The 57,671-nt window shown below is 45.4% G+C and carries 34 protein-coding genes (2 of these 34 cut by a window edge); 27 read left to right on the top strand and 7 right to left on the bottom strand.

Annotation, left to right across the window (positions count from 1 at the left end; translation table 11 throughout):
* The 4 genes in view from AC1DCV_RS24620 to AC1DCV_RS24605 are tightly spaced (at most 55 nt apart) and all read right to left on the bottom strand, a layout consistent with a single transcriptional unit that may run on beyond the window.
* On the bottom strand, positions 1–4,726 hold the 5' portion of the coding sequence (locus AC1DCV_RS24620) for an amino acid adenylation domain-containing protein (RefSeq protein WP_477025652.1). 56 nt of this gene lie to the left of the window's left edge; 4,726 of the gene's 4,782 nt are visible here — the first part of the coding sequence; its start codon is at positions 4,724–4,726; the stop codon falls past the left edge of the window.
* A gap of 14 nt (positions 4,727–4,740) precedes the next feature.
* Positions 4,741–14,241 carry an amino acid adenylation domain-containing protein gene (locus AC1DCV_RS24615; protein ID WP_477025651.1) on the bottom strand — a complete coding sequence of 3,167 codons (9,501 nt, stop codon included), beginning with the start codon at positions 14,239–14,241 and terminating at the stop codon, positions 4,741–4,743.
* 55 nt (positions 14,242–14,296) lie between these two features.
* Complete coding sequence (locus tag AC1DCV_RS24610) at positions 14,297–19,249, bottom strand: aminotransferase class III-fold pyridoxal phosphate-dependent enzyme (protein ID WP_477025650.1); 4,953 nt, start codon at positions 19,247–19,249, stop codon at positions 14,297–14,299.
* The gene (locus AC1DCV_RS24605; RefSeq protein ID WP_477025649.1) at positions 19,246–21,375 is read right to left on the bottom strand and encodes an AMP-binding protein; all 2,130 of its coding nucleotides are present in this window, start codon (positions 21,373–21,375) and stop codon (positions 19,246–19,248) included. The genes AC1DCV_RS24610 and AC1DCV_RS24605 overlap by 4 nt, the downstream gene beginning before the upstream one ends.
* Before the next feature lie 1,262 nt (positions 21,376–22,637).
* Between AC1DCV_RS24605 and AC1DCV_RS24600 the strand changes: the two genes are divergently transcribed.
* The 20 genes from AC1DCV_RS24600 to AC1DCV_RS24505 all read left to right on the top strand — a co-directional run bounded on the left by AC1DCV_RS24600 (position 22,638) and on the right by AC1DCV_RS24505 (position 46,311).
* Positions 22,638–23,501 (top strand): hypothetical protein, encoded by an 864-nt coding sequence (locus AC1DCV_RS24600; RefSeq protein ID WP_477025648.1) that lies wholly within the window; start codon positions 22,638–22,640, stop codon positions 23,499–23,501.
* Between the two features lie 206 nt (positions 23,502–23,707).
* Complete coding sequence (locus tag AC1DCV_RS24595) at positions 23,708–25,219, top strand: alpha-L-fucosidase (RefSeq protein ID WP_477025647.1); 1,512 nt, start codon at positions 23,708–23,710, stop codon at positions 25,217–25,219.
* Positions 25,220–25,369: 150 nt separating this feature from the next.
* Positions 25,370–26,233 carry an AraC family transcriptional regulator gene (locus tag AC1DCV_RS24590; RefSeq protein WP_477025646.1) on the top strand — a complete coding sequence of 288 codons (864 nt, stop codon included), beginning with the start codon at positions 25,370–25,372 and terminating at the stop codon, positions 26,231–26,233.
* Between the two features lie 157 nt (positions 26,234–26,390).
* A complete protein-coding gene (locus AC1DCV_RS24585) occupies positions 26,391–26,768 on the top strand; it encodes a hypothetical protein (RefSeq protein WP_477025645.1) in 378 nt (125 codons plus the stop codon).
* A gap of 487 nt (positions 26,769–27,255) precedes the next feature.
* Positions 27,256–29,055, top strand: coding sequence for an AMP-dependent synthetase/ligase (locus AC1DCV_RS24580; protein ID WP_477025644.1), 1,800 nt, complete (start codon positions 27,256–27,258; stop codon positions 29,053–29,055).
* 39 nt (positions 29,056–29,094) lie between these two features.
* Positions 29,095–29,847 carry an AAA family ATPase gene (locus AC1DCV_RS24575; RefSeq protein WP_477025643.1) on the top strand — a complete coding sequence of 251 codons (753 nt, stop codon included), beginning with the start codon at positions 29,095–29,097 and terminating at the stop codon, positions 29,845–29,847.
* 95 nt (positions 29,848–29,942) lie between these two features.
* Positions 29,943–30,866 (top strand): alpha/beta fold hydrolase, encoded by a 924-nt coding sequence (locus tag AC1DCV_RS24570; RefSeq protein WP_477025642.1) that lies wholly within the window; start codon positions 29,943–29,945, stop codon positions 30,864–30,866.
* A gap of 632 nt (positions 30,867–31,498) precedes the next feature.
* Positions 31,499–32,719, top strand: coding sequence for an acyltransferase family protein (locus AC1DCV_RS24565; RefSeq protein ID WP_477025641.1), 1,221 nt, complete (start codon positions 31,499–31,501; stop codon positions 32,717–32,719).
* Positions 32,720–32,841: 122 nt separating this feature from the next.
* Complete coding sequence (locus AC1DCV_RS24560; RefSeq protein WP_477025640.1) at positions 32,842–33,603, top strand: polysaccharide biosynthesis/export family protein; 762 nt, start codon at positions 32,842–32,844, stop codon at positions 33,601–33,603.
* Positions 33,604–33,613: 10 nt separating this feature from the next.
* A complete protein-coding gene (locus AC1DCV_RS24555; protein WP_477025639.1) occupies positions 33,614–35,977 on the top strand; it encodes a GumC family protein in 2,364 nt (787 codons plus the stop codon).
* Entirely contained in the window at positions 35,970–37,310 is a 1,341-nt protein-coding gene (locus AC1DCV_RS24550; RefSeq protein WP_477025638.1) for a flippase, read from the top strand. The genes AC1DCV_RS24555 and AC1DCV_RS24550 overlap by 8 nt, the downstream gene beginning before the upstream one ends.
* Positions 37,307–37,999 carry an FkbM family methyltransferase gene (locus AC1DCV_RS24545; RefSeq protein ID WP_477025637.1) on the top strand — a complete coding sequence of 231 codons (693 nt, stop codon included), beginning with the start codon at positions 37,307–37,309 and terminating at the stop codon, positions 37,997–37,999. The genes AC1DCV_RS24550 and AC1DCV_RS24545 overlap by 4 nt, the downstream gene beginning before the upstream one ends.
* Position 38,000: 1 nt before the next feature.
* Positions 38,001–38,648 (top strand): class I SAM-dependent methyltransferase, encoded by a 648-nt coding sequence (locus AC1DCV_RS24540; RefSeq protein WP_477025636.1) that lies wholly within the window; start codon positions 38,001–38,003, stop codon positions 38,646–38,648.
* Entirely contained in the window at positions 38,648–39,553 is a 906-nt protein-coding gene (locus AC1DCV_RS24535; protein ID WP_477025635.1) for a hypothetical protein, read from the top strand. The genes AC1DCV_RS24540 and AC1DCV_RS24535 overlap by 1 nt, the downstream gene beginning before the upstream one ends.
* Positions 39,554–39,567: 14 nt before the next feature.
* Entirely contained in the window at positions 39,568–41,013 is a 1,446-nt protein-coding gene (locus AC1DCV_RS24530) for a hypothetical protein (RefSeq protein ID WP_477025634.1), read from the top strand.
* Complete coding sequence (locus AC1DCV_RS24525; protein ID WP_477025633.1) at positions 40,979–41,848, top strand: FkbM family methyltransferase; 870 nt, start codon at positions 40,979–40,981, stop codon at positions 41,846–41,848. Before AC1DCV_RS24530 ends, AC1DCV_RS24525 begins: the two co-directional genes overlap by 35 nt.
* 7 nt (positions 41,849–41,855) lie before the next feature.
* Positions 41,856–42,962, top strand: coding sequence for a glycosyltransferase family 4 protein (locus tag AC1DCV_RS24520; RefSeq protein WP_477025632.1), 1,107 nt, complete (start codon positions 41,856–41,858; stop codon positions 42,960–42,962).
* Positions 42,959–43,699, top strand: coding sequence for an FkbM family methyltransferase (locus AC1DCV_RS24515; RefSeq protein WP_477025631.1), 741 nt, complete (start codon positions 42,959–42,961; stop codon positions 43,697–43,699). Before AC1DCV_RS24520 ends, AC1DCV_RS24515 begins: the two co-directional genes overlap by 4 nt.
* Positions 43,696–44,892 carry a glycosyltransferase family 4 protein gene (locus AC1DCV_RS24510; RefSeq protein ID WP_477025630.1) on the top strand — a complete coding sequence of 399 codons (1,197 nt, stop codon included), beginning with the start codon at positions 43,696–43,698 and terminating at the stop codon, positions 44,890–44,892. The genes AC1DCV_RS24515 and AC1DCV_RS24510 overlap by 4 nt, the downstream gene beginning before the upstream one ends.
* A gap of 15 nt (positions 44,893–44,907) precedes the next feature.
* Positions 44,908–46,311: an undecaprenyl-phosphate glucose phosphotransferase gene (locus tag AC1DCV_RS24505; protein WP_477025629.1), complete on the top strand. Its 1,404-nt coding sequence runs from the start codon at positions 44,908–44,910 to the stop codon at positions 46,309–46,311.
* Here the strand turns inward: AC1DCV_RS24505 and AC1DCV_RS24500 are convergent.
* Complete coding sequence (locus tag AC1DCV_RS24500; protein WP_477025628.1) at positions 46,305–47,021, bottom strand: FkbM family methyltransferase; 717 nt, start codon at positions 47,019–47,021, stop codon at positions 46,305–46,307. The genes AC1DCV_RS24505 and AC1DCV_RS24500 overlap by 7 nt on opposite strands.
* Before the next feature lie 302 nt (positions 47,022–47,323).
* On the opposite strand from AC1DCV_RS24500, the gene AC1DCV_RS24495 reads away from it, so the two are divergent.
* Positions 47,324–47,941 carry a class I SAM-dependent methyltransferase gene (locus AC1DCV_RS24495; protein WP_477025627.1) on the top strand — a complete coding sequence of 206 codons (618 nt, stop codon included), beginning with the start codon at positions 47,324–47,326 and terminating at the stop codon, positions 47,939–47,941.
* 26 nt (positions 47,942–47,967) lie between these two features.
* On the opposite strand, the gene AC1DCV_RS24490 is transcribed toward AC1DCV_RS24495, so the two are convergent.
* On the bottom strand, positions 47,968–48,825 hold the full coding sequence (locus tag AC1DCV_RS24490; RefSeq protein WP_477025626.1) for a fumarylacetoacetate hydrolase family protein: 858 nt from the start codon (positions 48,823–48,825) through the stop codon (positions 47,968–47,970).
* Complete coding sequence (gene mqo, locus AC1DCV_RS24485; RefSeq protein ID WP_477025625.1) at positions 48,826–50,337, bottom strand: malate dehydrogenase (quinone); 1,512 nt, start codon at positions 50,335–50,337, stop codon at positions 48,826–48,828.
* 729 nt (positions 50,338–51,066) lie between these two features.
* Here mqo and AC1DCV_RS24480 point away from each other — a divergent pair.
* The 6 genes in view from AC1DCV_RS24480 to AC1DCV_RS24455 are tightly spaced (at most 53 nt apart) and all read left to right on the top strand, a layout consistent with a single transcriptional unit that may run on beyond the window.
* Positions 51,067–53,388 carry a TonB-dependent receptor gene (locus AC1DCV_RS24480; RefSeq protein ID WP_477025624.1) on the top strand — a complete coding sequence of 774 codons (2,322 nt, stop codon included), beginning with the start codon at positions 51,067–51,069 and terminating at the stop codon, positions 53,386–53,388.
* A 27-nt stretch (positions 53,389–53,415) separates the two neighbouring features.
* Positions 53,416–54,285 (top strand): heme/hemin ABC transporter substrate-binding protein, encoded by an 870-nt coding sequence (locus AC1DCV_RS24475; RefSeq protein WP_477025623.1) that lies wholly within the window; start codon positions 53,416–53,418, stop codon positions 54,283–54,285.
* Positions 54,272–55,303: a FecCD family ABC transporter permease gene (locus AC1DCV_RS24470; protein WP_477025622.1), complete on the top strand. Its 1,032-nt coding sequence runs from the start codon at positions 54,272–54,274 to the stop codon at positions 55,301–55,303. The genes AC1DCV_RS24475 and AC1DCV_RS24470 overlap by 14 nt, the downstream gene beginning before the upstream one ends.
* Positions 55,303–56,076 carry a heme ABC transporter ATP-binding protein gene (locus tag AC1DCV_RS24465; RefSeq protein ID WP_477025621.1) on the top strand — a complete coding sequence of 258 codons (774 nt, stop codon included), beginning with the start codon at positions 55,303–55,305 and terminating at the stop codon, positions 56,074–56,076. Before AC1DCV_RS24470 ends, AC1DCV_RS24465 begins: the two co-directional genes overlap by 1 nt.
* A 46-nt stretch (positions 56,077–56,122) precedes the next feature.
* Positions 56,123–56,629 (top strand): hypothetical protein, encoded by a 507-nt coding sequence (locus AC1DCV_RS24460; protein WP_477025620.1) that lies wholly within the window; start codon positions 56,123–56,125, stop codon positions 56,627–56,629.
* Positions 56,630–56,682: 53 nt separating this feature from the next.
* Positions 56,683–57,671, top strand: partial view of a discoidin domain-containing protein gene (locus tag AC1DCV_RS24455; protein WP_477025619.1) — the beginning only. Its footprint extends 3,286 nt past the window's final position; the window shows 989 of its 4,275 coding nt (coding positions 1–989); the start codon lies at positions 56,683–56,685; the stop codon falls past the right edge of the window.

Genomic DNA, 57,671 nt, shown 5'->3' with positions numbered 1-57,671 from the left:
CATAATCACTGGGTGTGAGCTCTTGCGTGGTAGTACCCGAACAAAGCGCCACTACTTCTTCCAGGGCATCCCTGTAAGCCTGCATCCAGTCGCTGATAGTTTCTTCCCTGAATTGTGCAGGATGATAATACACCGTCAATACCAGCTGTTGCTGACGGAGGAAACCAATCAGTTCCAGGGAGTAGTCACTATTATTGAGTGGTGATTCTACCGCACCAGGCGCATCTTCCAGCAGGATAAAATCGCCATCCGGCAGATCATCACCGGTAGCACCGAGATAGTTAAATACCAGTTGTGGCTTTTCTGTATGTGGCAGCGGATCACCGGCAGCCAGGTATTTTGCAAGGCCATATCCGATACCGCCATGTGGTACCTTATGCAGCAATTCTTTGGTTTGCTTAATATGCTTCGGCAGGTCATGTACCTCCTCCAGGTTCAGGCAAACGGGATACTCGCTGGTAAACCAGCCGATGGTACGCGCTACCGTGATATCATTAAAAATATCGGGGCGGCCATGACTTTCCAATATCAACCGCAGATGCTGCAGACCAAACACACGGGCAGTAGCAAGCCCCAGTGCTGCCAATAGTAAATCGTTGATATCCGTATTATATGCTTTTTGTGCCTGTGTAGTCAGTAAGCGGGTGGTATGCTCATCCAGCCGCACACTGTAGGTGGTGATATCTTTCACCGCAGCAGCGCGGATGTCGTGCCCATCGCAGGGGAAGCTACCGGCTTCCTGGAGCTGCAACAACTGCCAGTAAGCGATTTCTTTCCTGAAATCAGCGGAGTTGGCATATTGCGTTAAACGTGTTGCCCACGTTTTAAAAGCATCTGTTTTAGCAGGCAGACTAACGGTAAGCGATTGCAGCGCTGCTTCGTACAAAGCGGAAAAATCTTCCAGTAATATTCTCCACGACACAGCATCTATTAACAGGTGATGCACCGTGATAAAGAGGTGATCTCCTTCCGGCATCCGGAAAATGGCTACCTGTAATAAAGGGCCTTCCGCCAGATCGAGGGAGCCTTGCAGCTGATCCGCTGTTTGTTCCATCAACAAGGAAGCATCCCCGGAATGTCGCCAGTCATAGCTTTCCACGGCTACGCCTATACCTGTTGGCCGCGTGTACTGCTGTACTTTTCCTGCTACTGTTTTAAAAACGCTTCTTAATACATCGTGAAAATCAACCAGCTCATTGATGGCCTTTTGTACTGCGCTGTTGTTCAACGGTTGTTTTGATTGCAGTAACACCGTTTGATTATAATGATGCGGTGCTATTTTTTTCGCTGCAAAAAAATCGGCCTGAATAGGTATGAGCGGCACCTCTCCTGTTACGGCTCCCTGTTCCGCCGTTACTTTCAGCGGTTTTACCACGAGGGCCAGTTCCCTGATAGTGGGCAACTTCATAATATCCTTGATCTCCACCTTATAGCCCTGCTTATAAATCTGCGAAGCCACCTGTATGGCACTGATGGAGTCACCACCTGATTCGTAAAAATTATCGGTGATACCTATTCTTTCTTTCTTCAATACCAGTTGCCATGCAGTCGCGAGCACTTTCTCCACTTCCAGCACCGGTGCAGTATAATCAGCACCCGTTGTTACGGTGGCCGTATTCATACGCGACAACAGTTTGCGGTCTACTTTTCCATTGGCATTCACCGGTAATATTTCCAGTTCCTGGAAAATACGGGGTACCATATACGGCGGTAGTTCTTTGGATAATAATTCTTTCAGACGTACTGTTTCCTGTGCCTGGCCTTCATGAAACACCACAAAAGCGCAGAGATATTTACGACCGTTCGTATCATCAGCGGCAATGACTGCTGCATCTTTTACAGCCGGAAGATGCGCCAGCTTCGCTTCAATTTCTCCCAGTTCTATCCGTTGCCCGTTTACCTTTACCTGGTAGTCTTTACGACCATGAAACTCCAGTAAGCCATCCGGGCGATAACGTGCCAGATCACCGGTTTTATAAAGTCGTTGCGGCGTTGCGGCAAAAGGATCCATCATAAAAACGGCAGCCGTTTTTTCCGGATCACCGATATATCCGCGCCCTACGCCCACACCAGCCACACACACTTCTCCCACTACACCTACCGGGCATAAATTCATATAGTCGTCAACGATATAAGTATGCATGTTGTAGATAGAAGTACCTATCGGTATCTGCTGCATATCATCCGGGATACTGTCAAATACATACCAGCAGGTACCATCTGATGCTTCTGCAGGTCCGTAGTCATTCACTACCGTGGTGCCGGGATACAGGGCAAACCAACGCTTTACTGTTTCCGGCTTCAGGATCTCACCACCGCAAACCAGCCGCTGCACGGGCAGCAGATATTGCTGTGGCTCTTTTTCGAGTATATCCAGTAAGAGATTCAGATACGTGGGTACTACCTGTAATACGGTCACCTGATGGGCCACTACCCTGCGGAGAAATTCCTCTGCATTGTGAACGATATCATCGTTCAATACCAATGTGGTACCTCCTTTGATAAACGCGGTGAAGAACTGCCATACAGAGATATCAAAACTATGAGAAGCATTTTGTACCAGTACACTTTCTTCGTTCATGCCCAGGTACTCCACGGTGGCCCATGCATGATTCATCATGCCGGCATGTTCGCTCATCGCCCCTTTTGGACGGCCGGTAGAACCGGAGGTAAATACGGAAAAAGATAAACTTCCGGGATTCAAAAGCAGCTCAGGATTTCTGTCTGCCACCATACGTGGTTCCAGCAAATCTTCCACATAAATAAGCGGACAATACTGTTGTATCCGCTCCGCCATTCCCGGGCTAACAAGTGCCCGTTCCGCCACTACGGCTTTTATCCCTGCATCTTCCAGGATGGAGATAATGCGGTTGTCCGGTAATTTCTTTTCAATGGGAATATAGGCCCCGGAAAGTTTCCAGATAGCCAGGATGGCCGCGGCCATATTTTCTGAACGGTCCATGAATACCGCCAGGAAGTCATCCTCGCGGATAGTGATCTGTTCCTGTAAAGCGGCAGCCATGTTGTTTACCCGGCTGTTTAACTGCTGATAGGTCAACTGCCGGTCATCGCAGATGATGGCTGTTTTATCAGGTGTTTCCCTTGCATACTTTTCTACATAGTGATAGAAACTATTGCTCAGATCAAATGGCTTTGCGGTATCATTGAAATCCAGCAACAGCTGTTTCCGTTCTTCCGGTGTGATCAGCACAATATCAGATAAATGTTGAGCAGCACCATCTGCTATCTGCAACAATACATGTTCAAAATGAACGACCAGTTGCTTCACATAAAATGCTTCCAGCAAAAGGGTGTTATAGTTAAAGGAAACAACTGTTTCTGCAGCTAATTCCACCATAATATCCAGCGGGTAATTCGTTTGCTCATGAAAACTGATATTGTCCAGTTGCAGGGAAGATGCTCCGGACGCGGCCACCTTTGACACCGGGTAATTTTCAAACACCAATATGGTATCGAAGAGATCACCCTGTATGCCTGTCAGGCGTTGTATATCATTCAGCGCAGTATATTGATGCTCTCTGCACTGTAACTGTTCCTGCTGTATTTGTTGCAGCCATGCGGCTACTTCCTGCTCTGGCTGCCATTGTGTAAATACCGGCAGTGTATTGATGTACATACCAATACGGCGTTCAATGCCTGGTAGCTCCTCTGGTCTGCCGGAAACCGTTACGCCAAAAGTAACCGCTGCACGGCCCGTATAATGTTGTAACAGGCACGCCCACACGCCCTGCATCAGGGTATTTACAGTGATATGATTGCGTTGTGCATATGCTGCTATACGTGCTGTTACGGCGGTTCCCAGCTTCAGTTGTTCCACCGCATACACACCCAGTCCTTTTGTTCGTTCTGCCGTAGTCGTTACGAATGGCAGCAGGCAACCTTCATCCACATCCCGGAGATAATTGCGCCAGAATTGTTCATCTGCTTCCTTATCGCGGGCTGCTATATAACGGATATAATCTTCGTATCTGTCTTCCTCTTCTTCCAGCAATTCCCTGCCGGCTGTCAGCCGCTCATAAGTATCAATAAACTCTTCCATCAGGGTGGGCACAGACCAGCCATCCAACAGGATGTGGTGATGTGTCCATACCATCCGGTAACGCTGCTCATCCAGGCGGATGAGGGCCAGGCGCATCACGGGAGCCTGTCTGAAGTCAAATCCTTTTCGTTTGTCAGCTTCTTCATATGCTTTCAGTGCGTCCTGTTGTGCTTCAGCATCGAGGTGACTGAAATCGAGTTTGGTAACCGGTAAGGTGACAGACTGGGACACACATTGCACCGGAATGCTGAAGGCATCATAATAAAAACTGCTACGCAGGATACTATGCCTGGTGAACAGGTGTTGCCAGCTCCTGATGAAAATGGCTTCATCTGGTAGTAACAGGTCACACGACAACTGGTTGATATAAGCACCGGTGCCGTCATCATACAAACCGTAAAATAGCATCCCTTCCTGCAGCCCGCTCAAGCGATATAAAGCGTTGACTGTTTCTGTATGCTTTTTATTTTTGGCTGCAGCCACATAATCCATCAGGGCTGCTTTATTTGTTTTAATGTAGGTGATGATTTCGCTGTTTTGCCTGATGGCATTGATTTCTTCCTTACTCAGCTTCTTCCTGTTGGCTTTCAGGCTCAATGTATCGCCTTCTATTGCCAGTGAGAAATGCATGCTTTCAATATATTCCACAAATTCCTGGATAGTCATTTTTATACTTGATTTTAGAAGTTCAGAATACTGTCCATGTCGGCTTCTTCGTCATCTGTTTCCTGTTTCATAAAGAAGAGATCCAGCTCTTCATTACTTACTTCAGCAGATAACCCATAGTCAGAGGGCGTGTATACGGTGCCGGACTGTTCTATACAGTGTTGTATCAATGCTGTCAGTATTTCCAGGTAACGGTTGGCCAGCTCTTGAATGTTGGCTGCTTCAAAATGCAGGCTACTGTAATTCCATACCAGCACCAGCGCCCCACCTTCTACCATGGCCGTAACGGCTATCTTTTCACCGACACTGTTCAGCGGACTTACGTTGGCGTTGGAGGTATCTGCTTCATCCATGCCGTTGAACCATTGACTCCTGCTCACCAGGTTGTCCAGCTGTCCGAGGTAGTTAAATACAACATCCCAGGGATCATTGCCATGTAGTTGCGCTGTTTTACGGATATACTTCAGTACGCCATACCCCATGCCCTTGTCCGGAATGCTCCGGAGTTGCTCTTTCACGTTCCGGATCAGGTCTTTTTCGTTTTCGGAGCGTGTTACATCCAGCAATACGGGATAAAGATTCGTAAACCATCCTACGGTGCGGCTGATATCTGTGTCTGTACCTACATCTTCCCTGCCATGTCCTTCCAGTCCGATCACTACGTTGTGATGGCCACTCCAATCTGCCAGTAATCTCGCCAGCGCCGCCAGTAGCATGTCATTGATATCGGTACGGTATACTTTTGAAACATCCTGTAATAGCTGATGGGTCAACGTAGTATCCAGCGAGGTGATTATCCGGCGTACATCCTTTACCGTTATAGCGTCAGGGTAAGAAGTATCTACCGGCAACGCCCTATATGCCTGTGTGATTTTTTCCCAGTAAGGTTGCTGTAATGATAATCTTGAAGAGGCGGCATACTGTTCCAGTGACTGGTACCATTGACGGTAAGAACCTGTCTTTTTACCCAGGTCTGCTACGTTGCCGTTAATGGCTGCCGTGATGAGCAGTTCTGTGTCTTCCAGTAATATCCGCCAGGATACACCATCTACTGCAAGGTGATGGATGATGGTGAGCAACCTGTTGTCACGTACTTCCGCCGGGGTTTCCAGTAATACCACACGCATTACCTGTCCGGATGTAATATCCAGGCTTTGCTGGTGTTCTTCTTCCAACGCGGTGATCAGCGCCGGCAACTCCTGAGGGGAAACGTGTTTCAGATCTTCCACCAGCACCTGGATGTTCGTTGCTGATGTATACTCCTGTATCCAGTTATCACTATAATGGTTATATGAAAAACGCAGACTGTCGTGGTGTGCTACCAGTTGTACTACTACCTCCTGCATCACCTCCGCTGTTACGGCTTTACTGATATTCAGCTGAATGCTCTGGTTAAAATGTGATATTACTGCCGGCTGGGTTTCAAAATACCATTGTTGTATCGGCAACTGTCCGCTGGGTCCTGTCAGGTATCCCTGTTCTGCAACAAATGCAGGGGTAACGGCTTGCCGTTCTATCAGCAATGCCGACAGCCTGGCGATCGTTTGATTATTAAACACATCTTTTGTGTGCAGCGAATATCCCAGGCGTTTTAACCGGCTGACCAGTTGTATGGAGATAATAGAATCACCTCCTAATTCAAAGAAATTATCGTGTATTCCCACTGATGCTATTCCCAGCAGGTCCTGCCAGGTATTAGCGAGTTGTTGTTCCAGTTCATTTCTCGGTGACGTATACACGCTGCCGGAAAGTGCGGTAGTATCCGGTACCGGTAATGCTTTCCTGTCTATTTTTCCATTGGGCGTCAGCGGCATGCTATCCAGCGGTACCAGCAATGCCGGCACCATATAAGCAGGTAATTTTGCTTTGAGATAATCTGTTAAGCTATCCTTATTCAATGACTCAGGCGATACGATATAGGCCACCAGTTGTTTATGGCCGGCATGATCTTCTCTTGCCAGCACAACGGTCTGACTTACCTGTCCGCTTTGTTGTATAACATTTTCTATTTCGCCCAATTCTACGCGGTAGCCTCTTATCTTCACCTGGTTGTCTTTCCTTCCAACAAACTCTATGGTGCCATCCGGCAGCCAGCGGCCAAGATCACCGGTACGATACAGGCGGCTATGTTGTTCAAAAGGATTGACAATAAAACGCGTCGCCGTTAGTTCGTCCTGGTTAAGGTATCCTATGGCCAGGCTGTCGCCACCAATAAATATTTCACCGGAGGCGCCTGCCGGCATGAGTTGCAGGGCGTCATTCAGGATGTAAATCTGCGTATTGCTGATAGGGCGGCCTATAGTAAGCACCCCTTTTTCAGCGGTCGGGTTCAGTGGTATGGAAGTAGCCACCACGGTAGATTCCGTGGGACCATAATTATTAATGATCCGTAAATACGGGCTTGCTTTCTTTAGCTGATCACCACCGGTAAGTATGAGCGGCAGTGTTTCATCCGCTGCTGTTATATGATCCGCCAGCTGTTCGCAGATAGCGGTAGGTAAAAACGTATGGGTGATACCGTGATGATGAAAGACATGCAGCAAGCTATCCATATCCAGTTTCAGTTCTTCTGCTACAGGGTACAAACTGCCACCATTCAACAGGTAGGGCCATATTTCCCAAACTGCTGCATCAAAGCCAATGCCTGCATACATGGTACCGCGGGAACCAGCCGTTACGTTAAAGGCATCGGTATGCCAGTAACAGAGATTCAGCAAAGACCGGTGTGCTACCATTACTCCTTTGGGTTCGCCCGTAGATCCGGAGGTATAGATCACATAGGCCAGGTCTTCCGGCACAATGGATACATCACTGATGGCAGCAGGTAGTAACGCTACCCGTTGTTGCCAGTGATCACTGACATGCAATATCCTGACAGGTAGTTGCTCATCCGGCGTGATGTTCAGGGCATCATCTGTGATGAGCAGCGCCGCTCTTGTATCTGACAGGATAAAGGCAATGCGCTGGTGCGGATACGCCGGATCTATGGGTACATACGCCGCACCGGCTTTCAGAATAGCCGTAATGCTGATGATCAGTTCCGGAGATCTGGCCATACAAACCGCTACCAGTGAACCTTTTCCAATTCCCTCCTGAAGGAGATAATTAGCCAGCTGTCCGGAACGCTCATCCAGTTCGCTGTAGGAAATCTGCCGGTCATCGCTTACAATGGCAATAGCTGCAGGGTTGCTGCGTACCTGTATATCCAGTAAACCGGTAACGGTTTGCTCCAGGAGATAAGGTACTTTGGTATCATTAAACTCTGCCAGCTGTTGTTGTATTTCTGCAGCAGACAGCATAGGCAATTCAAGTACATGCAGGTGTGCCTGCTCAGGTATGGCCTGTAACAGGTTCATATAATGATGCACCAGGCGCGTGATGGTATCATCTGTAAAAAGGTCTGTGCAATATTCCACGCTCAGCTGCAATCCGTTGCCGGTAACAAACCATTCAAAACTGATATCAAATTTTGCGTGTTCTTTTTCCAGCAGCACTTCTTCCACCTCGAGCTGATCCAGCATCAATGTGGACGCGGCAGCCGGCACATTATTTAATCCGAAGGCTACCTGGAATACCGGATTGCGGCTCATATCCCGCTGAATAGTCAACTGATCCACCACCATTTCAAAGGGCACATCCTGGTGCATGAAAGCCGCGATAGTAGTTTCTTTTACCTGCTGCAGCATAGTGGTAAAAAGCGGGTTGCCGGTAAAATCACTGCGCAGTGCCATTGTGTTTACGAAGAAGCCAATCAATGATTCCAGTTCTGGCCGCAGGCGGCCGGCAACAGGAATGCCCACACAGATATCGTGCTGATTGCTGTGTCGGTGCAGCAGTACTTTAAACACCGTCAGCATAGTGGTGAACAACGTTACACCCTGTTTATCTGAAAATGATTCCAGCGCTTCACAGATATTTTTTGCAAGATGATAATGCTTTACAGCCCCACGGGTGCTCTGCATAGCAGGACGTATAAAATCTGTTGGCAGCTGCAAAGGTTCTACCCCGTACAATTGTCCCTTCCAGTAATTCAGCTGTGTCGTCAGCAGTTCTTCTTTGATATTTTTGCGCTGCCAGATCGCATAGTCTGCGTACTGTAACGACAGCTCTGGTAAAACGGGAGTATGTTGCTGCACCCTGGCGCTGTATAACACCGCCAGTTCATTGGCCATCAGCGGTATGGACCATCCGTCCGATCCAATATGATGCATCACTATCAGCAGCAGGTGTTCTTTCCTGTTGCGGCGAATGAGTGTTGCACGCATCATATGATCCGCTTCCAGGTTAAAAGGAGTTTGTATTTCTTCCCGGATAAATGCCTGTAATTCCGTTTCATCAGTAAAATAAGCGGCATCTAAAAATTCCAGCTGCCAGCCATTTTCAGGCAATACCTGTTGATATCCCCTGCCATTTTCTTCCCGTATCACCGAACGTAACACTTCGTGCCGGTTCACGATTTGCTGTAGTGCATATTGTAATGCCGGTGCATTTATAACACCTGTCAGCTTCAGCAAAAATGGGAGATGATAAGGAAGCGAGCCGGAGAAACGGTCTACAAACCAAAGCCGTTCCTGCGAAAAAGATAAAGGGGTAAATGCATCTCTTTCCTGTACACCCAGTGATGCAGATGTTGTTGGTGCATCCTCACGGTCATGAATAAACGCAGACAATGAAGCGATGCTCGTATAAGTAAAAAAGTCCCTGATGCTGATTTCCAGGTCCAGTTCACTGCGGATAGCGGACAATACCCGCACCGCCAGTAACGAATGGCCACCCAGTTCAAAAAAATCAGCGGTCACGCTCACCGTTTCCACCTGCAACAATCGTTGCCAGATAGCTGCCATACCAGCTTCCACCCGGTTGCGTGGCAGCACCATATCTTTTGCAACGATGGCCGCTGCGTCCGGCATGGGTAATATTTTGCGATCTACTTTACCATTAGCTGTCAGCGGAAATACCTCCAGCACCATGATATGTGCGGGCACCATATAAGCAGGCAGCTGTGCGGACAACAATGTTTTGAGTTGTTGTTCATCCATCCTGCACCCGGCATCCAGTGTAACATAAGCATACAATGCCGGCTGATGATCTGCACCTTCCCTGTCCATTACCACCGTTTCTTTTACACCAGGCAAATTATTCAGCCGCTGCTCTATTTCTCCCAGTTCAATCCTGTAACCACGGATCTTTACCTGGTAATCTTTTCTGCCGGTAAACTCAATGGAACCATCAGGCAGGTAACGGGCCAGATCACCGGTTTTATATAAACGTCCTCCGTCCTGTGTGAAAGGGTCGGTTATAAATGAGGCAGCAGTTTTAACCGGATCATTCAAATATCCTCTGCCTACGCCAACACCCGCTACCCATATTTCACCCACCACTCCCAGCGGACATAGTTCTCCATTTTTATCTACGATATAAATACGCAGGTTCTGTAATACTTTACCAACAGGAATACTGCTGCCGGCAGGCACCTGCTCCATGATATGCTGCGTAATAGTATCGGATGCCTCCGTAGGTCCGTAACCGTTCACCAGCTTTATACCGGGAAAGGCAGCAAACCAGCGCTCTGCCAGGCTCTTCTTCATCGTTTCTCCCCCTACCAGCATATACTTCAGGGCAGTAAACACCGACTGCTTTTGTACCGGCAGTTCATCCAGCACCAGCGATAAATATCCTGGCACTATTTCCATCATCGTAATGCCATCTGCGGTAACCTGCTTCAGGAATTCGTCCGGTCTCAGTACTGTATCCTGGCTATAAATAACGGTAGTTCCGCCACACAACAACGCGGCAAACGACTGGAAAATAGAAATATCAAAACTCTGCGAAGCATTCTGCGCTATGCGGCACTGATCATCCGCTTCCAACTCCCTGAGACGTGCATACTGGTGATTGATCATTCCCTTATGCTCTACCATCGCTCCTTTGGGTTTCCCCGTAGAACCGGAAGTGTAGATTACATAGGCGAGTTGGCTGTTATCCTTTCCGGTATTATTTTTCAGAAAGATGCCTTCCTGATATGCTTCCCGACTGTCGGCATATACAACATGCTCCAGCAAGGGGCAGGCTGCCTGCAAAGCAGTAGCTACCGTGCTATATTTTTTTTCTGTGATCAGTACTTTTACGCCTGCATCTTCCAGTATCATTTTCAACCGCTCCTCTGGTAGCTCCGGATGCAGGGGCAGGTATGCGCCGCCGGCTTTCCATATACCGTAAATAGCTTGTGGCAGTAAAGGACTTCTGTCTGATAATACGCCCACAATATCCTCATGCTGCAACTTTGAGGCGGACACCAGGTAGTTGGCCAATTGCTCCGCCCCCTGTTTAAGTTGCGTATAGTCGACCACGTTATTGTTGTGCTTTATGGCAATCCGGTGAGGATAGCGGGCAGCAATTTCATCTATCAGTTCATCCATTGTTTTATCCTGCGGGAACGGATAAGCCTTATCATTGAAATCCTTCAACAACGTAGCTTCCGATGCTGTCATAAACGGAATGTCAGCAATCTTGCGATAAGGATTTTCCAGTATCGACAACAACACCTGTTGATAGTGTTGCGCCATGCGAAGGATTGTTTCCCGCGTAAAAAGATCACTGCAATAGCCCAGGTTTACCTGCAGCGCGCCTTTTGTTTCCACTACCGCCACATCGAGGTCAAATTGTATGGCCCGCTCTTCCAGGTCTATTTCACTGAGGGCAAGGTCGCGGATGCGGAACAATTCTGCCCCGCCACCACTGTGCAGTGTAAACGACACCTGAAACACCGGACTGCGGCTGAGGTCCCGCTGTGTGCCTACTACTTTTTCGAACGGTACTTCCTGGTGCGCATAAGCCTGCAGAAGGGATTCTTTTACAGATAACAACAGGTCATGTACCCTGCCGCTGCCCGACGCCCCTACCTGCGTACGCAAGGCCAGCAGGTTAAGAAAGAAGCCGATCAGCGGTTCCAGTTCGGCATGTGTTCTGTTGGCCACAGGTACACCTACACAGATGTCCTGCTGTCCGCTGTAGCGGGCCAACACTATTTTAAATGCCGACAGCAACAACACGTAAAGGGTTACCCCTTCCTGTCGCGCCAGCATATTTAATTGTTTGTGTAACGATTTATCGAGATGAAAACACACCATTCCTCCGGCGGTACTTTGAATAGCCGGCCGCGCAAAATCGGTGGGTAGTTCCAGTGGTGATAGTCCTTCCAGTTGTTGCTTCCAAAAGCTCACTTCTTTGTCCAGCACTGCATCCGTCAGCAGTTTGCGCTGCCATATGGCATAATCGGCATACTGCAGGGGCAGCGGTGCCAGTTCAGGCTCCCGGTGTTCTGTATGGGCTACATAAAATGCCACCAGCTCATTCATGATCACCGGAAAAGATCCTCCGTCTGTAGCAATATGGTGCATGACCAACAGCAAGAGATGCTCGTTATCAGACCGGCGGATGAGTGTAGCCCTCAGCATCATATCTTTTCGCAGATCAAAAGGCAGCATCACCTGTTGATGGAGGAGCTCCTGTAAGGCGCTTTCTCCGTTCAGCGCCGTAGCATCTGTGTATTGCATTTGCCAGGTATCGGCAGGTATTACCTCCTGGAATGCTTCGCCGTTCTCTTCCCGGATCAGTGTACGTATCACTTCATGCCGCTGCACAATGCCCGACAAAGCATATTCCAATGCCGCAATATCCAGCTTACCCGACAACTTCAGCAGTGCAGGTAAATGAAAGGGCACACTACCCTGCAGGCGATGAATGAACCATACTCTTTCCTGTGAAAAAGAAAGCGGGATGTGGTTACCACGCTCACCCGGAACAGGGCGTTCTCCAGTATCCGTTCCCGTTAGGTTGGCAATAAAAGCCGCCAGCAATGCCGGCGTACTGTGTATAAAAATATCTTTGAGAGATAAAGTAAGACCAAACGCATCGTTCATTACGGCTGTGGTACGTGCTGCCAGCAAAGAATGTCCGCCCAGCGAAAAGAAATCATCTGCCGGTCCTATATTATCCTGTTTCAACGTTTCTTTCCAGATGCTGATGATCCGGGCCTCTGTTTCGTTAGCGGTAGCCTGGCTGTCGTAATGATCTTCCGGCAACCGCAGGGCAGCGATATCCAGCTGACCATCCGCCAGTTCCGGGAAAGATGGCAATACCACAAAGTAACGCGGCATCCGGGATGCGGGCACGTATACACTCAGCCACTGACGCAAACCGGCAGGAGTGATCTCCTCATTTTCTTTTGGCGCTACAAATACCGTTACACCAGGATGGGTATGTCCGAATGACAACATTACTGCTGCCTGGTATACTAACGGATGTGCGTAAACGATTTCCTCTATTTCATCCGGCGTGATCACCTGGTTGCCGCTGCGTACTTCCCGGTGTTGCTGGTTGATCAGTTGTATTTTTCCACCGGGTATAAAACGGGCATTGTATCCCGTGGGAAATAATTTTTGAGAAACAGGAGCATCCTGATTAAACAGCACCGGGTTAGTCAAACAATTGTTTTCTACCTGCAGACTCCCTTTTACATTCACCGGTGCCGGTTTGCCTTTTTCATCCAGTATAGCGATCCTCGTTTTGCCAAATGGCCGGTGTAAGGATAAGCTGTCTGTGATATCAGCATCCGTTACTTCCACGGCATCCATATGCCCGCTGGCAATGGATACCGGCAAGCCGGACAACTGATAGGTATGCGATACCACCGGGATATGAGGAAACTGCTTTTTCCATGCTTTCACGAGGTGGCGGTTAACACGGTGGTGACAACTGATGATCAGCCTGGCGGTATCACCATTGATGATATGCCGGTATGATCCGGGGCGGTGCAACCACTCTCTCACGCCTTTTACATTCAGTTTCAACGCTACTTCGCCATGACTGCCGCCCGGCGTATTTTTGTCCATGAACTGCAGGGTTGCTTTTCCGGAGATAGCCGGCAGCCACCACTCCAGCAGATCGTGATACTGATGGATGGTATCCGTCAGCAGCCGCTGAGAAGCAGTGATCCCAAATTCACGGATAATATGTTGTAAGTGCTCTGTGAGCACCGGATAATCAACTATAAAAGCGGCGGCCTTCCCCGGAAGGGTATTACGCAAAACGATACCGCCTGTTGTTGCGTATGGTGGTTCATCTTCCGCCAGCACCAGGCTGGAAGGAAGAATGTACCCCTCCGCGTCGTATATAATCATTCGTTCGGATGCAAACTGTCCGCTGTAACATTTCTCAGATAATATCACCGCTTCTTTCCAGTTGCTGATTTCCTGTTTTAAGACATCATCTGCATCCGGGTGCAGGAAGGAACAATAGCCACCTGCCTCTATTACACTTAACGCCAGCGTTAACCGTGTAATGGGATCATCCGCCACGATAAATACAGGGCGGCCAGCGGTCACTTTCAGCATCACCACATTATTCCATACCGCTTCTGCCAGTCCGCCGTAACTGAGCGTTGTATTCCCATGTATAACTGCTATTTTATCTGCTTCTACCGCAGGTAAAATTTTTCCTGATCTGATGTTCATGTTATATTACCGGGTTGCGGCAACAGACAGTGAATACTGCCTGTTGCCCCGTAAACTATAAGTTGTTCCATGCAGAAGAAATGCGTTCGCTTTCTTCGCTATTCATCACCAGTTCTCCTACTGCTTTTAATGGATCTGCCACCATATCGCTCAACAGGCTTACATAGCCATCCGCCCAGCTTTCCACTGTTTCCCTGTTAAACAGGGCAGTATTAAAATAGAAACCTGCATGTAACTGTTCTTCCATTTCAATGATGCTGATACTGAGATCATATTTTACCTGCTCTACAGGTGGAAACGTAACGGCTACTTCCAGGCCTCTGAAACGGAAATGGTTTTTCACGCTGTTCATATCTATTTCTGTAGCAATACGCGGTGGGGCAAGCGTAGTATCTGCCGCCAGCAGCGATGAAAAAGAGCAGTCCTGGTAACGGATAATATCCGACAGCCTGGTACGTATATCCAGCAGATAGTCTTTAAGCGGTGTTTCAGGCTGCAGGTGGCTGTAGAATGGCAGCATGCTTACACATTGTCCTACCAGGCAGTTTTCACCCATACGGGCCTGTCCTGCGGAAGGAATGCCAATAACAAAAGCATGTTGTCCGCTCAGTTTGTAGAGCAAAATATTATAGGCAGCCAATAACAGGTTGAACAAAGTCAGTTTTTCCTGCTGTGCGAATGTGGTCAGTTGTTTCCGGAGCGATGCATCCAGGGTGATCGTAAAGCTGCTCCCCTGCTTGCCTGTATTAGCCGTCACCAAGCGGTCTGCCGGCAGCTCAATAGCCGGATAGTCCTGCTGAAATGCTGTTTTCCAGAATGCTTTGCCTGCTTCGTCCTGTTGTTGTACCTGTTGCCATTCGTTGAATTTTTCTATCGCCACCGTGGATGGCAGCGATACCGGTTCCTTGCCGGTGATAGCAGAATAAGCCTGGCCGATTTCACTCCAGATGACTTCGATGGACCAGCCATCTGCCACGAGGTGATGGACAGTCATCAGGAGGCTATGATGGGTTTCATCGCTTTCCAGTAAAAGAAAACGTATGAAAGGACCTTGTTGCAGATCAAAAGCCTGTTGCCCGTTTTCGCGCAACAGATCTGTGGTGGTGATACCTTGTTCCTGTAAGGCCAGTAGTTCCGCCGCCGTAATTGTTTTAATGATAGCGGCTGCCTTTGTTGCTACCAGCATACCCTTTGCACTCACCTTGACGGTTCTCAGTGCCTGGTGCCTGTTTACAACAATATCAATAGCTTCATACAACGCGTTTTTATCAAGCACACCTGTAAGGGTAGCCACCTGGTTTTCATTAAAAGCGCTGGAAGCTTCCGGATCAGATGCGGCGAGCGCATACAGTTGCTCCTGTTCTTCCGTAAAGGGGATCTCCGACATTACCACCGTGACGGTTGGTCCGGCAGTTACCCAGCCACCGTCCAGCATCTCCGTTACTGACCTGGTAGCAGCCTGGTAGATATAATCTATCTGCTCTTCTGAATGCGCCGCAGAAATAAAACAGTTGCGTCCTTCCCATACATATACCCCGTTGGCCAGCAGATGCTGGTAAAACAGCTCCCAGTTACCTTTCAGCACAAAACGAAACAGCGAACCAAAATTCACAACGGAAATGGGTACACGCTTTTCAGTAAAGAACTGGTTCAGGCGTGCCGCCAGTTTAGCGGTGCGGGCATTCAGTGTTTCCTGTAAACCGGGGCCCTGTTGTTTCAGATACGTCAATATCTGCCACGCAGCCTGCATGGTTAGCGGGTGCTGATTAAAGGTACCGGCTACAAAAGTGGTGGTTTTTTCGGGGTAAGACTGATCGCCAAACTGCCACATACCACCATCTATCGCATCCATGAATTTTGCGCTACCTGCCACTACGCCTACCGGCATACCACCACCTACAATTTTTCCGTAGGTGACCAGGTCCGCTTTTACGCCAAACCAGGCCTGTGCGCCACCCTGGTGAATGCGGAAACCAGTGATTACTTCATCTATGATCATAGCTGCACCAGCCGAAGCGGTAATATCTCTTACCGCATGGAGGAAATCACGCGGCTGTATATCCGGTCTCCGGCTTTGTACTGGTTCTACCAATACTGCTGCCAGTTCGTGAGCGTGCTCCCTGATGAAATCGAGAGACGCCGGCGTAGCGTAATCAAGTACCACTACATTGCTCACATAATTTTCGGCAATGCCTGGCGCCAAAGGAATGGAAGACGCAGGATCAAGCGCGTTAGCCAGTGCCAGCACGCCATCGAATGTACCGTGGTAAGCGCCTTTGAAAAGCACTACCTTATTACGACCCGTGGTGGCTCTGGCCAGCCTGAGTGCGACCATTACTGCTTCGGAACCTGAATTATAAAATGCCACCCTTTCCACACCAGTCATTTCTGAAATGAGCGATGCTACTTTACCCGCTGTTTCCACCATTGGGCCTACCGGGAATCCCTTTTCCAGTTCGGCCATCAAAGCAGCCTTTATAAACGGAGGATTATATCCCAACAGGTTCACCCCAAAGCCCATGGTAAGATCCACATACTGGTTGCCATCCAGGTCCGTAATATTGGCGCCGCTACCTTCTGCTGCAATGATCTGGTAAGTGATCTCTTTCAGCTCAGGACGGAAGCCTGCTACATTCCTGTTGTTGGCCAGTACGCCGCGATATTGCTGGGTAGATGTTTTACTTCTGGCCGTGCGTTGATTAATACGGGCAGCCAGTTGTTGCAGGTGTTGTTGTTGTTGGGGAGATAGGTTATGATCGGATTTTTTCTCTACTTCTTTATAAGGCACAAAGTAGTTGATCTGCGATGGCCTTGCAGCAGCAACAGTTGCTGTTGCTGCCGGCGTAACGGTCAATACCGGTTGCACCGTGCCTGTTACTGCGAGCTGCTCCAGCAGGTAATCTGCGAGTCTGCTCAGCGTAGTCAGTTTATCATAAAACTGCGATAATTCCACCTGCTGTTTCCACTCTTTACGTATGCCCTGAATCAATTGCATGATGATCAGGGAATCCAGTCCGAGCTGGAAAAAGTCGGCATCTTCGCCTATATCTTCCGGCTTCAGATCGGTATCCTTGGCTATCATTGTCCGCACCGCCTTATAAATATCCGCGCGTGTATGCGTAGCCGTTACCGCTGCTGCTACCTGCACAGGAGCTGCTACCGGAGCTGCCTGATCGTAGGTAACCCAGCAACGTACTTCGTTCAGCGGATAAGTGGGTAATGCTATCCTGGTAATACGTTTACCTTTATATAACAACTGCCAGTTGATATTACCACCTTCCAGGTACAATGCAGCCAGCTCCTGCAGCTGATCATAACTCTCGTTGCTGATATGGGAACGTCTTTCTGCCTGTAATAACAACGTATCTGCTTTCCGTAATGCCTCCTGCAATTGAGCAACATTATCTGTTACTACTGCCAGCCGCCAGGAATAATGCGCCCTGCCGGTATTGGTGGCATAACAGATAGTTTCCAGGTTGTCTTCTTTTTTATCTTCCAGCCACGATACATAACTATTGGCCAGTACCAGCAGATCTTCCCTGCTGGCAGCTGATAATGTAAACAGCTGTGGTGTAGTGGTATGGCGCTGATCTTTAGATGCTGACGGAATGTATTCTTCCAGCACCACATGTGCATTGGTACCACTGATACCAAAAGAACTGATACCACAACGGCGGATATCTGCTGTAGTCAGATTCCAGGGAATACTTTCTGTATTGATATAAAAAGGAGAATCCTTCAGTGTAATTTCACGATTCGGCGCAGTATAATTAATGACCGGAGGTATCTGTTTATGCTGTAATGCCAGTATGCACTTGATCAAACCTGCAATACCAGCAGCTTCAAACAGGTGACCGATATTACTTTTTACGGCGCCCAAAGCACAACCCTGCACAGGTGCATTTGCACCAAACGCATCACTCAGCGCCTGGAACTCTATCGGATCTCCCAGAGACGTACCTGTACCATGTGTTTCGATATAAGTAATCGTAGCCGGATCAATGGAAGCCGCCGCCCATGCACTTTTCAGCACCGCTTCCTGCGCAGCGAGATTAGGTGCGGTGATGCCGGCAGAAGTGCCATCCTGATTAATGGCTGAACCTTTGATCACTGCATGTATACGGTCACCATCAGCGATGGCTTTATCCAGTGGTTTCAACAGCACTACTGCCACACCTTCTCCTACTCCGGCGCCATCTGCAGCAATATCAAATGCCCTTGTTCTGCCGGCAGGTGATTCAAAGCCTACTTCATATTTTCCTTTTTCCGGCACCAGGTATACCCGTCCGCCACCAGCGAGCGCCATCTCACAGTCGCCGTTCATTAATCCTTTACATGCCTGGTGTATAGCCACCAGGGAAGAAGAACAGGCAGTATCAATGGTAATTGCCGGACCTTTGAGATCCAGGAAATAAGAGATGCGGCTGGAAGTGATGGCATTGTTATTACCAGTGAGTGCTAAAGCACTTACATCCTGGTATCCACTGGCAATCATGTCCAGGTACTGGCTGTAGGTATGATCTCCTGACACGCCCATATATACACCGGTACGATCATCTGCCTGGTAGTTACCCAGGTAGCCGGCATCTTCCATTGCCTGCCAGGATGTTTGTAACAGCATGCGTTGCAATGGATGCATCAATGCTGCTTCCTTCTGTTTGAATTTAAAAAAACGGGGATCAAATTTATCAATATCTTCCAGGTAGGCCGCTTCCCTGAACAGGGGCGCTACAGCGCCTTTGCCGGCAGCACGCAGGTAATCCAGCGCGTCTGTGGCACGTTGTTCCGGAAAAGGTCTTATATGATCACGCCCTGCAACAAGATTTTCCCAATAAGCTGCAGGCGTATCTGCCTGCGGAAAACGCAGTGCAATGCCAATCACCGCAATGTCGGCATAGCCACGGCTTTTATCTTCCAGCTGGCCTAACCGTGTTTTATATTCTTCAATTTTTAAATAAGCTTTCTGAAGCGGACTAAGTTCCGCTATTCTTTCTTCCCGGGTTATCATAGTAAATTTTCATTAAGGAGTAAAGCAATTTCTTCATCAGATAAGGAGGCCACTCTTTCGAGTAAACCCACAGCAGCGGCTTCCCGGGCAATAGTGGCGGATGGTATATGCACTGCCGCCGGGAATAATGTCTTTTCTATGAACAGGGCCAATCTTTCTATAACAGGATATTTATATAGCACCCCAATACCTACCGGGATGTTTAGTTTGCGTTCGAGTATTCCTTTGAGCTGCATGGCGTGCAATGATTTCAGCCCCTGATCCGTGAGTGGCTGCTGCAGATCTATTTCCTGTGCAGATACTTTTATGAGCAGGGCCACTGTTTCCCGCAGCCACTGCGCTATTGCCTGCACCCGTGCAGCATGCGGTTCATCCTTCCATTGCTGCAGGAAAATATCGCCGGACAATGCCTTCAGTTCATTCAGTGTATCGTCAAATTCTCCATTGCGGAAACGCTGTATCAATTCATAGTGCTGTATTTTTCCGCTGGTAGTTTTAGGAATTTCCCTTACCGGCACTACATGATCCGGCACAATAGAAAGCACGTCGCCCAGCTTCTCTGTGATGGCTTCTTCCAAAACAGCAAATGCAGGTAGCTGTCCTTTGAACAATACAAATACCGCTAACTTTTCTTTTTCATTACCACTTCCGGGAATACCCACTGCCACTACTTTTCCGGCGGAAACACCCGGAACATCAAAAAGAATACGCTCAATATCATGGTGGTAATAATTTTGTCCGTGCAGGATGATCATGTTCTTATGCCGGCCGGTGATCACCAACATCCCGTTGGCTTGCTGGAAACCCAGGTCACCGGTTCTTACCCAGTTATCGGAGGTCAGGATAGCATTTGTAGCTGCCTCGTTGCGGTAATAACCGGATGTAACATTTAATCCGCTTATTTGAATATGGCCTACCGTACCAAATCGAAGTACTTCATCTTTATCTCCGCAAACCCTTACCCTGCAATGGGTTGCTGGAAATCCTACTTCTACAAAACCTACTGTTCCTGTATGTGCATTTTCCTCCGCCACCACCTCGTCACCTATTCCTAATGCATCCCGTTGCAGATACAGTTCCCGTACAGGTGTTCCCTGCTTACTCAGTGTTACACATACAGATGCTTCTGCCAGTCCATACCCTGGTGCAATACAAACCGGCGATAAGCCGTAGCTTTGCAGCCTGCTGGTAAATCGCCKGCATACATCCGCAGAAATAGGCTCAGCACCATTAATAATCATTTTCACAGAAGACAGATCCCAGTTACCTACCGGTTTATTATCCAGTGCTTCCAGGAAATATTCATATCCAAAATTGGGAGAATACAAAATGGTAGCCTTATGCTTGTTCACTGATTCCATCCAAAGCAGTGGACGGCGGATGAACAAAGCAGTAAGCATCAGGTATTGGGTACAACCTGTGAGTACACCGGTCAGGTGAAAACAGATCATCCCCATATCATGGGTGAGCGGCATCCAGCTCAGCTCTTTATCCTCAGCCGTCAGCTGTTTGCGTTCGGCCAAATCAGTAGTATTATAAAAGAGATTGCGATGGGTGAGCATGACTCCTTTGGGTGACCCCGTAGATCCGGAAGAATATTGTACAAAAGCCAGGTCGTCTGCTAAAGGGGTATGTAACTCAGGCGTGTCGGGCTGTTCATCAAATGACATCCCGGCGTCTATAATGCTGTGCTGCAGCGCCAGCACATCTGTTCCTGGTAAATCAGTCTGTATATAAGTAATCAATCGCTGTACATGATCACTTCCTGCAAAAAGATAGGGACGTTTTAAATTTTCGCGGATCTTCAGCACTTTCAGTTTGTGTTCATTTTTATTGCCGGTGGATACGGGAATGGGGATGATTCCCCCTAAAATACAGGCCCAGAAAACAGTCAGTAATATTTCGCTGTCGTCTTCCTGTATGATCAGTTCATCGCCGGCATGCAGACCTTTCTCCTGCTGGAGGTAGTAAAGGCATTGTTTCGCTCTTCTGAATAACAAAGCATAGGAAACAAATACTTCCTGCTCACCACTTTTTATGAAAACAATTCCCTTATTTTCTTCCTGCTGCAGTCGTGACAACATATCTGTCAGCAGTACGCATTCCTTGTGTATAGTATTGCTCATAGGGCTATATCGTTCTATATTTTATATAATAAAATCGGCAAAAGAAGCAATAGAATGCTGGGCCAAAACGGCGCACATTTTATTCACGGAAATAAAATGGCGCACGTTTTAGCAAGCATCACCCTCACCGCACCGGAAAGGTGCAGCAGGTTATAGCAGACGTTTGAAGCATCAGGTATCACAGCAATGTTCCACCAGCGCTGTTAGCCGGGCTGCAAACGTTTAGCTCTGTTTAAGTGAAGAGATTTCTCTGGTGGTTGATCAATGGAATAATTACTATATGCCAGGGGTGTGACATCACGGCTCAGTTACAGTTACACTTATCTTCCTGACAGGCATAATTTCCTCCATGATCAATGTGACGAACTCTTTTTTCAGGATACTAACATCATACTTCTTGCTCTAATCTAATCATCAATAGGGTTTCTTTAAATTCTAGTCGTTGTTTATATACTTTAACGATACAATAAAGCTCTGACATGCAGGTGGCGCCTGCATTTTATAAATAAGCGTACAGTTATCACCATTGTGTGACATAGTAAAGCTATACGACATAGAATGTCATTTCAATAACATAATTATCGATACAGCGAAGAAGAGGCGGTTTCTTCACAGCACATAATTTAATGTCCTGGGGGATAATAATGCTTTGTATTAACAGCAACAGCTATTCAAGGGTCTCATAAGTCATTTTTCTTTGGGTGAATTAAAGTCAGGAGGAACCTGCGGGCTAATACAGTATATTCCGTGTATACTATCCTAACCTTTTCTCAGTAACTCGATAAAACAGCTAAATAAAAGATGTAACGCAACATGTTTTTCAAGTAACTAAAACAATACTTAAGGAACTTACTATCATCACATGGAGCAATGTCTACATTGAGGTGTGGTGGATTAACCTTTAATTCAGTAAGTATGAATGTTCAATAATTTCCGTGTATAAAAGAACAATCTGGGCGTAAAATACGAGAAAAAACACGATATAACCAAATTTCCATGCCCAATAAAAATTATTTCCACATTAAAAAAACATTAACACCCTTCGCTGATTAGTAATACTAACTTTTTTCAGAATAATACTAAACCCAAAGATCAGGCGTATTAACTAAATCCACTGCTAAAACAACGCAGCGCCGCAAATAGCGAACGATATGAAAATATTTTTTTTACTTAAACGATATCCATTTACTTTGCATCCTGATTAACGCTAACCCAAAACGGAACTATCATTATTATCCTATCTTCATAAATCCATTTTTATAATGAAAAATCCATTTCTTCTCTTTTGCCTGCTATTACTGGCATTAGCATCTGTTGCCCAGCAAACCACTAAAACAGATATGGTGATTAAAACAAGCGGCGACATTCTTAAAGTACAGGTATTTAAAGTCACCAACAGCACCATCAGTTTCAGGTATCCCGGAGAAGCTGTTGAGAATGTAATACCAACAACAGAAATCAACAAGATCGTTTTTTCGAGCGGCCGGGAACAGAGCTTCAGCAGCAATGTACCTGCTAAAAAAAATGATAGTCAACCTCCTGTTACTAATGAGGCCCCCGCTCTTCCACTGAAAGAAACCGGTAATAACAGTGCCTTACCTGTTGCACCTAACAGTGTTGCCATCATACCTCCTTACTTCACACAGGAAGGTGTTTATCGTAAAGACCTCAGTGATCTTGCCCAATCTCATATCATGGACTTTATGCGTAAGAATAAGAAAAAGATCAGTGTTACTCCGGTAGATATAAGGGTTATAAATACACGATTAAGAAGTGGCAACATTGATCTCACTGCTATCAACAGTTATGATATTGCTGCCCTCGCACAAAAAACAGGCACAGAATATATATTGATGTTTGATCTTTTTAAAACTTTTAAGGAAAGACAACAGAGCACATACAGCAGTGCAGAAAGAAATAGTAACGACCATTCTGTTACCAGCACTGCTACAGATAAAGACGCTTATAACATCAGCGCGGAAGTATCGCTCTATAAAAGCGATGGCACAGTAGTATACCAACGTCGCGTGAAACCACTGGACCTGGGCCCTGAACTTACATTGGAAGATGACCTGTGGAAAGGTTATATAAATTTTCTCATGAAGAGGACTCCGCTTTTTAAATAATTTATTCATCCTGTCTGAAGTAAACAGCTTATTTCAGGCAGGATGCTCCTACTTCTCCTTGCTGCATCACCATCATCTGTTTCCTAACTTATCTCCACCCACCGGGCGCAAGGCAAAATACCATAGTAAACAGGCAATTTTGTCAACAGGTGTTTTTTATTATAACGATACTTTTGGAGACTTCTTATTCTAAATAGTATCTGCGTATGAAAATACAATTGCTGAAGCATTCCCTGCTAACGGGTGCAGTTGCCGCCTTAACAACGCTGGCTGTTTCCGCTCAACAACTACCGGTAACAAAAGGGCCCTATCAACCCACCAACGAGTCTTTAAAACAATACCAATACCCCGAATGGTTCCGCGATGCCAAGTTTGGCATATGGGCACATTGGGGACCGCAGGCAGTACCACGCATGGGCGACTGGTATGCCAGGGCCATGTATGAAGAAGGCAGCGCGGACTATAAATATCACGTGGCCCACTACGGGCATCCTTCCAAATTCGGTTATAAGGATATCATCCCACTCTGGAAAGCGGAGAAATGGGATCCGGAAAAGCTGATGGCACTTTATAAAAAAGCGGGGGCCAGGTACTTTGTGAGCATGGGCAGCCACCACGATAATTTTTTCCTCTGGAACTCTAAAATTCACAAATGGAATGCAGTGAACATGGGACCCAAAAAAGATGTAGTGGGTTTGTGGCAGCAGGCAGCTAAAAAAGAAGGGCTGTATTTCGGCGTATCAGAGCATCTTGCGGCCAGCTATACCTGGTATCAACCGAGCCACAGCGCTGATAAAGGCGGGGATTTAAAAGGCGTCCCTTACGATGGAAACGATCCGGCTTATGCTGATCTTTATCATACCGCCGCTGCGCCCGATGATAAAGGCTGGCTCACCACCAATCCCGAATGGATGAAATTATGGTATAGTTACGTAGAAGAACTGGTAGAAACCTACCATCCTGACCTGCTCTATTCCGACAGTCAGCTACCCTTTGACGACATTGGCCGCAGCATGCTGGCCAACTACTACAATGATAATATTGCCTGGCACAAAGGGAAACCCACTGCCGTGTATAATTGTAAGCAACCCTCCGAAGGAATGTGGGCACAGGACCTGGAAAGAGGTGTACAGGATACGATCAGTCCATTCCCCTGGCAAACGGATACTTCCATCGGCGACTGGTATTATCGCACCGGGCAGCACTACAAATCCGCCACTGACGTGCTGCGTATGCTGGTAGACATTGTCAGCAAAAACGGTAACCTGCTCATCAACATCGTACAAACACCTGAGGGCGACCTGGAACCCGATATGCTGAAAACACTGGATGAAATAGGCAACTGGATAGCGGCCAATGGCGAAGGCATCTACGGCAGCCGACCCTGGAAAATATACGGGGAAAAACCGGCCAATACCACCACGGTTAAAGCAGGTAATTTTAACGAAGAAAAAGTAAAATACACGGCGGAAGATATCCGGTTTACCAGCAAAGGCAATCACCTGTATGCTTACTTCCTGGACACCCCCTCCGGTGATATCCGCATCAAATCATTAGGTAAAAAAGGCCACCTGAATAATAAAACAATTGCTTCGGTAAAAATGCTGGGCAGCAATGAAAAAGTGCAGTGGAAAGAGGAAGATGATGCCCTGGTGATCAGCAAACCCGCTCACCTGCCGTCATGGAAAGTTATTGGTTTCAAATTTGGTTTTAAATAATGATGCCAGCCGTTACCGCTGTCACAAACGATTTCTTTAGAGGCGGCCGGAAGGAACTTCTTCCCTGATTCTTACAAAAATGAGAAAAAATACTTACATTTAAGAGTAAGTATAAACCATTTTTATTTCCTTTCCGGCCACAGCACGATTATGAAAGCAGTACTGAAAAAAGTTACTCCGCCACCAGAGAGTTCCTTTACTGTAAGAAAAGATATAGGGGAAAACATGCGTAATATCTGGCATTTTCACCCTGAACTGGAATTGTTGTTCATAAAGAAAAGCTCAGGTACCTGGCTGATAGGCGACTATATCGGCCCTTTCCAAAGCGGCGATGTTGTTTTAATTGGTGCTAACCTGCCCCACTCCTTTCGTCATGAGGATACCTTTATCCGTGAACAGAAAGGACAATCCGGTGAGGCGGTGGTAGCCCTGTTCAAACAGGATATACCCAGCGGCACCTTGTCCGCATGGCCGGAAATGCGTAAACTCACCCAACTGCTGTCGCTCTCCCGTCAGGGTATTAAGCTGGAAGGCGACACCTGCCGCAACGTTGCCAGTATGATGGAAGACCTGCTGGTACAATCACCCGGCAGCAGATTACTCACCTTGCTGCAGATACTGTACCTGATAGCTGAGAGTGGTGACTATACGTTGTTATCGACAGAAAGTTTCAATTATGATCCTTCTCAGCACGATAACCAACGGCTGAAAACCGTGATTGAATACACGCATAACAACTTCCGGAGTAAATTAACCCTGGAAGATGCCGCCGCATTGATTCATATGACCGGCACTTCATTTTGCAGGTACTTTAAGGTTAAAACAGGAAAAACATATATCCGGTTTCTCACCGAATTAAGGATTGGATATGCCTGCCAGCAACTCATTGACTCAGATAAGAGCATCACGGAGATCTGCTATGAATGCGGCTATAACACGTTGTCTCATTTCATCAACATGTTCAAATTAATAACAGGAAAAAGACCACTGGAGTATAAAAGTCATTTTAAATAAAGTACTCATTATCGCTGCCTGGATGTCAGCAAATACCATCTTTACTAGTGCAAAATTAAATTGCTCATCTTTCTGAGTTTTCCTAAATTGATATGGTTACCCGGTAACTCAAATAACCGATCTAAACCCGTAATTCCTCACATTTAAAAAAGTAGGTATGAAAACTCTGATGCGCGCCATGGGCGCCTTACTCCTGTTTTGTGCTGTTTTTATTGTCAGCAGAAAAACCGGTATCCTGTCGTCCGTACACCCGGTTGTCAATACACTGGAAGCATCCACTTCCAGCAAGTATGCCCTCGCCTATAATGACGAGGTAACGCTGAAATACATGTACGGTTCCACCGTGATGTTTGATTGCACCGGGCGTAATAAAAAACTGATCAATGGCATCTGCGAAACCGGCATAAGGGTAAACGACCAAAGTGTACCTGGCAGCGGTGGACGCTGGTACTGCTACTACCACTACGAATTCAGTGATGGATCTACCAATGGCCCATACAGTGAAACCAATACGGCGCCGTGTTTCATTGATTGATAATACGATCGCTCCCCATAATAATAGCCGGCCTTTAAAAAAGGGCCGGCTATTGTTTTTTAAAAGATCATGTATGCTGTCGTTTCCTACTCCTGGTACCAAGTTGTATAGTGTATTAAGATTATCTGCAAAAGTGTAGTCATTATATTGGCTCCGTTGATCCTATGCCTGAAACAAACTATGTATATATAGTAGCACCGCAGCAGAGGTGGGGTTGAGGTGGAGGTGAGGTGGACTTGATCCGGTGATGACTTTCGGATGTACAACCCAGTGAGAAGAGGAATGTAAAGTATGAATCGGCCATAGCAGCTCTTCTTCAGTACCAGGGGGTAGCTGAGGAAAAAGATATATTATTGAAAGGAAACAGGTGTAAAGGGCTGATTCATGAAAATATCTCCCAGGGCGAGATCGCTTTAATAAATTATATTGTTTATTTAGTATATTTAGAACAACAGGAACAAGAACGAACTTTCATTAAAATCGCGTTATGAGCAATATCCCGAAGAAGCAAAGACTTTTTGATGCAATCAGCTGGCAGTTATCACAATTCCCTAAACCGGATATGCTGGCGGCGAAAGTAAATGGAACCTGGAAAACCTATGATACGGCCAGTGTCAGCGACATCGTAAACCGTTTCAGCGCAGGGCTATTGCAGCTAGGTGTGGGAGGAAATGATTTTACCCCGGAGGGCGCCGATAAAATTGCCATTATCAGTAACAACCGCCCGGAATGGATCTTCACAGACATTGCCGTTCAACAGACTGGTGCAGTACTGGTTCCGATATATCCTACTACCAATCCGGCCGAATTGCAGTTCATTCTGCAGGACGCCGCCGTAAAATATATGTTTGTGAGCAGTAAAGAGTTGTTGGATAAAGTGAACAGTATACGGGATGGGGTGCCTACTTTACAGCATGTTTATACATTTGACGAAATACCAGGTACTACACACTGGTCCGATATTATGGTTCCATCTACGCCGGAACTGCTGGCCCGTGTGGAAGAGATAAAGGACAGCATTGATCCGCATCACCTGGCTACCATTATTTACACATCCGGTACTACGGGCACGCCTAAAGGAGTAATGCTGACGCATCATAACATTGTCTGGAACCTGATGATGTCAAAGGCATCTTTTCCATTTGAAGATGCCCCTCAGCCGTTTAAAGTATTAAGCTTTCTGCCGTTGAATCACATCTTTGAAAAACTGGTTACCTATATATACCTGTTCAGCGGTATCAGCATTTATTATGCGGAGAGCATGGATACCCTGAGCGCCAACCTGAAGGAAGTCAGCCCGGATGGCTTTACCACGGTACCCCGCCTGCTGGAAAAAGTATTCGAAAAAATCATGGCCACCGGCAACGGTTTAACCGGCATTAAACGCCGCCTGTTTTTCTGGGCGGTAGCACTGGCTTCAAAATATGATAACAACATCAGTGGAGGCGCCTGGTACAACCTGCAGCTGGCCATTGCCAACAAACTGGTGTTTAGTAAATGGCGGCAGGCATTGGGTAATAATATCCGTTTTATCGTAACTGGTGGTGCTGCCTGCCAGGAAAAGTTATTGCGCATTTTTAATGCCGCCCGCATCCCGGTATATGAAGGATACGGACCTACAGAAAACAGCCCGGTAATTTCCGTAAACAGGAAATCACCCGGCGGCGTGAAGTTTGGCACCGTAGGACCTCCTATCAACGAACTGGAAGTAAAGCTGGAAGAAGATGGGGAGATTTGTGTAAAAGGGCCCAGCGTGATGAAAGGCTATTACAAACGTCCCGACCTCACCGCAGAAACGGTGATAGATGGCTGGTTACATACCGGTGATGTAGGGGTTTGGGTAGATGATAAATTCCTGAAAATAACGGATCGGAAAAAAGAACTGTTTAAAACCAGTGGCGGAAAATATGTGGCCCCGCAGCCGATTGAAAACAAGTTCAAGGAAAGCCCTTTTATTGAACAGATCATGGTAGTAGGCGCCGGACAGAAATTTACGGGTGCATTGATAGTGCCTGCCTATACCTACCTGAAGTACTGGATGAACCAGCAAAATATTCCTTATACCACCAACGAAGCCGCCATTAAAACCCCGCGGGTATTGGAAATGTACCAGGAAGTGGTGGATAAATACAACCAATTCTTTAATCACGTGGAACAGATCAAGAAATTTGAACTGCTCACAGAAGAATGGAGCATTGCCGGTGGAGAAATGACACCGAAACTTAGCCTGAAACGCAAAGCAGTCATGGAGAAATTCAAGGATGTGGTAACGCAGATTTATAGCTAACGATCTTTCCCTTACTTTTGCGCAAAACAAGGATCGGTGATGGTAAAAAAAAGAGGACTGTTAACACTGAGTTTCAACAGGGATAAAATAGCATCTTCCAGGGAATATCCTTTTAATATTCCTGCGTTGAGAAACTTTTCCTCACTTGAATTTCATCCTAAAGTCACTTACCTCTCCGGTGAAAATGGAATGGGTAAATCTACCCTGATTGAAGCTATTGCTGTCAACTGCGGTTTTAATCCGGAAGGTGGTTCCAAAAATTTCAATTTTGCTACCCGGGCTTCCCATTCTGTCTTACACGAGTATATCAGGATAGCCCGGGCACCGATACGCCCAAAGGATGGCTTCTTTTTGAGGAGTGAAAGCTTTTTCAATGTGGGAACCAATATTGAACACTTAGACTCCGATCCGTACTCTGGTATAAAAGTGATCGAAGATTATGGAGGCGTTTCTTTACATGAACAATCTCATGGAGAAGCATTTTGGGCGCTGTTCATACACCGCTTCTCCGGAAATGCGCTATATATCCTGGATGAACCCGAGGCGGCCCTCTCCCCCATGCGGCAAATGGCGATGCTGACAAGAATGCATGAACTGATCCAACAGGATGCCCAATTCATCATTGCTACCCATTCCCCCATTGTAATGGCTTATCCTGATGCCACTATCTATGAGCTCAGCGAAAATGGGATACGTAAAACAAGTTATACGGAAACGGAGAATTATAAAACATCCCGGCAGTTTATCAATAACCATGAAAACATGGTGAAGATTTTATTGGGAGAAGGCTGAGGGCGAATAACCTTCTTTACATTTCCTTTCTACAGGCTGTTCATTAAAAGCAGCTGCAGATAAAATAATTTGCGGCCGCTGAGTTAAACAACAACATGAAACATATTTTTCTATTAGCCGCCTTATTTCTGCTTCTTTTGCCGGCGTACGGCCAATCTCTTTACATTAAAACGTTTGGGCATAAAAAAGGCCTCCCTGTCATATTTATTCATGGTGGCCCCAGGGGCAACTCATTGCTTTTTGAAGCCACTACTGCGCAACAACTGGCGAATAGAGGCTTTTATGTCATTGTATATGACCGCAGAGGCGAAGGCCGCTCTACCTATGAAAATGCAAAAGTGACCTACCAGGAAGCATTCGACGACCTGAATGGTATCTATCAACGATTCCGGCTTAAACGTGCGAACATTATCGGCTTCAGCTTTGGCGGGTTGGTGGCTACGCTGTTTGCCCAAAAACATCCGGAGAAAATAGATGCCCTTATTCTGACAAGTGGCCTCTTCTCCCAGCAGGAAACTTACGATCACATATTGGATTCCGTAAAAACCATTTATACACGAAAACACGATACGTTAAAATTAAAACAGGCATTATCCGTCTCAAATCTTTCTAAAAATTCAGCGGAGTATCGCAAAGAATGCTTTGCATTAGCCGCTGAAAATGGATTCTTCAAAGTCGCCAATAGCACAGAGGAGGCAAAAAAGATTTATGCTGCCTATGATGCAGGCGGCTTAAAAGATATCAGAAATGATCAGGCACCCGAACTTTTCTATAAAAATGAAAAGCGCACTAACATTGATGTAAAGCCGATATTGTCCGATTTAAAGCACCGAAATATGCGCATATATGCATTGTATGGAAAGCAGGATGGCATCTTTTCCAAAGCACAAATGGCCAGTCTCCGGAATATAGTAGGCGACTCCCATTTCGAATACCTGGATAGTGCTTCGCATTATCTTTTTGTGGACAGACAAACGGCTTTTCTGAATAGTCTGCAGCAGTGGTTAAAAAAGCAGTAAGCGAGGGACAGTGGAGTAAATAAAATGATAGTCATTATTTTCCAGGCGATAATCGCATAGCAAAAAGCCCACTCCATAGCAGAGCAGAAGATATTTCAATGATAAAAGCTGGTTCCTGTTAATCGTGTATCTATCGGTATTACCGGGGCATTTGACAGATGCTGTTAATACATTTTCAGAAGAAGAAAACCCTATTGTCTTCCCAGACTTTTTTCACAACTTTCATTTACGGCGTGGGGCCGCTACCTATTCCTCTGGTGCTCCTGCATCACCTTCCTTCTGCCGGCCATTCAGGGCGGTCTATAAAGTTTATAAATACTACACTAATGAGTTATTTTCTTTCAGAAAGGTGGTAAGCGATGGGGGACAAACGTTTAGGCATCCGGGTTAACCAATCGTTGTTATGAGAAGGCCGAAGGAAGCGCTGCCTGACGCTGTTCATTTTGTTCATTTTATATTCAAGCATCCATTTTATCCTTTCTATCCCGCTATCAGAGTACATTTCATTATTATATCTAAATTAACATTATCAAGTTGAGTTTTTGTAGTGTCTGATAACGCTACTTCGATCAAAATCTGAAATAAAAAGTGAATTAGGATCATCATCAATCAACTAGCTATCGAAAATCCAAATGGCATCCTACCCAAAACCACCTCAGCACTTTTACACACTTGATGCATTCAGAGGCATTGCCGCCATGATCGTTGTGATGTATCACTGGCAGTTTTTCTATTATGCAGATTATACCTACGTGGCCGGAGGCTTTGATAAAACAGCACTTCCGCTATACCGGTATTTCTCTCTATTCTATAACGATGCCCCGGTAGCGGTGGACCTGTTCTTTCTGCTGTCAGGTTTTATATTCTTTTGGTTGTACGCAGACAAAGTTGCCGACCATAAACTGTCTTTCAGGAAGTTTATGGGATACCGGCTTAGCCGGCTCTACCCCATTCACTTTGTCACCTTGATACTGGTGGCAATACTGCAATGGCTGATGTTAAAAACAATGGGCCACTATTTCATCGGACAATATAATGACTCCTATCATTTCGTTTTGAATCTCCTGTTTTTGCAAAGCTGGGGATTTGAGAAAGGGCCATCATTTAATGGCCCAGCCTGGTCTGCCTCCGTAGAAGTATTCCTGTATTTAGTGTTTTTCCTGGTCTGCTACCTGAGATTACAAAACAAAAAGGTATTGTTACTGCTGCTGATCCCTGTCGGCGCATTCGTGCAATATTATTTCAGCCTGATTGGAAAAGGAATGTATTCCTTTTTTTTAGGTGCGCTTGTTTACTACTGGTACATTTGGTTAGTAAAAGAACACAAGGCCAATAAAACCTTACCCCTGCTCATGGCCATAACTGTATTGCTATGGATCATGATACTTGCGGAGTATCACCTGTCTTTCATGCAGAACCTGTGGTTAAAGTACTACCCGCTGGTAATGCCCGGCAAAAAACCTGAATCCGCGCTGGCGGCGTTTGGATTACTCAGAAACTTCTTCTTCCGTACCGCTGTTGCACCATGTACCGTTTTAACCTTTGCATTATGGGAAACGGTGAAAGGTACGATTAACAGCAAATGGGGAATAATAGGTAATTGCAGTTATGCAATGTATCTCCTTCATTTTCCCTTAATGATCACTTTTGCCCTTGGCATTGACCTGTTCGGTATCAACCGCATGGCATTGCATTCACCATATACTTTATTACTGTTTTTCCTGGTGCTGATACCGCTCAGCTTTGTCGCTTACTATTATTTCGAATTACCTGCCCAGGAAAAAATCAGGGCAACATTTTTCAAAAAGAATACACCAAATATTAGTATTACCGAAGTCAAAATAACAACGTAGAAGGATCCTGTTTAAACTGGCTTATCGGCTGTCTACGCTGAGCCTCCCGATGTGTGTAGTGATGAATGCTTTCATGGTTCACTTTTCACGCGATACCTGCATTTATATATTAATTACTAAATATGGGATTAAAATTCAGATTACCACTGATCATGTTACTGGTTATCATTTACGGTTGCTCCAGCAGCCGCAAACTGACCTATTTCAATGACCTGGCCGCCACTTCGGGAGCCGACTCCCTTAGCCGGTTACAACAACTAAAAATACAACCCGGTGATATTCTGCAGATCACCATTACTACACTCGACAAAGAAATATCGCAGATTTTTAATCCCAACGCTGCTGCCTCCGGTCCCACTGCCAACAATGGCATGGAACAGGGTTACCTGGTAGACAGCATCGGAAATATAGCCTTGCCCGTTATTGGCAAAATAAATGTAAAAGACAAAACAACTGCTGAAATTAATGACCTGGTATCTCATGAGCTGGAGAAAACGGTTCGTAATGCTTATGTATCTACCCGCCTGGTTAATTTCAGGGTATCAGTATTGGGAGATGTTGCCCATCCGGGCTCTTTTCGTATAGGCGCAGAAAGAGCGTCCCTCCTGGATGCGTTGAGTATGGCAGGAGATCTCAATGTAACTGCTAAAAGAGACGATATCATGATTATTCGGGAAGTAAATGGTATAAAAACGTATGCCACCATCAACCTGAACGACAGCAAAACGCTCTCCTCTCCTTATTATTATCTCAGCAACAATGATGTTATTTATGTGAAACCTGGCCCTGACCGTACGTTTGCCACGTCCAAAACGATACAGTTATTACCAGCAATTATAGGTGTGATATCACTTCTTACCACGATTGTCATTCTAAGTAAATGATCAGCAATATATGAATCAGCATAAAGCCACCAACAACCGGAACCCCGTTATAGATCTGAATGATCTCTTCCAGAAAATAACCTTTCACTGGCCATTATACCTCCTGGTAATAATAGCTGCTGTGACTGCGGCCATGCTTTACCTGAAGTACAAGAAACCGATATACATGTCTACCGCTAAACTTTACCTCAAAGACGAGAAAAAAGGTGGCGGAGAAGAAATGGATGCGCTGAAATCGCTCACCATGTTCAACAGCAGTAAAAATATAGAGAATGAAATGGAGGTCCTCAAATCTCCCATACTCCTGCAAAAAGTAATCGCCAATAATGGCTTTAACCTGCGCTATTATGTAAAGGGGACAGTCAGTAATGAAGAAATTTATAATCATCCGCCATTAACCATCCGCGTGTTGAGCGATGCTTCAAAAGTAGGCAATTACATTTTTGATGTAACAACAGCGAATGGCCAACTAAGGGTAAAACGAATCAGTGATACGATCGACTCCAGCACACAATTAACAGTCCGGTCAGGAGAACCATTTGCAATAGCAAAAGATAAATTCGTTATCACCTATCCTGCATCCGGCTCCGACGGAGGAAACCAGAACTTCCGTATACGCGTGGATTCCGTAATAGAATTTGCCTATGACAAGATAGAAGAGATAGGCACCGCACTGGTCAACAGGGATGCGACAGTCATACTGGTAAGTTTCAAGGACCCCATTCCCGAAAGAACCGCCGACTTCCTGAATGCTTTACTCGATACCTATAATGAATATACCCTCGATGATAAAAACAAAGTCACATTCAAAACAGTAGATTTTCTGACAGTCCGGATTGATTCATTGAAAGAAGAACTCGGCCTGCTGGAACAACAGGAAGAAAGTTTCAAAATACAAAGAGGCATTACAGATATTGATGCCAGCTCAAAACTGGCACTGGAACAGGTAAAAGACGCAGACATCCGCCTGAGCGAGGCTAATATGCAGCTGTCTGTTTTTAACCAGGTGGAAAACTACATCAGCAATCCCTCCAGCGACTATCCTTTTGCCCCCATGTTAGGTAACGTTGATCAAACGCTCACATCCATGATCAACCGATATGAAGAAGCGCTGAGAGAAAAGAAACGATTGTCGCTCTCCCTGAAGCCTACCAGCGATATCTTAAAAAATGTGGAATCACAGATCACCGACACCAGGCAAACCATTAAAGACTACATAGCAGGCTATAAACGGAATGCCGGCGTTGTACAAAAGAAAACGCAGGATAAGGTAAATCAGATTCAACAGAAAATAGCGAATATACCTACCTACGCAAAGGAATATATCAATATTAAAAGGCAACAGGGGGTAAAGGAAAACCTATATCTCTACCTGCTAAAGAAAAAGGAAGAAGCAGCGGTAGCATATGCGAGCAATGTAGTAGACAACAAAGTCATTGCTCCTGCCTATATACCTGACAAACCCATCTCCCCACGAAAAACCATTGTATTCATCGGTTTCGTGGCAGTAGGACTGATTCTTACCAGCGCCTACATTTATCTTAAGTATTTCTTAAATCCAAGAGTACTTAGTAAAAAAGAAATTGAACAGGTATTTGATCTGCCGGTGATCGCTGAAATATATCAACAGGAAGAAGGTGCAAGGGATATGTCTCTCCAGAATAAATCCGTACTGGTAGAACAGATCTTTAACATGCGTACCAACCTGAAATTCCTGCTCACCGGACAAACAGGTACCCCCACCATATTACTTACGTCCAGCATATCAGGTGAAGGAAAGACATTCCTCTCTGCACACCTGGGTAATGCCCTAACGGTGAGCAATAAACGGGTAGTGCTCCTTGAACTGGATCTCAGGAAACCAAAGCTCTCCCAGTTCCTGGGAATGGATAACAGCGTGGGCGTTACCAACTATATTATTGGTAACAAAACGATAGACGAGATCATCAAAAAAGTACCGCACACAGAGGGTCTTTACCTTGTTTCATCCGGGCCTATTCCTCCCAATCCGATTGAATTAATAGAAGGACAGCGCATGGCTGCACTGCTGGATCGCCTGAAAGAGGAGTTTGATTTCGTGATCATTGATATGTCGCCGATAGGCATTGTATCTGACGCAAAGAGCATTGCACAACAAATAGACTGCGCCTTGTTTGTGGTACGGTACAATTTCACGCATAAGTCGAAATTAATACCTGTATCCGAAAATATCCGGAAAGGATTCTTCAAGAAAACAGGCATCATTTTCAACGGTATAGAGCAGGATACCTTCTATCCATATTACTATTATGATCATTATTCCTACACAGAAAATAAGCGTAATAATAATACCTGGGCGTCATTGGTTAAAAAAATAAAACAAAGAATTGCATAAACTATTTGAAAATAGCGGTTGGCTGCTGATAGATAAGCTGAGTAAACTTTTCCCCGGCATTATCATCATGGCGCTCATTGCCCGTTACCTGGGACCCGAAGAATTCGGCATATGGAATTACGCCCTGGCACTCACCACTATCATCGGTAGCGTAGCAATACTGGGCATGGATAAAATTGCGGTAAAAGAATTAATCCATCATGAGCAGCAGCAAGGGAACATTGTTGCGACTATTATCTTTATGAGATTGCTTGCCAGCATCACCTGTTTACTGGCAAGTGTCAGTATTGTGCTGATCACCCGGAAACATCAGCAACTTTATCTCTATTGCACCATTTTCTCTTCCCTGCTCATTGTACTACAGTCCTTTGATGTATTGGATTATTTCTACCAGGTAAAAAGTAATCTTAAAAGAGTGATCATCCCTAAGGTATCTGTCTTCATTACTTTTTGCGGGATTAAACTGCTCATTATATTCTTTCATGGTACGCTGCTCACTTTTCTATGGGCATCGGTCATTGAATTGGTGATTACCTATCTGATCATATTGTTGATATACAGACACCACTATACTACCGGGTTTACCCTGCACGTGGATATACCACTGGCGAAAATGCTGCTGGCGCAAAGCTGGCCGCTGATACTATCCAACCTGCTGGTAGTCCTGTTCCTGAAAGTAGACCTTGTATTACTCGATATCCTTTCCAGTCCGGCTGAATTGGGTAGGTATGTTGCAGCGGCCAGGATATCTGAACTCTGGTATGCCGTTCCCACTGTTGTGGCGGTAGCGGTGTTACCGGGGCTGATAGAAAAGAAAAAAAACAGCGAAGAAAGGTATCTGCTTACATTGGAAAAGTGGTTACGCTTATCTTTCTGGTTAAGTCTTGCAATCTCTCTGTTTATTACCCTCACCGCACAATTTATTATTCCGTTTTTATACGGTAAAGGATATGCGGCTGCTTCACAGATACTGATGATTCACATATGGGCCAGCATCCCGGTATTTACCTGTATTGTTTTAGTACAGTACCTCTTCGTGGAGGGGAAGTATAAAATTTATCTCTATGGTAATATCTCCGGGTTACTCGTCAATGCCGGTATTAACTTCCTGCTGATTCCTGCCTATGGCGGAGTGGGCGCGGCTATTGCATCAGTGGTAGCATATAGTGCCGTTTACGGGACAACGATGTTGCTCGACAAAAGCGGACAGGGATATCTGCTGACTAAAAAAATATTTCATCCATTGCGGATGATTTCAGATATGAAACAGGTACACTCGAGCTTTAAAGTATTTACTGGCAAGCTATTAACCGTAAATCAAAAAACATTATGAGTGGTTTGAGGAACATAGCAGTAAAAATAGTCTCTTCCTTATTTCCCAGACTCCGTTACGGTGTGCGGGCATACAGTTCTGAGGGAGAAGATCTTATTCTGCAAAGAATCTTTGGCCAGAAAGAGAACGGCATTTATGTAGATGTAGGAGCTCATCATCCCTTCCGGGTGTCCAATACTTACCTGCTGCATAAAAAAAAGTGGACTGGTATAAACATAGATCCCCTTCCCGGTTCGAAAGCTTTATTCAACAGGCACAGACCTAAAGACACCAACCTGGAAATGGGGGTATCAGCCGTAAAGCAGCAACTTACGTACTTCATATTCAACGAACCTGCTTTAAGTACTTTTTCTCCCGAAAAAGTAAAAGAGTATACACGGGCCCCTCAATACCGGGTCATCAAAGAGCAAAAAATAGATACCTGGCCATTGGCAGATATATTGGATAGATACCTGGCCAAGAATGTTTCCATTGACTTTCTCACCATTGATGCAGAAGGGCTTGATATGGAAGTATTACGATCCAACAACTGGAATAAATACAGACCGGCTTATGTACTGGTGGAATCACAACCATTTGAGTTATTTCATATAGACAACAGTGAGCTCTGTCAGTATATGAAACAGGAAGGATACAGCATATTCGCGAAAACCTATTACACTTATTTTTTTAAAAATATGAAATCCTAAAATGGCTGGTAACAAGTTATATGTACAATATGGTTGTGGGCCTTTTTCAGCACCGGCTGGCTGGAAAAATTTCGATTCATCGCCTACGCTTAGCATTCAGCGAATCCCGCTGATAGGGAGCCTGCTGAAACCAGCGATGCATGTTTCTTTTCATCCTGACGTGCTATTGGGTGATATATTAAAAGGGTTACCCGGTATTGCCGACAACTCGTGTGATGGTATCTACTGCTCCCATGTACTGGAGCATTTGTCCCGCAACGATTGCAAACTGGCCCTCCGGAATACCTACCAATTACTTAAGCCAGGAGGTTATTTCAGGTGCGTGCTTCCTGATTTAGCCGGGGCCGCCAGGAGATATATTGATCTGCTGGATAATAATGACCCTGAGGCGAACAGCGCATTCATGCAGGAAACGTTGCTGGGCAAGGAAGAGCGGATACGTGGTTTCCGGCCAATCGTACAATTTATGCTGGGGAACCGCGAACATCTGTATATGTGGGATCACGTATCACTCACACATCAGTTAGCGGAAGCCGGGTTTAAAAACATACGAAGCTGCGGGTTTAACGACAGCAGTGATCATATGTTTAAACTGGTAGAAGAAGAAATCAGATTTAATAACGCAGTTGCACTGGAGGCGACCAAATAATGATACAAACGCCTGTCTTATTGCTCATATTTAACCGTCCCGAACAATCACTGCTGGTATTCGGGCAAATCAGGCTGCAACGGCCGGAGCAGCTGTTTATAGCTGCAGATGGCCCACGTGCGGATAAACCCGGAGAGGCAGCGTTATGTGAAGCAACAAGAAATGGCATCTTAAATAAAATAGACTGGCCCTGCAAAGTACACACGTTATTCCGCGAGCATAACCTGGGATGTGGTCAGGCAGTAAGTACAGCCATCGACTGGTTCTTTCAGCAGGTGGAGGAAGGCATCATACTGGAAGATGATTGTATCCCGGATCCCAGTTTCTTTCCTTTTTGCGCCACATTACTGGCACAATACAGGTCAGATGAAAACATCATGCACATCAACGGGAGTAACTTCCAGGCTGGCAAACACTGGGGAGACGCTGCCTATTACTTCTCCCGTTACGCATGTGTATGGGGATGGGCTACCTGGCGGCGCGCCTGGCAGAAATATGACTTTTCACTCCGCTCCTTCCAACACCTTTCCCGAAGCGGCCTCAATACATTTCTGCAATCCGAATTGCAATCCATATACGATGCTAAAACCGATACATGGGACATACAATGGTTTATGAGCGTTTGGTTTAATAAGGGATGGGCGATTACCCCGAATATTAGTCTTGTTAAAAATATAGGTTATGGAAAAGCCGCTACCCATACCCGGTTTGTTCCCGGGTGGTTCAAAAAAATAAAATACGGATCTATAACAGACATCATTCATCCCGGGAAAAATAGTATACAGGAGGAAGCAGACAGATATACTGCTGCTACAGTATACAGTCAGGGCAGCTTATCTATCAGACTAAAAAAAATGGTAAAGAAAAACCCGTTGTTATACGGCTTGTATAAACGTATCACCTAATTAGTAAAAATAAAATGGATAACGGATACAGTAGTCTTCAAAGCAGTAATGCATATGTGGAAGCTTTCAGGGAAAGTATGCCCCTGATGGTGGCTGGTGTATTGCTGTATCTGTATTACAACAGGCGTATCAATATTATTGACACGCTGCTATGTGCTTTTGCTACAGAAGCTTATACGATGATTGCCATAGGTCCTACCTTTACAGCTACTTTTTTTATCGGTATCTTCTTTTTTATTGAACAGCTTCATCAACTGCTGACAGGCAGACAATACATCCGGAAAGAATATTTGTTTCTGCTGATGCTGCCGTTGCTTTCCGAGATTTCGGTATTCCTTATTACACAGCTATACAAGGATCCATTCTATTACCCGGGGGGTAAACTATTGGCGTTTTGCACCAAGCCCATCTATTTTTACGTAAAAACCTACTTACCATTATTTGCCATTGGGGCAAAGATAGTGCAGGACAGACATGAGCTTTCGTTCGACAAATTCATCACCACCATAAAAAAAATCGCGGGCATCTCCTGTGGAGTAGCCACCCTCCAGATTGCCGTGCAGCTGATCTTTAAGAATATAGCATTGGGAGAACTACTGGGGTTACAAAGCCGGTATATGCTGGAGCAAATCAATGGCCCGCTTGGGTTGCGGGTACAGGCATTTTTCTCAGAGCCTAAAATATTCAGCGCCTTTTTATCTTTGGCGATCCCACTATTTGCTAAGGACAGAAACTACAAAATGGTAGCTGTTACATTGGTTGTTGGTATTCTCACCGCTTCCCAAACATTCTGGATAAACATACTGGCCGCCGCATTCCTGTTTTCTACGTTTAAGAAATTCAATTCCGTCAGKGTGAAAATGTTGGGTACACTAGGCATGATCGTGGGCATTTTCCTCATCGTAGCTGCTTCCAAGGAATATTTCCTGAAACATTATATGGAAAACCGGAACCAGCCTATTTATCAGCTGCTTTTTGAGAGATCTGCCTACCGGTACGATAATGAGATATGGCAAAAGAATAATATCATCATGGGTATTCCGCTCCAAAGGGATATGGAGTTACCTATAGTGGATTTCCTGAAGGATGAGCCCTACCTGCTTGTATCGGGATATGGTGCAGGAAACAGCACATTCATTCCTCCCAATTACTTCTTCGGACAGCTTAGTTACAAAAATCGGGTGGATGGTGTTGGTGGTCATAATCTCAACATGCGATGGTTCTTCATTCTCGCTGAATTTGGCGCGGTATCGTTATTGTTCTTCTTCCTGATACTTACTAAAACAAACCCACTAACACCCGCTTTTCAGCGCAACTATTTCGCATTTGTGGGCGTCTGTTTCTTTTTCAGTCAGATCGATCTCTTTTTAATAATAGTCGCATTGCTCAGTGCATATGAAAATGGGGCAATTAATGAAAATGATTATGAACAAAATACGGAATATACTATGGGGCATTAGGTTCCGGGGGGCCTTACTGTATCATTACCTGTTCAATAAAACGGTAAGGCAACGAACCGCATGGCGTGAAATGATGTATCATCTGTTTTCACCCGGCATGTATGCGGTAGCCAGGCAAAAGGCAGTCCTCGTAAATAAAGATGATCACTACTCCTATTACCGGATACAAGGCTTTGAGGATATATTCATTTATCCATCCTCAGCGCCATTTTATAGTCTGGCGATGATACTGGCAGAAGCAAGACCTCCTCACTGGCATTACTATGAAATACCACAAACAAAGGTAGCTCCGGGTGATGTGGTAGTAGACTGCGGAAGTGCAGAAGGATTTTTTGCATTCCAGCATCAATATACTGCCAGCCGCATTTTTGTACTGGAACCCCTGCCCTTATTTGTAGATTCCCTGCAACAACTTTTTCAACAAAAAAACAAAGTAGTGATTCTTCCGGTAGCTGCCGGAGATGTTTGTCAGAAAGCATACATGAATATAATCTCCGGTTACACCGTACTGAACGGTACCATCCAGCAACATAGTAACAACGGGCATTCCGTGGAAGTGGATGTAGTTACGCTGGACAGTCTCTTTGCTGACAAAGGCATCCGGATAGATTACCTGAAAGCAGATATTGAAGGATTTGAGGAAAACATGATCAGGGGCGCACTGAAAACGATCCGCGAAAGCAAGCCTAAAATAGCCATTACCACTTATCATGAAGGGCAGGATTACGAAAAGCTGATAGCCCTGATAAAAGGAGTGGTACCAGAATATAACCACCTCGTAAAAGGAATTCATTACCTCTCCGGCAATCCGGTGATGTTACACATGTGGATATAAACAGATCATGATGCAGATATTTTTGGACAATATTATATTCTCTATTCAAAAAGCAGGTGGCGTATCTGCTTACTGGTATGAGCTGCTGTCGGGCATATGCAACAGTGGTGAAGCCATTTGTTTTTTAAACGCCTCTCCGGTACCCAAGAATATTTTTGAACAGAAAATAAACTATCATCCATTCAACTGTATCCGTGAAAGCTGGATTCCCAGTAAATATCTCCGCTACCTGCCCATGCGGTATCAACTCCCGGCAGCTTCCGTTTTTCATGCCGGCTACCTCMGGGTTTCTACCCAGAAAAACATTCTGAATATGCTTACTGTGCATGATTTCGCACATGAACGGAAACTGGCTTCAAAATTTCCGCGGGGACTGGCCAATACACTGCAAAAGGCATATGGTATCAATCGTGCAGATGGTATTATCTGCATTTCAGAAAGTACCCGGAAGGAATTGCTTCACTTTTTCCCGGCCATAGATCCGGAAAAAGTGAAGGTCATCTACCATGGCATCTCTGATGATTTTTATCCGATTAACAAGCAATTACCGGCCAGATGTTCGCTGGATATGGATCTCGATAAAAAATTCATACTATATGTGGGCGCGCGCAGGAACTATAAGAATTTCTCCATGGCAGTAAAAGTAATGGAGTTACTACCACCCGCTTATCAACTGGTAATAATAGGCGGTGAGCCCTGGGGTAAAAAAGAAGTACAGGGCATGCAGGAAAAAATTGCCGGTCGTTATCACATTTTCCCTATTGTGAACCAGGTTGATCTGAATATCTTATACAATCACGCCTTCTGTTTGTTGTATCCATCCGCTTATGAAGGATTTGGATTTCCTCCGGGTGAAGCCATGAAGGCTGGCTGTCCTGTTGTCACTACCAATATTACGTCCATGCCAGAGATAGTGGGTAATGCCGGGTTAATGACAGACAAGGCTGATCCGGTTTTATTTGCAGAAAAAATTCAGCGCCTTGAAAATGACAGCTACAGACAACAGGTAATTACTCATGGATTAGTGCAGGCACAACAATTCACATGGGCTAAAAGCGTACGGGAAACGATTGGATTCTATCAGGATTGCTGGAATTATAAATTTTCGAAATGAGCATTATTTTCAAAATTGCGGATTCGGTAAAAGTATTCCTGACTTCGGGGAGGGGTTTTACGCCCCTGTGGGAAAAAGGAGCATCCGTTGCCTCTACACTGATAGTCCATAACTGCCGGCATTACATTCCTTCATTGAGTGTCATCCTGGATGTAGGCGCTAACCAGGGACAGTTTGCCCTGGCAGCCAACCATTTCTACCCGGGAGCAACCATTCATTCTTTTGAGCCGCTTCCGGAAGTGTTTTCAATATTACAACGCAATACACGCAGGTTACCCCTGATTAACGCTCACAACTTTGCTTTGGGTAATACCACAGGAACCCTTGCATTTAACAGCAATGCTTATTCTCATGCCAGTTCTGCACTCCACGTATCTGTTTTACAAAAAAATATGCTTCCCCAAACAGCTACCTCAAACGAAATACAGGTGCAGGTGAAGCGACTGGATGACTTCCACCCTTCTTCTCCCTTAGTGGCGCCATTACTATTAAAAATGGATGTGCAGGGATTTGAAAAAGAAGTACTAAAAGGTGCGGCGAATACGCTCCGGCAAATTGATTACCTGTTATTCGAAACCTCATTTGTTCAAATGTATGATGGGGAACCATTATTTGATGAGATGCACAATTTTGTTAAAGAGCTGGGATTTGAATTCATCGCCCCGGTAGGTTTCCTGCAATCTGAAAAATTACAAATCCTTCAAATGGATCTATTATATAAAAGAAAGACAGTATGAAAATTGTGGTCAACGATCATTCGGGTCATGCGTTTACGTTGCAATTAAGCCGGCAATTTGTGCAAAGCGGGCATGAAGTCCTGCATGCCTACTCAGTGTCCTTTCAATCACCCAAAGGAAACTTTGAAGATCTGCCTGGTGACGGAAACAGGTTGACAGTGCTGCCCATTATGATCAAAGGTAAGTTTGATAAATACTCCCTTTTAAAAAGAAGAAAACAGGAAATTGAATATGCCCGGCAGTTAATTGATAAAATGGAAGTATTTAAACCCAATGTAGTGTTAAGTGGTACCACGCCTTTATTTGTGCAACAACATGTGCAGCGGTATTGCATCAGCAAGGGGATTAAATTTGTGTATTGGTGTCAGGACATCTATGCAGTGGCTATCAGGCAAATTGCCAGGCGGCGGCTGGGTTTCTTCAGTTTCCCGATCTGGTATTATTTCAAACGCCTCGAAGTAAATCTGCTTAAGAAAAGTTCACATGTTATCAGTATCACCCAGGATTTTAACCATCTGTTCCGCAAGTGGAAGATTCATCCCAACCTGGTCACCTGCATCCCCAACTGGGCGCCTATCAGGGAAATAACACTGATGGATAAAAATAATCAATGGGCCCGGCAACACCAGGTAATGGATAAAACCTGCATTATTTATTCCGGTACACTTGGGTTAAAACATAATCCTGCGATGCTTTCTGCCGCAGCAGCCTATTTCAGTAAACATAAGGATGTTGTTTTTATCGTCATTTCAGAAGGGCTGGGTGCAGCATTTCTACAAAAAGAAAAGGAGCAGCAACAATTGGACAACCTTTTATTATTGCCATTCCAGCATTTCAGGGATATGAGCCAGGTACTGGGCGCTGCGGATATTTTACTGGGCATACTGGAAAATGATGCAGGCATCTATTCCGTCCCCTCAAAAGTGCTTACTTATTTATGTGCGCAAAAGCCCATTGTACTTGCTATTCCCCCTTCTAATCTGAGTGCTGCTATTGTTCTGGAAAACAAAGCCGGCTACTGCACTGCGCCGGATGATCACCAGGGTTTTTGTCATCATATAGAGAAGTTGGTAGCGGATGCATCTTTAAGAAAGGAAATGGGGTATAATGGCAGGTCTTATGCAGAAAAACATTTTGACATCCGTCATATTGAAAACAAGTTTTTGCAGGTATTTGAAGCTATCGGGAACTGATTTAACAACAATACTATGAAACCAGGAAACCATATTAATTTTTCTCTGAGATTACTCATTGATTATGTAGTGCTCACGGTGGCGTTCCTCTGCGCCAGAAAATATATTGCTGGTTTAGGAGATGTATATTTTTCCCAATTTAATTTGTTACTGCTGGGCATCAGTATTGCAGCATGGACCGTCATTGGTATATCTGTTCATTTATATGATGAATTCAGGACCCGGTCGTTTTCCTATGAATTTGTTGCGATTCTCAAGGCAGTCTTGCTACAGGCCTGCTTCTTCACATTTTTGTTCTTCTATTTCTTCAAGTATTATCCTTATCCCAGAACATTCACACTGCTATATACTTTTCTCATTTTCATCAGCATTACTATCGTTAAATTTTTTGTAAAGCAATCCCTCCTACGGTTAAGGTCAAACGGTTATAACATCAAAAATATACTCATAGTGGGTACCGGTGACACAGGGATGAAGTTTTATAAAACAATTTTATCCAACGATCACTTTGGTTACCGCTGCGTTGGTTTTGTGGATGAGCAAGMCAATGATCACCTGCACCGGCAATACCTGGGCAAGGTGTCTGATCTTACCAGGATACTGGAAGATCATGAAATAGATGATGTGATCATCGCCTTACCGGAAACATTAAACGGGCAGATGGAAAATATCATTATTGCCAGTGAAAAGGAAGCCAAACGGGTAAGAATCATAGCGGATTGTCATCGTTTCTGTACGTCTACTGCCAGCATGAATTTCTTTGGCAAGTTCCCGCTTTTAACGATCCGGACTTCTCCATTGGATGACCTCACCCAACAAAGGTTCAAGCGTATTTTTGAATTCTGCTTTACCTGTTTACTTTTTATTACGGTATTCAGCTGGCTATTTCCCATTATAGGCTTGCTGATTAAGCTATCTTCTCCTGGCCCTATCTTATTCAAACAGGAAAGATGGGGTTTGAAGAACAAAAAAATAATCTGTTATAAGTTTCGTTCTATGGTCATCAACACGGATATCGTAGATGAAAATGGGAGATACCAGCAGGCAGCACGCAATGATAGCAGGGTGACCCGCATCGGGCGGTTTTTACGCAAAACCAATCTTGATGAACTGCCCCAGTTTTTCAATGTATTGATGGGAGATATGTCACTGGTAGGTCCCCGCCCCCATCCCATTCCTTTACACCAGGAATCCAAGAACACCATACAACACTATATGCTAAGACATGTAGTGAAGCCGGGAATTACAGGTTGGGCACAGGTGAATGGTTGCAGAGGAGAAACCAGGATATCCGGTCAGATGCAAAAGCGTGTTGATTTTGATCTGTGGTATATTGAGAACTATAGTTTCTGGCTGGACTGCCAGATCATTTTTCAGACGTTAATGAATATGATCAAGGGAGATAAAAACGCCTACTGATTCAAGTCGCGTTTTAATGCTACTACATTCTGGAAGGAGAATATTTCATAACTGGTGGAATTATACGCTCCCAGCGCTTTTAATCCATCGGGTAATAACCGGTAAAAATCATAGCCTGGTAATATATCAACGATATCCTTAAAAAATGTTCTGGAGATGATGTTCATTTCATTGAACTCGATTTGTATGACGGATACCAGTCCTTTGGCGATGGTTTGCTGCGCCCCTTTCAACACACTTAGCTCGTGACCTTCCGTATCTATTTTCAATAGCGCAATCTTCGATATGTTATGTGATGCTACAAATTCATCAATGGTAGTAAGCATAATAGCTACCTCCTCTGCCTGTCCTTTATGGAGATGCTCTATCACATCTTTGTACATGCTGGCATGTTCGGAACCACCATTTCCATGGTAATCATACATGGCAGCCCGGGTACTTACTTCTCCTGCTCCCTGCGGCACAGGCGTAAAATCATGTACTGCAGCCACCTCCTGTAATTTCCGGAAAGCCACGGGATGAGGCTCAAAAGCATAAATAGGTAACCTGATATTATTCTTCCTGAGCATAATGGAATAGTTACCCATATTGGCGCCAATATCCATGATAACGCCGGAATCAAGATGCTGCCCGGTCAGCAGGTATTTAATAAATGCTTTTTCTCCCGACACCACCTCATTCTCATAATTCCTGAGGCCGAGTCCGCACATGCTCAATTTGTACAAAAAAAGATTGAACGGGTAAAAAACCCTCCGGGCGAATAAGAATACATACATTCCTTTGATTGACTTCCCGAGCGCATTCATGATTTGATAGTTATATGATGGGGGTGATCATAGACGACAAGGTCAATACTCCACTATACTAAATTTACTGATATTTAATGCTGGAAGATCTATTCACTTTGTTCATTCTGAGAGAAATGAGCTGACGATCTGCGTTTTCCAGGCGGATCTTTATTTGTTGCCGCTTATTGATCGAATAGATATCTTTATGGTCCGAAAACATGATAATGGATCAGAAAGCACATTGGGAAAATATCTATACAGGAAAGCAGCCAAATGAAGTAAGCTGGACGCAGGAAGTACCTGAAATTTCATTGACACTCATTCATGAAATGAACCTTCCGAAATCAGCGCGGATTATTGATATTGGCGGTGGTGACAGCAAACTGGTTGACTTCCTGCTCCGGGAGGGATTTGAGAATATTACGGTGCTGGATATATCTGAAAAAGCATTGGACAGGGCCCAAAAACGGTTAGGCCCACTTGCCGGGAAGGTGACCTGGATTGTGTCTGACATAACCACGTTCAATACTACCAACACATACGACTTATGGCATGACAGGGCCGCTTTTCACTTTATGACTACTCCCGGGCAAATTGAAAAGTACCTCAGCATTGCGAAGCAAGCAGTAAAAGGCTATATGACCATCGGCACCTTTTCCTATGATGGTCCGACAAAATGCAGTGGATTGACAATTAAACAATATGACGAAGCGGCGCTGACGGCGCAACTATCAAACGGATTCACGAAGATCAAATGTATCACGGAAGAACATATCACACCATTTAATACCAGACAGCATTTTCTGTTTTGCACTTTTAAAGCAACATCCGGCCAGCCATGATATATGGCTGACCGGAAATAATAATATCAGGTGCGTTCATATGCGCGGAAAGATTGCCTGGCTACTCCCAGTTCATCAATGCCATATTCAATCACGTCCCCCGGACGCAGAAAACGCTGCGGAATACGTCCTGTGCCACTTCCTGCCGGAGAGCCGGTAGAAATAATATCACCTGGAAACAAACCAAAAAACTCGCTGATATATGCCGTCAGATCCGGCACCGGATAAATAAGATCCGATGTATGCCCATCCTGCATCATCTCTCCATTCAGCTTAAGCCAGATATGCAGATTCCCCGGATCAGGAATTTCATCTTTCGTAACAAAATAAGGGCCCAGCGGGGCAAACGTATTACATCCTTTTCCCTTATCCCAGGTGCCTCCCCGCTTCTTCATGTATGCACGTTCGCTCACGTCATTATGAAGGATATAACCGGCCACGTAATTCATGGCTTCTTCCTTTTCCACGTTGGTACCGGCTTTACCTATTACCACACCCAATTCTGTTTCCCAATCTGTTTCGAGGCTGTTTTTAGGGATCATCACGCCATCGAAAGGTCCGTTCAGCGCGCTCATGGCTTTCAGAAATAAGATGGGTTCAGATTCGGGAATAAAGCCGGTTTCCTTAATATGATCCCTGTAGTTTAATCCCACACAAACAATTTTTCCCGGATTGGCCAGGGGCACACCCAAACGTGTTGTTGGTGGCACTTTTTTGAGCTGATGCCTGTCTTTCGCAATAAAAGATGCTAATCTTTCCAGTCCGCCGCTGCCCAAAAAATCATTTGTATAATCTTCGCCCAGTGCTGATGTGTCATACCATTCATCGTTGAGGAGAATACCTGGTTTTTCGTTTCCCGGATTCCCATGTCTTAATAATTTCATCTATTGTTGTTTTACTACCGGCTGTTTCCAGTCTAATTGTAATGTTTCACTTGTCCATGTTCTGATACGATAACATAATTCCGGGTTCCCTTCCAGATGAGTACCATAGGATGGGATCATTGCTTTCAGCTTTTCTGTCCACTCTCCTTTTAGCTTACCAGGGAAACAGGTTTTAAGCAAGTCCAGCATAATAGATACCGCCGTAGATGCCCCCGGAGAAGCACCCAGCAAAGCTGAAATAGTGCCATCTTCACCTGCTACCACTTCTGTTCCAAAGCGAAGGGTACCTCCTTTATCGGGATCATTGTAGATCACCTGCACCCTTTGCCCCGCCTGTTGCAGTTCCCAGTCATCGCCATTGGCGTTTGGATAAAATACCTGCAAGGCGGCTATCCTGTCTTCAAATGATAAACTTAACTGCTCCACAAGATATTTCTCCAGACCGAAATTTTCTAATCCTACCTTCATTAACGGAAGAATATTCCAGTATTTGATAGATTCAAACAAATCCAGGAAGGATCCTTCCTTTAAAAACCTGGTGGAGAAAGTAGCAAACGGTCCGAATAAAATGGCTTTCTCTCCTTCGATCATCCTGGTATCAAGGTGGGGTACACTCATGGGAGGAGCCCCAACAGAGGCCTGTCCATATACTTTGGCATTATGCCTGTTTACGATCTCTTCTTTTTTACACACCAGCCATTCACCACCCACCGGAAAGCCGCCATACTGCCTACCTTCCGGGATACCTGATTTCTGCAGGAGCTGTAATGATCCTCCGCCGGCGCCTATGAACACAAAATCTGCGGTGACCTGTGATGTTTCTTTAGTAAGCAGGTTCTCTACTTTCACTTCCCATTTGCCATCCCTTAACTGTTCCATGGTTTCCACTTCATACTCCAGGTGTAATTTGAAATTAGGCTGTTGCTGGAGCTGATGTATCAAAGCCCTTGTCAGCGCTCCATAGTTAACATCCGTACCCAGTTCCATATGCGTGGCGGCTGTTTTTTCTGAAAGCTCCCTGCCCTCCATCACCAGGGGAATCCAATCCTGCAGCACTGCCGGATCTTCCGAATATTCCATCCCCTGGTACAGCTGGTACTGCTGAAGTGCATCAAACCGTTTACGCAGATAAGCCACATCATTATCTCCATGTACAAAACTCATGTGTGGTGTACTCCTGATAAAACCGGCCGGATCTTTCAGCTGCCCCTGTTCTACCAGGTAAGACCAAAATTGTTTGGACACCTCAAACTGCTCAATAATATGAATAGCTTTACTTGTATCGATACTACCATCTTCTCTCTCCGGGGTATAATTCAGTTCACACAGCGCGGAGTGGCCAGTGCCTGCATTATTCCACGCATCGGAGCTTTCTCCGGCTACCTTGTCGAGACGTTCATAAATGTGAACGGAATAGTCCGGTGACAAGTGTTTGAGCAATGTAGCCAGCGTAGCGCTCATGACGCCCGCACCTATCAGTAAAACATCTGTGTGTAATATTTGCTTTTGCATATGATCCCGGTTTGAAGGTGATTCTTACATAAAATAATCTATCTCCATAAATGTTCAGTAATATGGGATAAATTTTAAGGAATAATTAATTTATGTGAGAGAGCGCCGGATTACAATCACAGGATACTGATGAAATCATCTTTTGAATTCTTACCGACAGGTACTTCCTCCTTATTCAAAAAAATGACCTGCCTCCTGACAACGGAGTGAATCCTTTAATTGCTTATTTCCAGCAATCAGGTTCCGTCTTGTCAATACAAACATCAATTTGTATAAAGAATAGAAAATTAATCAGTTACCGTGTTTCCATATAGAAAATTTGTTAAAAATTAGGAACAAGATAATTTTTCATTACATTTATAACATCAATAACCCGAATCAATATTTATCAACAATCTGTCAATGAACAATGAAAGCACCTGTTGTCAGCATTATCCGGCATTCCAACTGATCAGCCAAACCAGATGAGTAAGAAAGGATAAACTAACCAACAGTTAAGAGACTCAACCAAAATCCAGCGTGTGTTGTGTAATTGCATAGACGACCGCCACTGATGAACCTGACTTTATTGTGAACAAGATCTGCACCGCTTAGATCCAATTTCTTTTTAAAAAATTTCATTATCGCCAATAGCGCTGCTATGTGTTGTGTGCCTCTCATTTGCCTGCTGCAAGTATGTATGGTACCATCATGATAGTAGCCATCCTAAACCCATAACTTAAAAGAACAATGAAAACGTTAGCTACATGGCTGCTGATAACAGCCATATCTCTACAATGCTATGCACAACAATCTTTACAAGGAAAAGTATATGATATCTATACACAAACGCCTGTTAAAGGAGCGGAGATATCTGCCGCCGGTAAAGTCCTGACGACAACAGATGCCGGTGGTAATTTCGGGATTGATTATAACGGCAGTGATGACCTTATTGTAACAGCAGTTGGTTATGGGTCGCAAAGTATTCATGCCAGCAACGGCAGCAAGCAGTTGATGATAGGTCTTACCGCTGTTATCTACAGCCTGGATGCCGTCACCGTACATGCCGGTACATCTCCAAATCTCTCCGAATCCAGATCAGTGGCCATGCTTACCAGGCAGGATCTACAAAGAAATGATGGACTCTTTCTTGAAAATACGTTGAACCTCGTTCCTGGCGTACGGATGGAAAAAAGAACCATGTCCGGTGGACAGCGTATCACCATCCGGGGATACGGCAACAATACCAACTTCAATGGTACAGGATACAAAGCCTACCTGAACGGCATTCCTGTAACCGATGCAGAAGGAACCACAATCCTGGATGATATTGACTTTTCCATCCTGGGTCGCGTGGAGGTTATTAAAGGGCCGTCATCCAGTTTATACGGCAGCGGCATTGGAGGCGTGCTGAAAATGTTTACGCTGAAACCATCCTCCCCCGGTACACATATTACACAGGAAGCCCTCGCCGGAAGCAATGGCCTGTTCCGAACCAATACCCGCCTGGAATATGCTGACCAGAAATCTGCGGTGATGCTGAATTACGGCCATCAGAACTACGACAGCTACCGTATCAACAGCGCATCAAAAAAAGATTTCGTTTCATTCATCGGTGATTTTTACGGCAATGAAAAGCAAACATTTTCCGTGTATGCAGCCTACAACAGCTCCAACGATCAACTCGCAGGGCAACTGGACAGTATACAGTTTGCACAGAAAAAAGATACCGGGGAAGTACCTTATCTGAAAAATCATGGCTATGTGGCTTTTGAAACTTATCGCGCAGGACTTTCCCATAACTATGCTTTTTCGTCTCATGTCAGTAATCTTACCAGTGCTTACTTCAGCGGATACAAGCAATCACAGGCCTTTGCAGTAGGGCTGTCTTCCAATACAGCACAGAATTTTGGGGCCCGTACAGCATTTGGACTGCACTTCACTGGCGGCACCATTACCTGGAATGGTACTATTGGCGCAGAATACCAGAAGACAAATTCCTTCAAAAAAAGTTACGGTCTTGCAGATAATGTACAAGGACCAATTAGTGGTGACCTGGAACTGGCCACTATGCAATACAGCATTTTCACGCAATGGGAAATAAAATTGCCTCAGGGCTTTGCAGTTACTGCCGGCGTAAGCAATAACTATATTGAATACGGCATAACAGACCGGTTAACCAATTCCGGTAATCCTTCCCACAAAGACCAGTCGGGTCATAAAACATTTACACCGGTAGTAACGCCGCAGCTTTCTCTGTTAAAAGCACTGACCCAAACGATCGCTATATATGCCGGCGTCAGTAAAGGTTATTCTCCTCCTACCTCCGGCCAGGTAGTGATTCCGCAGATCAGCCAGGTAAACACCGGGCTGCAGCCGGAAAAATCAACACAATATGAACTGGGTGCCAAAGGTAGTTTGCTGAATGAAAAACTCACATTCCAGGTGGCAGTATTTGATATGGAGATAAAAGATAAACTCACTTCACAGGCTATCACCGACAACAACGGAACGGTATTATACAGCGTTACCACCAATGCCGGCGGCCAGCAAAACCGTGGCATAGAAGCAGATCTGGCTTATAGCATCTCCTTTACCAAATCGGCGGCCTTCTCGCTGATACGCCCCTTTATCAGCTACACCTACTCCAACTTTACGTACAACGATTTCAAAAGCGACAATAACAATAACCCCAAAACCATTAACTACAACGGGAATAAGGCTTCCGGCATAGCACCTCATCTCTTCAATAGCGGAGCAGATGTTATCACTAAATGGGGTGTTTACCTGAATACCACTTTACAGTATGTAGACAAAATGCCTATCACATACGATAACAGGCATTACGCAGATGCCTATACGTTGTTACAGGCTAAACTGGGTTATAAACACCGTATTGGCAAACATATAGGTTTGGATGTATTTGCAGGCGGTAATAATCTCACCGGCAGCAAGTATTACACCATGGTATTCCTGAACGCCAACTTCAGCGGAGCAACGCCTAATATATACCTGCCAGGGCCTTACAAGGCAACCTGGTATGGAGGATTTAATCTGCACTATAAATTCTAATCATTCTTTAAACCGGAATACTACGTCATGAAACTAAAATATGTATTACCTGTAATCCTGGTCGTTATACTTACTTCCTGTGGCAGATTTGGCAACCCTAAAAGTGATATCACCGATACCCGCATTGTTTGTTTATCCAAGCAATACAACGAGGTAATTTATGCGTTGGGCGCTGAAAAAAACCTGGTAGCAGTAGACCTGTCCAGTACTTATCCACCGGCAATTAAATCGTTACCCACTGTGGGTTATCACCGGGCACTAAGTGCTGAAGGAATTATAGCACAGAACCCCACACTGGTGATACACGATAATAATATAGGGCCGGAACCCGTGATGCGGCAGCTGGAAAAAATGAAGATCCCGATGAAAACCTTTGCGGACAGTGTTTATACCATTGAGCAGGATAAAGCTATGATACGGCAGTTGGCCAGCTATTTTAAAAAAGAACCGCAGGCCGATAGTCTTTGTAAGCAATTAGATACGGAGATGAAACAAGCGCTTGCTAACGTTCACCAATACACCGACACGCCAAAAGTAGTGATTATTCATTTTGGTCGCGCCATGAATATTTACCTGGCCATTACGCAAAAAAGTACTGCCGGAAAAATGATTGGCTGGGCCGGCGGAATTATTCCTATTGGTGGAGACAAAGGCATGCAGCAGGTTTCAGCAGAAATGATTGCACAGGCGGACCCGGATGTTATTTTACTGACAGACTTTGGTTATGACAGGTTAGGCAGTGTTGAAAAGATAAAGGAACTGCCTGGCGTTGCCGGTACCAGGGCGGCACAAAGCAACCGGATTTTCAGGATAGAAGAGCATGACATCGTATACCTGGGGCCAAGGACTGGTGCTAATGTACTCGCCTTTCAAAAGCTGATACATGCCGTTAAGTAAACAGTACCGGGGGGTATATCCCCTGCTCACTGCATTGCTAATAGTAACAGTACTCCTGTCGGCCTGTTATGGTGCAGTAAACATCAGCACCGCAGAAATTGCCGGTGCCTTAAGCAAAACTTTTTCCGGTGGTGGGCCGCTCTCCCTGCACGAACGTATTTTTATGGAAATACGTTTGCCCCGGACCATCTTCTGTCTGCTGGCGGGTGCTGCGCTGGCTGTTGGCGGTGTATTGCTGCAGGCGCTTTTCAGGAATCCCATAGTGGAACCCGGATTAATAGGTACTTCCAGCGGGGCTGCTTTTGGCGCGGCACTTTATTTCGTACTGGGGTCAACGTTACATTTCAATGCCGGCGAATGGACACTTCCCCTGGCAGCATGCGCTGGTGCCATACTGGCCACCTTCCTGGTACTTGGCTTTTCAGAGAAAAAACAAACGGGTAAAACAGCGATTGTAACGCTATTGCTGACAGGCATTGCCATCAACGCATTATTCCTGAGTGGCACCGGCTTTCTCTCCTATATTGCCCGCGACCCGCAGGCGCGTTCTATTACTTTCTGGAACCTTGGCACCTTATCTGGCGCTAACTGGCATGCCGTTACCATTACAGGTATCGTACTCGCCATTTGCTTCTGGCGTGCCTTATCCTATACCAGCCAGTTAAACCTGCTGATACTGGGAGAAGAAGAAGCGATGCTGGCCGGCGTTTCGGTACAACGCTTAAAAAGGGAAGTATTAATCATCAATGTGGTCATGATTGCAGTCGTGACTGCCTTCACCGGCGTGATCAGTTTTGTAGGACTGGTAGTGCCACACTTTCTGCGAATATGGAAAGGCGCCGATAACCGTTACCTGGTCATTGGCAGCGCGCTCGCCGGCGCCGTGTTGCTCAGTCTCGCCGATGTGGCAGCAAGACTCCTTTTAAGGCCTGCAGAACTGCCTATCGGGATCGTTACTTCCGTTGCCGGCGTCCCCGTTTTCATCTTTTTACTGCGGAAAAAAAATTATTATTTCTGATGATACGGTTATCCAATATTACCTGTAAAGCAGACAGTAAAATTTTACTGCAGGAGATCAGTACTGATTTTGCGCCAGGCAAACTGCACCTGGTGATTGGACCTAATGGCGCCGGTAAATCCACCCTGCTGAAAGTAGCAGGCGGACAACTGGCTCCCGATGAAGGCATCGTTCAGTACCAGGACAAACTTGTAGCCACCCTCTCCTGCAAAGCGTTGGCACGTATCCGCGCATCACTTTCTCAACATATGGAATTATCCTTTCCATTAAAAGTAGCAGAAATAGTTATGATGGGCCGATACCCCCATATGAGTGGAGACTACAGCAGCAAAGACTTACAGTACTGCGGGGAAGCGTTACAGCTTTTTGACCTCGAACAGCTGGCAACGCGTGATTATATGAGTCTATCGGGCGGAGAAAAACAACGGGTTCACTTTGCGCGTATTATGGCCCAGATATGGGAGCCGGTACCGCGCTCCTGCCGTTACCTGTTACTGGACGAACCGCTTACTTTCCTGGATGTACATTATCAGTACCAGTTTATGCAGTTGTTGAAAACATTATTACAGCAGCAGGACCTGGTGGTAATAGGCGTAGTACATGATCTCAATATAGCGGCAAAATTTGCCGACAACCTCCTCCTCCTGCACCAGGGAAAGCTGGTATGCAGCGGCTCAAGAGAGGATGTACTAACCTCATCACATATACGAAAAGTATACCGGATGGAGCCTGAAATCTATGAATCAGCAGACAGGTATTTCCTTTTATTTTAAAAACGACTAACCAGAATATTGAACCAATTTAAACCCAACAGCCACAATGAAAAAAAAATCAGTCAGCATGCCGCTATGGCGCTACGTTTTGCTGGTAGCACTGTTGCTTACCACCTTCTCCGCAGGGGCACAACAAAATGCCCGGTCGAGTCAGAAACCCGCTCCCGAATGGATCAAAATGATGGATGATCCTAATGTTAACTTCTTCGTTATTGAGAAATCTTTTAACGACTACTGGAAAGGCAAAGAACTTCCGGTAGAAGAAGATGAAGTACTGGATGTAAAAAATAATTCTGAAAGAAAACGACGTTTTCTCGGGCTATTTAGAAGAAAGGAATCCGAAGCAAAAAAAGAAGGGGAACAATATGCATTTGAGTACAAAAAATACCAGTGGTGGCGTCGGCAGATGTTGCCCTATGTACAGCCAGACGGCACTATTCTCAATAAGGACCAACAGATCCAGATCTGGCGGCAGCAAAAGGAACTGAAAACAAATATTAACGCTAAACAGGCCAAAGACCAAAAAGAAAAAGACAGCAGCAGGACCAATTAATAACAGGCCCTCTATCCGAAAAATATTCCCCACCTCAATCTGTAATAACTGATATGTATATACGTAAATATCTATCACTGATTTTACCGGTATGCCTGCTGCTTTCGTCAGCTGCGTTTGCCCAGAATTACGGTAACTGGCGAAACATTGGCCCGGTATTATTTCCCGTTAATTCTTCCGGCCAGATCAATGGCATTGGCCGCGTCACACAAATGAAATTCCATCCTTCCAGTGCCAGCACCATCTACGCTACCAGTGTATGGGGGTTGTGGAAAAGTACTGATACCAGCAATACCTGGCAACTAATGGGTACTGATGAATTGCCTAAGGCTGCCTGTGCATCCGTATGTATTGATTATACCAACGACCAGGTAATGTACCTGGGCACCGGTGATCCCAACTATTACGGTACCTCTCTCGGCATTTATAAATCCACTGACGGCGGACAATCATGGCTGCCTGCCAACAGCAGTATCGGCAACCGTATGGCCCTGGAACTGCTGATGTCTCCATCGGATCACAATGTACTGGTGGCAGCTACCAATGATGGTATCTGGAAAACCACCAATGGCGGTGTTTCCTGGAATCAGCAACTGGCAGGTGGACAGTTTACCGACATGGTATTCAAAGCGTCTGCCAATACCAAAACCATATATGCAGTAACAACGGCTGGTGCTTTCTATACCTCCCCGGATATGGGAGATACCTGGACCCCGACTGTCCTCACGCTGCCGGCCAATGGCGCCAATGGCACCAGGGTGGCGGTAACTCCGGCAGACTCCAACCGGGTATATGTTACCATGGTGGGCTCCAACAACGGCGCCGCAGGTGGCGTTGTGTATCAGTCAACAAATGCCGGCGTTTCTTTTACCCAGGTGAAAGGAGATGTATCTCCTAACCTCAACGGATATACGAGTACCAGCACCGGTCAGGGAAATTATAACTACGGCATGTGCGCCGATCCTACCAATGCCAATACGGTGTATATAGTAGGACACCTGGTATGGAAAAGTACCAATGGTGGCAGCACCTGGACCCAAAT

Source organism: Chitinophaga sp. 10T418 (assembly GCF_056394125.1).
Note: the sequence above shows the minus strand (reverse complement) of the source record. Positions and strands in the feature narration are given on the sequence as shown.

What these genes read in the sequence shown, in the direction of transcription:
- AC1DCV_RS24600 (WP_477025648.1), top strand. Translation starts at nt 22,638, where the DNA reads ATGAAAAATCCATTTCTTCTCTTTTGCCTGCTATTACTGGCATTAGCA.
- AC1DCV_RS24525 (WP_477025633.1), top strand. Translation starts at nt 40,979, where the DNA reads ATGAACAAAATACGGAATATACTATGGGGCATTAGGTTCCGGGGGGCC.
- AC1DCV_RS24470 (WP_477025622.1), top strand. Translation starts at nt 54,272, where the DNA reads ATGCCGTTAAGTAAACAGTACCGGGGGGTATATCCCCTGCTCACTGCA.
- mqo (WP_477025625.1), bottom strand. Translation starts at nt 50,337, where the DNA reads ATGCAAAAGCAAATATTACACACAGATGTTTTACTGATAGGTGCGGGC.
- AC1DCV_RS24580 (WP_477025644.1), top strand. Translation starts at nt 27,256, where the DNA reads ATGAGCAATATCCCGAAGAAGCAAAGACTTTTTGATGCAATCAGCTGG.
- AC1DCV_RS24510 (WP_477025630.1), top strand. Translation starts at nt 43,696, where the DNA reads ATGAAAATTGTGGTCAACGATCATTCGGGTCATGCGTTTACGTTGCAA.
- AC1DCV_RS24460 (WP_477025620.1), top strand. Translation starts at nt 56,123, where the DNA reads ATGAAAAAAAAATCAGTCAGCATGCCGCTATGGCGCTACGTTTTGCTG.
- AC1DCV_RS24495 (WP_477025627.1), top strand. Translation starts at nt 47,324, where the DNA reads ATGGATCAGAAAGCACATTGGGAAAATATCTATACAGGAAAGCAGCCA.
- AC1DCV_RS24590 (WP_477025646.1), top strand. Translation starts at nt 25,370, where the DNA reads ATGAAAGCAGTACTGAAAAAAGTTACTCCGCCACCAGAGAGTTCCTTT.
- AC1DCV_RS24465 (WP_477025621.1), top strand. Translation starts at nt 55,303, where the DNA reads ATGATACGGTTATCCAATATTACCTGTAAAGCAGACAGTAAAATTTTA.
- AC1DCV_RS24555 (WP_477025639.1), top strand. Translation starts at nt 33,614, where the DNA reads ATGAATCAGCATAAAGCCACCAACAACCGGAACCCCGTTATAGATCTG.
- AC1DCV_RS24515 (WP_477025631.1), top strand. Translation starts at nt 42,959, where the DNA reads ATGAGCATTATTTTCAAAATTGCGGATTCGGTAAAAGTATTCCTGACT.
- AC1DCV_RS24540 (WP_477025636.1), top strand. Translation starts at nt 38,001, where the DNA reads ATGGCTGGTAACAAGTTATATGTACAATATGGTTGTGGGCCTTTTTCA.
- AC1DCV_RS24545 (WP_477025637.1), top strand. Translation starts at nt 37,307, where the DNA reads ATGAGTGGTTTGAGGAACATAGCAGTAAAAATAGTCTCTTCCTTATTT.
- AC1DCV_RS24475 (WP_477025623.1), top strand. Translation starts at nt 53,416, where the DNA reads ATGAAACTAAAATATGTATTACCTGTAATCCTGGTCGTTATACTTACT.
- AC1DCV_RS24490 (WP_477025626.1), bottom strand. Translation starts at nt 48,825, where the DNA reads ATGAAATTATTAAGACATGGGAATCCGGGAAACGAAAAACCAGGTATT.
- AC1DCV_RS24615 (WP_477025651.1), bottom strand. Translation starts at nt 14,241, where the DNA reads ATGAACATCAGATCAGGAAAAATTTTACCTGCGGTAGAAGCAGATAAA.
- AC1DCV_RS24480 (WP_477025624.1), top strand. Translation starts at nt 51,067, where the DNA reads ATGAAAACGTTAGCTACATGGCTGCTGATAACAGCCATATCTCTACAA.
- AC1DCV_RS24585 (WP_477025645.1), top strand. Translation starts at nt 26,391, where the DNA reads ATGAAAACTCTGATGCGCGCCATGGGCGCCTTACTCCTGTTTTGTGCT.
- AC1DCV_RS24565 (WP_477025641.1), top strand. Translation starts at nt 31,499, where the DNA reads ATGGCATCCTACCCAAAACCACCTCAGCACTTTTACACACTTGATGCA.
- AC1DCV_RS24570 (WP_477025642.1), top strand. Translation starts at nt 29,943, where the DNA reads ATGAAACATATTTTTCTATTAGCCGCCTTATTTCTGCTTCTTTTGCCG.
- AC1DCV_RS24610 (WP_477025650.1), bottom strand. Translation starts at nt 19,249, where the DNA reads ATGATAACCCGGGAAGAAAGAATAGCGGAACTTAGTCCGCTTCAGAAA.
- AC1DCV_RS24500 (WP_477025628.1), bottom strand. Translation starts at nt 47,021, where the DNA reads ATGTGCGGACTCGGCCTCAGGAATTATGAGAATGAGGTGGTGTCGGGA.
- AC1DCV_RS24575 (WP_477025643.1), top strand. Translation starts at nt 29,095, where the DNA reads ATGGTAAAAAAAAGAGGACTGTTAACACTGAGTTTCAACAGGGATAAA.
- AC1DCV_RS24535 (WP_477025635.1), top strand. Translation starts at nt 38,648, where the DNA reads ATGATACAAACGCCTGTCTTATTGCTCATATTTAACCGTCCCGAACAA.
- AC1DCV_RS24560 (WP_477025640.1), top strand. Translation starts at nt 32,842, where the DNA reads ATGGGATTAAAATTCAGATTACCACTGATCATGTTACTGGTTATCATT.
- AC1DCV_RS24595 (WP_477025647.1), top strand. Translation starts at nt 23,708, where the DNA reads ATGAAAATACAATTGCTGAAGCATTCCCTGCTAACGGGTGCAGTTGCC.